Genomic DNA, 57,671 nt, shown 5'->3' on the forward strand with positions numbered 1-57,671 from the left:
CCAACAGAAGCATGTTCCACTTAATATAATAATAAGTTACTTTAATAGATTAAGTGGCTTGGTCGAACTATAAGAAAATCAACAAGGACTAAAAACAGATAATTGGACTCCCTCACTCCCTAAGAAGTGAGGTAATATAAAAGTTACCACACAAATATATTATAAAGAGTCCTGAAATGTATCGTAGCAAAGTTGGTGTTGATTTAGCAAAAGAAGTTATTCAAGTTTGTACTTACACAAACAAAAAGGTGCAGTTGAATATCGAGATGACACCGAACGAATTTCTTTGTTGGCTCATTAATAGTAAACCTGCAACAATAATATTTGAAGCATGTGGTACATCAAACTACTGGAAGCAAAAAGCGATTGAAGCAGGACATGATGCGCGTTTGATTTCTGCTAAGCTGGTTGCTGTCGTTAGACAAAACCAAAAAACAGATAAAAACGATGCGCTTGCTATTATTCAAGCGGCCTTATTACCTGATGTAACCTTTATCGGTGGAAAAACGGTTGAGCAACAGCAACTACAAACCATTAAACGCTTACGAGAATTAGCTGTTAAGCATCAAGGTGCCGCGCAGAAGCAATTGGTGTCGTTATTGTTAGAGATGAATATTCGTATTTCAAATAGAAAAGGCGGAATTATTTCAGCGATTGAAGACGTGTTAGAAGATGCGACGAACGATTTATCTGTTGAATGTCGTCAGGCCATTTATACCGCAAAAGAGCATTTACGCAGTTTGATTAAAGCGGTTCATCAGTATGATGACTGCTTGGAAAAATCAGCTTCTGTACATCCTGACTGTAAAAAGCTACTAAAATTAGAGGGTGTAGGAACAATGAATGCGATTAATTTATATCTCTCGCTGGGTTGTTTTGAGTTAGGGGTATTCAATAAGGGAAAAGATGCTTCCGCCTGTATCGGTTTAACCCCGATACAACATTCATCAGGTGGTGTGGTTAAGTTAGGTTCAATAGGTAAACACTGTAAAAACAGTATATTGAGAAGCCAACTTATCTGTGGTGCAATGGCTGCGGTGAACCAAGCAATAAAACGTGAAGCAAAAACAAAGAAAGATGTCTGGCTAAAAGGTTTAGTTGAGCGTCGAGGTAAGAAGTGTGCAGCAGTTGCGCTTGCGAATAAGACCGTAAGAACGGCTTTTGCGATGTTAACACAAGGCACAGAGTATAAAGTGGAGTTATTGGCTGCTTAGCTTAAAAGATTGAATAGAAAAATGTAGTTTTAAAAGCGTTCAAACAACAAAAATGCAAAACGAAGATAAAAATCAACTAGTGAAGTCAGTAGCCCGCAAAGAGCCAGAGCTCGCTTAACAGATTTGACCATTAGTTCGCGTAAATATCAAAGAGCCAGAGATAGCTTCTCAATTTGAGCTCGTACATAAGTATGCATTAATTTCTTTGTGTTATTATTTTTGTTGTTGACAAGGGGGAGTCCACATAAGCGGGCTGTTCGCTTCGCTCCATTTTAGCCAACTATATTTTTCAGCTTATGTAAGCGTTAGGTATATTTAGTTTTGGCAATCAAGGATAGATTTTGAAGATTGATATCGAAAGAAGTAAAAATCATAAGTTTGGGATTTTTAGAAAGATGGAGGTTTACGTTGATGGCGAAAAGGTTTCGACATTAAAAGTTGGTGAGAGAATTCAACTTGATTTGCAAAAGTCTAATTTAATCTGGGTTAAAATGGACTGGTGTAGAAGTATTAAATTGCAATTAAACGAAGAAGAACTTAATTCATTTGTTTGTGGTGAGGAAAGTTTTTTCTGGGTTTTATTCGCTACTTTTTTCTATCCTGTTAAGGCGCTTTCTTTAAAAAAATTAAAGTGAGCTTGAGTCATACACATAACAAGTAACTATGACTTCAGGTTTTGATAATTAATCCATTTTTGCAACGAAATAAAGACTATTTCCCATCGGGTGATTAAGCGTAAAAAATGTAATTGCGTGTTCAAATCCATGTGATTTTCTAAATGAAATTTAAGATTTTTTAGAAGTTGTATACCATTACTCTAATTACTCAAAATATAAAATCTGCAGGTTGATTACTTATAATAATTAAAACGGCTCCTTAAAAAATAGCCGAACTTTGCAGAAGAAGAAGCTCTATATGAAACTATAAGCCGGTAAATCTCACGCTTAAAAAAATCATCAGCAAATAAGTGCTAAGTAAGGCTACTTATTCCCCATACAACGAGTATGACAAGGGTTATTACAATCATAGATTTAGTTTTATGTTTACGCATAAGATGTTCAGCTTTATCGCCAGCATAAAAAACTAAAACAGCTAAACCAAAATAACGAATAGCCCTAGCAATAGTTGCTGCAAGCAAAAATAAACTTAAAGAATATTTAGTCGCCCCAGCAGCTAACATAGCTATTTGAAAAGGGATTGGGACAATACCCAAAGTGAGCACAAACCAAAAACCTTGGTCTTGCATCTTCTGTTTAATATTTTCAAATTGTTCAGGCGAAGAAAACGTACTAATAATCCAGTCACCCACGGCATCAAACAAATAATAGCCTAAAGCATAACCAAATAAAGCCCCAATAATACAACCTAAGGTTGACATTAAAGCAATAAGCCACAGCTTTTCCCGACGTGCTTGCATAAGAGGAACTAAAACAGCCTCTAACGGAATAGGTACTATGGTGGATTCTAAAAAGGATGCTGTCGTAATTCCGCTAAGCATATGTTTAGAATCAACAAACTGTCGCGTTTTCTTTTTTATTTTCTTCTGAATACCCATAAAAATCCCTTTAAATGTAAAGATTAAGGCGGAATTACCTATTAAAACATCGGCTTTAGCCTCAAAACTATAAGGCTAATTACCATTCTGGATCATGAGTAGCTTTAAATACTACTGCCATTTATTTGCTGAAACAGAGTTCCAATCATATTGCCAAGATTCAGGAATAGTGCTTTCATCAAGCAGAACATTTTTGGCAATGTAATTGTAACGTTGGCCTAAGTGTTCAATAGTATTTTCAGAAACACGCGTATTAATATGATGCGGCTGTATGTCGCTCACTTTTTCTAAACCTGCGGCACCCGCTAACTCGGTAATATTTTTAATCATTGCATCATGAAACTTAAAAGCTCTTTCACCTTTTTCTTCAAAGTTTAATGCGTTATATCGAGCAGCATCTTGTGTTGCTATACCTGTAGGACATTTATCGTTGTTACAATGTCTTGATTGAATACAACCGATAGATAACATCATAGCTCTTGCGCTGTTAACAGTATCAGCTCCCAATGCAAGTAATCTCAGTACATGAAAAGCTGATAAAGCTTTACCTGAGGCAATAATACGTAATTTATCTCTAAGTCCACATCCCGTTAATGCATTTTCTACAAACACCAAGGCATCTCTTAACGGCATACCTACAGAGTTAGTAAATTCTATAGGTGCTGCACCAGTGCCACCTTCACCACCATCTATTGTGATAAAGTCAGGATGATAACCTGTTGCAACCATTGCCTTACATAAGGCTAAAAACTCACGTTTATTACCAATACTTAGCTTAATGCCTACAGGTTTTCCGCCTGATAATTCTCTTAATTTATTAATAAAATCTAGCATTTCTAAAGGTGTAGTAAAACTGCTATGAGCCGGAGGAGAAAGTACATCTTTACCTAAAGGAACTTTTCTTATTTCAGCTATTTCTGGTGTTAATTTTACAGCCGGTAAAAGCCCTCCATGCCCAGGCTTAGCTCCTTGAGATAATTTAATTTCAATCATTTTTACATGATCTTGCTGAGCAGTTTCAGCAAACGAGGTAGCGCAAAAATCACCTTGTTCATTCCTGCAGCCAAAATAGCCTGTACCTATTTGCCAAACTAGATCTGCGCCAAATTGACGATGATAACGACTAATACCACCCTCACCTGTATTATGATAAAAACCACCTTTAGCAGCACCTTTATTTAACGCTAATATTGCATTTTTACTTAATGCACCAAAGCTCATGGCTGATATATTTAAAAGCGATGCTTGGTATGGTTTGTTACCACTTCCGAAAGTAACTCTAGGATCTTTTTCTTTTGCATGAAATGGTGTCATAGAATGACTTAACCACTGGTAACCTACTTTGTACACATCAAACTGTGTTCCAAAAGGACGTGTGTCGTTAACACCTTTTGAACGTTGGTAAACCAAGTCTCTAAACTCTCTGTTTATTGGTCTGCCGTTGAGATTAGATTCTATAAAATATTGCTGTATTTCAGGTCGGAAAGATTCAAGTAAATAACGAATATGACCTACCACTGGATAAATTCTTAAAAGAGTATGTTTACTAAAAAACACATCCCAAATACCTAAAAGTATTAAAGGTAACGCTAGAACAAACAACCAAATAGCATTAGGCCAAAAACGCTGCGCAAATAAAATTAAGAACACTGAGACTGCTGAAATAATATAAAACCACTGACGAGCGAGCATACCTTTAACCTTTATTATCTAGAAAATCCATCAGGATTGATTGAGGAAGTTATGAAATAGAATACAAAAAATGAATTAAACCATTGTTCTAGGATGTAATAGAAACAATGGCTTAACTATATAAAGCAGATATTAAACTGAAATAGGCGCTTTAATATGAGGATGAGATTCGTAACCCACTAACTCGAAATCTTCAAAAGTAAAATCAAAGATACTGTCAACTTTAGGGTTAATTTTCATTGTAGGTAAAGGTAATGGTTTTCTTGAAAGTTGCTCTTTCACTTGCTCCATATGATTAGAATATAAATGCGCATCACCAAAGGTATGCACAAAGTCACCTAATTCTAAGTCACACACTTGTGCAATCATCATGGTAAATAATGCATAACTGGCGATATTAAATGGTACACCTAAGAAAATATCAGCACTACGTTGATAAAGCTGACAAGAGAGTTTTCCGTTTAGCACATAAAACTGAAATAACGTGTGGCATGGAGGTAAAGCTTGTTTGCCTAATGCTGCATTTTCAGATGGTGAAATAGAAGTGTCTGGCAATAATGCTGGATTCCATGCCGTAATAATATGTCTGCGCGAATCAGGGTTAGTTTTAAGATCATGAATAAGTTGAGCTAACTGGTCAATCGTTTCGCCATTAGCTGACGGCCAATTTCTCCATTGAACACCGTAAACTGGACCTAACTCACCTTCTTCAGTCGCCCAAGCATCCCAAATTTTAACGCCATTCTCTTTCAAGTAAGCAATATTTGATTCGCCTTTTATAAACCATAGCAATTCATGAATAATAGATTTTAAATGACACTTCTTAGTGGTAACTAATGGAAAGCCTTTAGATAGGTCAAAACGCATTTGATAGCCAAAAACACTACGTGTTCCTGTACCTGTTCGGTCTGATTTATCTACACCGTTGTCGTGTACATGTTGCATTAAATCTAAGTATGCTTGCATGGAAATTTCCTATAAATAGCGTTTTAAAGTAGTTGATACTAATCCCGGTTTAATTGAGTACTTCAAATAACGAATGATTAAATGCTTTAATTCAGCACTTTTCTTTTCAAATAAAATGGAGTAATTAATTAGTGAAACGTCTACAGCAAGATGAGTATTTTTATGAGGGATATAATAATAGAATTTTAAACGCTTAGCTAACGAGAATAAGCCATTTGTTAAAAAATTATCTATATAAATATACATATCAACAATGAAACGAAAGATTCAATCGTTTTAAGCAAATATCATTTTCAAGGCAACAACTAAAAGGAAAAACGCAAAGAAATACCCTAATGTTTTTACAGGAAGTTTAGAAGCATATCGAACGCCTATTGGAGCGAAAATTGTTGAAGTAATAGCAACAGAAATTAAAGCAGGTAAATATACGTACCCCATGCTCCATTCGGGTAGTGCAGCAACACCAAAGCCTGAAATTATATAACCCAAGCTGCCAAATGCAGCGACTACGGTTCCACAAGTTGTAGCTAAACCAATAGCATGGCGCAACGGCACGCCAAAAAAGCTAAGAATAGGTATTAAAATTACCGCTCCAGAGATCCCCATCAAACTAGCAATAACGCCACAAGCATAGGCAATAATGAAGATAAAAACGTTATTTGGTAATGGAAACTTCTTGGTAATTCTGACCGAGAACAGCATGTAAAACGCTAAGATAGATACCGCGATAGCAAAAATATTTTTTAATAAATCAACAGAAAGTAAATCTGCAATTAACGAACCTCCTAAAGCTCCCAAAGCAATCGGCAAAATAAACTTTTTAGTAAGGGACACAGGAATATTATTATTACGATAATGAGATATGGTCGAAGTAAACGAGGTAATTACAATTGAACATAAAGATGTACCCAACGCGATAGGCACTACAAGCTCTATAGGAATATTTAATGAGGGTAATAAATATATAAGTACTGGGACAATAACTAGCCCGCCACCAATGCCTAAAAGGCCTGATAGGAAGCCGACAAAAATGCCGAGAAAAACACATGATACGATAAATATACTAAGCATATCCCTCTGCGATAAAGGTGGTTAGGTTTGTAAGCACAATATTCTTGTCATTCAATACTGTGAGACCTGAGAAAATTTCCAATACACTATTTTCAATACAATATGTAGTTAGTTAAACTTTGTTCGGGTTAATGGGTTGATTAATGAATTAAAAATTACATACCTGCGCGAACAAAGCCCCCTAGCCCTAAAATTTCAAACTGCTCTCTTAAATAACTATGTACTTCTTTAGCTGAACTGAAAGATAAAACATGAGATAAAATAATTTTAGCTTTTTGCATTTCAACATGACGTATCACCCACTTTATTTTAGCAATATGGTGAGGATTAAGACTTAACTTATCGTATCCCATAGCCAATAATAATAAAGCGCCTGTTGGTTCACCCGCAAGTTCTCCACATAAGCTTAATGGCACTAAGTATTTATTTGATTCATCGGCAATTGTTTTTAATGCACGTAATACTGCTGGATGATAAGCATCGTATAAATCTGCAACTTGTGCGTTGTTACGATCAACTGCGAGTAAATACTGGGTTAAATCATTCGAACCTACTGAAAAGAAATCAACTCTGCTGGCAAATTCTTTTAGCTGAAAAATAACACTTGGTACTTCAATCATCATCCCTATTTTAGGTTTTAAGAAGGTAGATTTGTCTTTAATTCCAAGCTCAGCCGATAATTCATAATAGGCTTGATTAATTAAGCGCGTTGACTCATCAACTTCAGAGATATTAGATATCATTGGTAACATAATTTCTAAATTATTATGACCATAATTGGCTCGGATCATTGCTCTAACTTGCTGTAAGAAGATTTCAGGATGATCAAGTGTGATCCTGATCCCACGCCAACCTAAAAATGGATTATCTTCAACAATAGGGAAATAAGGTAAAGCTTTATCACCACCAACATCTAGCGTTCTCATGGTAACGCTTTGCTTTGGAAAAGCTGCTAACACCTGTTTGTACAACACGGTTTGTTGTTGCTCAGAAGGGAAGTAACTTTGGCTCATAAATGGAATTTCAGTTCGATATAAACCAATTCCCATGGCGCCCAAGGTTGTAGAATGTTCAAATCCTGAAGACAATCCAGCATTTAATTGCAGTTCAATACACTTACCATCTAAGGTGATAGCAGGTAATTTTTCAACTGTTTTGACTTTATCAGCTAAAGCGTATTCTTCTTCAATTAAATGCTGATACTCTTTTAACAGTGAATCATTTGGTGCAATGAAAAGCTCGCCTGTATAACCATCTACAATAGCAACTTGCCTATCAAGCTGTCCTAATGGGATTTTATCAACGCCCATAATAGCGGGTAAACCAAGAGATTTAGCCAGTATCGCTGCATGCGAGTTATTTGAACCTGCAAACGACACAATACCTTTTAAACCACGGTGTTGATATTCAGCTAACATTGCAGCCGTTACATCTTCAGCTACTAATATAAAGCTATCAAGTGACTCGTTAATTTTTTCATTTTTGTTTAATAAGTTAGCCAGTAACCGATTACCTAAATCTTTTATGTCACTGGTTCTTTCACGTAAATAGCTATCTTCTAAAGCTTCAAACTTAACAGTGTAACTATCAACAACTATCTTTAATGCACTTTGAGCGCTCCAGCCTTCATGAATTTTCTTTTCAATTTCTAAACCAAGATTTGCATTGTCTAGAAGCTGCTTATACATTTCAAAAATATCTAAACTGCTATCAGAAATGATGACACTTAACTGTTGAGCCATGATGTTTATTTCATGGCGGGTATCAGTAATAGCTTGATGAAAAAGTTTTAATTCTTTCGGGATATTATATTGTTTTTTTAATACAACCGATTGAAGATTAACCGTAGGCTCTATAACAACTAACTCACCAATAGCGACACCTGAAGAGCCACTTACACCTTGTAATTTTTTTGAGTGTTGGTTATTAATTTCAGCAAAGTTATTTCGCGCTTCAGCATTCACTAATGCCATAGCTAATTGAGCAGATAAAGTTACAAGAAAAGCTTCTTCGTTTTCATTAAAGCTACGCGCTTCACGTTGTTGAATTGAAAGAATACCCAGTACTTTACGTTGATGAATGATTGGCGTACCTAAAAAGGCATTAAGATCATCTTCTTGTACTAGTGGGGTTTTAATGAATTGTGGGTGTTCGTGTGCATTTGAAATATTTAGGAGTTCTTCACGTTGGCCAACTAAACCAACTAAACCTTCTGAGAATCCAATACGGGTATTACCTAACGCATCTTTCGCTAAACCATCAGATGCCATTAATACAAATTGTTCGGTAGTATAATCGGCTAAATATACTGAACAACAATCGGTATTTAATGCTTCCTTAACCTGAGTAACCATTTGACATAATGCGCTTTCTAGCTCTGCATTACGGCTAAACTCAAGTACGATGCGACGTAAGGTGGTTAACATGTATCTCCCTTTTATTTTATAGTTGTATTGAACTGCTCTTTAAGCTGTATTTTTATATTCCAAAATAAATTAAGTGAAAGTGAAAATAAAAAATAGCCTACAAGGATATGTAAGCTATTAGATTAAACATAATAATAATCAGTTACGGCGTTTACGACGCTCTGATCGATATGAGGGCATAGCTGGTAACAAAAACTCTTTCATTACTTTTCGATAAACCTCACGCTTAAATGAAACAACTTGCCTTACTGGATAAAAGTAGCTTACCCATCTCCAATCATCAAATTCAGGATGCTCTGAATTTAGTAAATCTACAGATGATTCTTTAGACGTTAGCTTAAGTAAAAACCATTTCTGTTTTTGCCCAATACATAACGGTTTGCTGTCGTGTCTTATTAAACGCTTCGGTAGTTTGTATCTAAGCCAGTGTTTGGTCGAAGCAACAACTTTTACATGTTCAGGTTTTAAACCAACTTCTTCCTGAAGTTCCCTGTACATTGCTTGTTCTGCTGATTCACCCTTGTCTATACCACCTTGTGGATATTGCCAAGAATGTTGTCCAAAACGCCTTGCCCAAAATACCTGTCCCCTATCATTGATTATTACTATGCCGACATTGGCTCGATAGCCATCAGCATCTATCAAAGGAGCTCCCGACAAATTTTCAATAGTTAACTGATTCTTCCACACAATAGGCTTTGGAGCAAATAAAAATTCACTTGATACCAGACATTTAGGGCAATAATAATCGCTAACAGGTGCATTCATTTATTCAATTAGTATAATAGACAAAACAACTTAACGACCGACTATTATCAAAATAAATATCCCACAAGACGAAACAACGCTATTAACACGAGCAAATGCATTATCTGGACTAACGTTAGGCGAAGTTGCGGGTAATGAAGGCATAGTTGTTCCACAAGATTTAAAGAAAGAAAAAGGTTGGGTAGGATTACTACTTGAAAAAGTCCTTGGCGCAAGCGCCGGTTCAAAGCCAGAGCCAGACTTCCCTCATTTAGGTATAGAATTAAAAACCCTTCCCATCACACGTGAAGGTAAACCGTTAGAAACCACGTTTGTGTGTGTAACACCATTAAAAGATTTAGTGGGAGCTACATGGCAAAACAGTCACATTAAAAACAAACTTGCGCGTGTATTATGGGTTCCTATTATTGCTGAGCGTTCAATAGCGATACCGGATCGCATAATTGGCACACCTTTTATCTGGTCACCTTCGCCTGAAGAAGAGCATTTAATGGCGATGGACTGGCAAGAACTAACAGACATGATTGTTTTAGGTGAAGTAGAAAACATTACAGGTAAACACGGACAAGTGCTTCAAATAAGACCTAAAGCCGCCAATAGCCAAGCAAAAACTCAAGCGGTAAATAAAAATGGGCAACCGTTTATGACGCTACCCAGAGGATTTTATTTAAAAACTACTTTTACTCATCATTTGTTAAAAAAACATTTGAGGATTAATTAATCTGAGCCCCGAACACCAGAATATAAAAGCATCAGAATAAAGATTGGAAACCGGGTATTCACTAAAAGAAGCTTGGTATAAAGATGCGTAACAAATAAATAACCAATGACTTCTTTTACATACTAAAAAGGATTATCAATATTTAATTACCGATTAATAATCCCCTCTTACCCATGCTCTTTAATGCAAATGCTTTGTGCAAAACTTACTGTTGAATGAGCTGGAATTATTACAGGTGAAGTATTTGCTGCTTCTAAACAAACATATTCATTTTCACCTTGCGAGTGAATATCATCCATACTATCAGCGGTTTCTTTCCCTGGATTCCATAAAACCCATTGATGACAATCAGAAGAAGTCACTTCTAGAGTACGCTGCCAAGCATTATCTACAATATTCATCACATTATTTGATTGATAAACACGATCAATAGGACCTTTACAGTTTTCTAATGTGCTGAAGTTATCAAAAGTGTTTGATAGTTTATCGAAGTAATTTACCTGAGATAATTCATTAACGTGAGTTTTTTGAGGATCACCAACGGCAAAATAACTGTGTAAAGCGCCTGTGTATTCAACATCTTTAGCTGATTTGTTTTCTATAAATAGCTTCTGTGAAAATGATTCACCAAACACTATTTCTTGTTTTAATTGATAGGCGATATCCCAAGCTGGCGTTCTATTTTCACCTTGTTGGCTTAGAACAACCTTAACTGTATTTTCAGTTATTTCGATATCTTCTACTTGCCATAATGATGTTCTCGCAAAGCCATGATTCGCTAATAACGCTTTATCAACATGAGTAAAATCAAGGTTTTTGTTGTGTTGAAATAAATCAGCTTCAAAACCACCAAACCAAGGTAAACAAATAGGTATTCCGCCTCTTATGCCCTTATTATTACCAAACAAAGAGTCTTTACTCATCCAAAATACAGGCTGTTGTCCTTTAGGTTGCCAAGAAACAACATGTCCGCCATACAAACTGATAGATGCGCTGAAAAGTTTGTGCTCTATTTGCAAGCCATCAGTGGTTGTTAATATATTTTTATCTGAGAAGCGGGTTTGTTCTACAGCACCAAATTCATTATGTTGATTTATGATTTGTGCTGCTTTTTCAATACTATCTGATGACATGAGGATCCTAAATATAAAACGCTTATAGAAAACGGAGTAAGACTAAGTTGATTACCCCCTATTCGGGTTAATTAATTACATTTTAGAGTAAAGGGAAATAGTGCGAAAGGATAAAAAAGATTTTATAAGTGATTTAATTTGTTCTTATGGATTATTTAAAGGCATTCAAAGTAATAAAAATAAAAAGCCATTTTTCCAACCGTGTTAGCGATCGTAAAAATGGCTCAAATTTTCGTTTAAATAAACTCTAACTTTCTTCTAAAAAATACAAAAAATTATAAAGAACGACAAATGGCTTCTACTGAATCTTTCGCATCGCCAAATAACATTTGTGTATTATCTTTAAAGAATAATGGATTTTGAACACCTGCATAACCCGTGCTCATTGAACGTTTAAAAACCACAACATTCTTAGCATTCCAAACTTCCAATACAGGCATACCTGCAATAGGGCTTGTTGGATCTTCTGCAGCTGCCGGGTTTACGGTATCGTTAGCACCAATAACCAGCACCACATCCGTTTCAGGGAAGTCATCATTAATTTCCTCCATACCTAAAACAATATCGTAAGGTACTTTAGCTTCAGCTAATAACACATTCATGTGACCTGGTAATCTTCCTGCAACAGGGTGAATAGCAAATCTTACATTAATGCCTTTTTCTTTTAGGATGCGTGTCATTTCATAAACAGGATATTGCGCTTGAGCTACTGCCATGCCATAACCAGGCGTAATAACCACTGATTTAGCATCACTTAATAAAGCAGCTACCGCTTCAGCTGTTGCTTCCACATGCTCGCCATAATATTTATCTGTATCAATAACCACATCTGTTCCAAAACCACCGGCAATAACGCTGATAAACGAGCGATTCATCGCCTTACACATAATGTAAGATAATATCGCACCTGACGAGCCCACTAATGCACCTGTAACAATTAATAAGTCATTACTTAACATAAAGCCTGCTGCCGCTGCTGCCCAACCAGAATATGAGTTAAGCATTGAAACCACTACAGGCATGTCAGCACCACCAATAGATGCAACCAAATGCCAACCAAACAATAAAGCAACAATTGTCATAATATATAATGCAGCCGAGCTGCCATCATTTTCAACAAAGCTAAGCATTAACATAAAAGAGAATAATAACGCCGCTAAATTAAGGGTATGACGTTGAGGTAACATAAGCGCAGCTGAATTAATTAAACCTCGTAATTTAGCAAAAGCAACTACAGATCCGGTGAAAGTAACCGCACCAATAAACACCCCTAAGAAAATCTCAGTTAAATGAATATTAGTTTCCATTTGCTGAGCTGAAGTTAAATATCCAACAGGATGACTCGACATTTCATAAAAGCTATTAAAGCCAACTAAAACAGCAGCTAAACCAACAAAGCTATGTAATATAGCGACTAGTTCAGGCATTCCTGTCATTTCAACTTTCTTCGCTAAACGTAAACCAATAACGGTTCCTATAATCATAACAACAATGATCACACCTACGTTTGACACTCTTTCGTCAGCAATGGTCGCAATTAAAGCGATACTCATACCAACAATACCAAACCAGTTGCCTCTTTCAGCCGTTTCTTGTTTACTTAAGCCTGACAAACTAAATATAAATAACAATGCTGAAACTAGGTATGCAGCACTAATAAATCCACTTGAAAATTCCATAGTGCCTCCTATCTTCTAAACATTTTTAACATGCGTTTTGTTACCATAAAACCACCAACAATATTAATTGTGGCAATAAGTACGGCTATCGCAGCTAAAACTTGAATAATGGTATTGTCTTGCCCTATTTGTAATAAAGCACCAACGATAATAATGCCTGAAATAGCATTAGTAACACTCATTAGTGGTGTATGAAGCGAATGACTAACATTCCAAACAACGTTGTAACCTATTACACAAGATAAAACGAAAACCGTGAAGTGAGAGATAAAATCTGCAGGAGCAACACTCGCTACCCAACCAAACAATAAAGCAGCGCCCGCCATCAAACCATATTTTTTCAATGGACTTGTGGGTACTTCTGGCTCAGGCTCCACTTTAGCAGCAGGTTCAGGTTTAGTTGCTGGAGCAGCACTAACTTGAATTGGCGGTGGTGGAAAAGTTATTTCATTGCCTTTAACCACTGTCATATTTCTTACAACAACATCGTCAAAATCTACTTGAATAGTACCGTCTTTTTCAGGACACACTAGTTTAAGTAAATTAACTAAGTTGTTCGCGTAAAGCTGCGAGGCTTGATTAGGTAAACGCGATACAAGATCGGTATAACCAATAATATGCACACCTTCTACATCAGCAATTTTTCCTGGAACGGTTAGTTCACAGTTACCACCACTTGCCGCAGCTAAGTCAACAATAACAGAACCTGTTTTCATTGATTTTACCATAGCTTCAGTGATCAGCTTAGGTGCGGGTCTACCTGGGATCATGGCTGTGGTAATAATAATATCGACGTCTTTAGCTTGTTTAGCAAAAAGTGCCATTTCGGCTTCAATGAATGCTGCACTCATTTCTTTAGCGTAACCATCGCCAGAACCTGTATCTTCAGGTTCTTCGTAATCAAGCTCTAAAAATTCAGCACCCATGCTTTCAATTTGTTCTTTAACTTCAGGGCGAGTATCAAAGGCTCTAACAATAGCCCCTAAACTACTAGCAGTACCAATAGCAGCAAGGCCAGCAACACCTGCACCGATAATCATAACTTTAGCTGGAGGCATTTTACCTGCTGCTGTAATTTGTCCTGTAAGAAAACGGCCAAAATTATGAGTCGCTTCAATGACAGCACGATAGCCTGCAATATTTGCCATTGAACTTAATGCGTCCATTGACTGAGAGCGTGTCATTCTTGGTACCATTTCCATGGCAAAGGTTGTAATAGATTTTTCTTTTAAAGCTTCGAGTAACTCAGGCGATTGAGCTGGAGCGATAAAACTGATGAGATGACTCTCATCTTTCATTTGAGAAACTTCTTCAAGGGTTGGAGAGTTTACTTTAAGTATAATGTCTGACTGAAAGCAATTAGCTTTGGTAACAAGTTCAGCGCCAACATCTAAATATTCTTGATCTGTAAAACTAGCTTTTTTCCCTGCATTTTTTTGCACATTAACATCGAAACCTAGCTTTTTTAGCGCAGCTACCGATGTCGGTGAGGCAGAAACTCGATTCTCCCCCGACAGCACCTCTTTGGGTATACCAATATTCATAGTTCACCTTTATTATTATGTTTTATTGTCGATACATAAAATCCATCGTGCGAAATTAGGATCCCCTGATAGGGATGGATAAATACCAGGCAGCTCAATTAATGAGTCAACCTAGTATTATTATTAACCGTAGCAAAGATGTACAAATAATGAAAGTAAAGAATGAAAGGGGTAACTTACAAACTGAAAGGTAAATCTTTCGAGTTAATCGATATCTTCCAAAGGCCAAGAAACAATATAATCTTCAAAATGCACGATACTAATATCGTCATCTTTCACTATTTTCCCTCTAACTGACATACCCGCATTATGCATAGCTGTCTTTTTACCTTTGTGCAGTAATGGGTGCCAAGATGGTATCCCACGACCTTCTTGTAAGCGTCGGTAAGTACAACTTGGAGGCATAAAAAACACACCATCTAGGTTGTCTTGTGTTAAACGCACGCAATCAGGTACAAGGGTTGTACGCTCTGCATATTTAGTGCATTGACATGATTTTTCATTAAGTAAAAAACAGGCAATATTCGAGTAATGAATTTGCTCGCCTTCTTGAATATGATCTGTTGGTAAAAGCTCAGTTGACTCATCTGTTGATTCATCATCAATAAACTTATTTAAACAACATTTAGCGCAACCATCACACAAGGATTCCCATTCAGTTCGAGACATTTCTGACAGGGTTTTACTTTCCCAAAAAGGTGTTACAACGGGCTTAACAACCTTTGCTGATTTCTTTGGCATGCGCTTTTCTCTTCTCTCTTTTTGAATACAATATATGAAATTGTTCTAACTTGTTATTAGCTAGTTAACCTGTAATAAAACAGGTTGTAACTACTCGTTTATTCTTTGTTTTAGTTTCTAAGTATAGACAGAGTGTTTATTTTATTAAAATGCTTAGCCTCACATTAAGTGTAGCTCACGCTCTATAAACTGATCTATTAATGAAAATGGTTTATTTAGGATTATACACGTAACAGTAGGCTATTAGGTGTAAAACAAAGATAAACACTTGTGCTAACACTACTCAGCTCAAGTGTTTATCTTGAATAGACGTTAATCTATTGGTGGAAACTTAATGCGGTCTGATAAATGCCCTACTGAACTTACAAAGTAGTAACTTAAATTCCAGTGCATCAAACTTTTGTAATTATCGTAAGCTAAATAAGCTCTACCATTAGCGTCATCAGGGAAAACTAAAGCAGCCGTTAAATCAGCTTCAGGTAAATTAGTACCATCGGTACGTCTAACACCTAATGCCTGCCATTGTGCGAGAGTTTTTTCAGTTCTACTCCAAGCTTTTAACCAGTTTGCGCGACTACCTGTATTTTTAGGAATAGCTAAACTCGTATCAAAACCTTCAGGTAATTTTACTTGTCGTCCCCAAGTTAGATCATCATTCCAGTTTTCATTTTTTAAATAGTTAGCCATTGAAGAAAATACATCGGCATGATTTCCCCAAATATCTTTTTTACCGTCGCCATCGCCATCTACCGCATAGCTAAGAAAAGATGTTGGCATAAATTGATTTTGTCCCATAGCGCCAGCCCAAGAGCCTTTCATATTTTCAATTGAAATATGACCTTCTTGTAAGATAGTTAATGCTGCCCATAATTGTTTTTTAAAGAAGGCTTCTCTACGGCCTTCGTAAGCCATAGTTGATAATGCTGAGATAACATTATAGTTACCCATAATTTTACCAAAATTGGTTTCAAGCCCCCATAGCGCTACAATAAAACGTGGTTGTACACCATATTTAGCGCCAACTTCGGTGAGGAGTTGTTCATGCTTTTTGTATTCACTACGAGCACGTTCAATTTTCCAGTTAGGGACACGTTTAGGTAAATAAGTATCGAGAGTTTCAACGTTTTCTGGCTGACTTTTATCTGCTTTTACTGCACGTTGATGAAAAGTTACGTTAGCGAAACTGCTGTCTATTATTTCAGGCGTGTAACCTTTCTGAAGTGCTTCTGCTTTTATTGCTTTAATATAAGCTTCAAAGCTTGGCTTCTCTGCCACAGCATCATTTGCTGCTGCATAAGATGCAAATAAAATAGTACTAGAGAGTATAATTTTTTTTAACATAGAAGTTCCTGTTAAAGCATTGTTCTTGAATAATGAAGTTATTTGCACAAATACAATTCCTTTTATTAAATATCAACTAACCTGTTTTGCTTTTTTCATGTCTATTTTATGTTGATCTAGCATGTTTTCTTGAGGAGGCGGTAACTGTAAATAATAACCTTGATCCTTCAACTTTTCTTTAACAGCATCAATATCGGCCATTGCTAATTTTGATTTGTCTGCAAGGTTCATTACTGTCACTAAAGTTGGCGTACCAAATACCGACATTAATGCCTCTGGCACACTAGAAAAGTCATTCCTTTTAGTAACAAATAAATATGTTTGAGCTTTTTTAGAGCTTTTATAAATGGTGCACAACATAAGTAAACCTACAATTTATGGATAATAAAATTTTTTACATTAAGAATATAACACGCCAAATAACTCGCTTTCATGTTATTTAGCGTAAACAATGTGTGTATTTGTAACTAAAATAACCTTAAGACTTAAAGTTATTATTAGCAAAAGCTTTTAATTTTTCGCCAAACAATTCTAAACGCCAGCCATTTAAAATATCAACAGCGCTTATATCATTCTCTGCGTTATTAATTTTGAAATGCCAACTAAGAAATTGATTGATTTGTTTTTTAGACGCTAAGTTTTCAGGTAACAAATTAGCGTCTTTAGCTGCTGCTGCAACAAAGGTTTTTACATGTTTGAAGATTTGCTTATAAGCAGGATATTCATCTAAACGAATAATAACTTGTGGATATTCGCTTTCAGGTACTTTATTTGCCTGGTTTAGTACCTGCAACATGGCTTTACCCTTGTGCTTAATGTCTAAAACTTCGATACCTTCAATACCTAACATAGCACCAACACTTATTGGGTTTCTTTGGGCTATGGCAATTAATGTATGATCTTTAGCAATAAAGCCTAGTGGCATATCTCTTTTTTGAGCTTGTTGATAACGCCATGAAGCTAAATATTTTAAGGCATTAAGTTGTTCAGCATTTAACTTCCAATTCATTTTGATGTTTAGGTACATTAAGCTGTCATCAATAGGTGAAAACTTACGATCTATCATTAATTGGGTTTCTTGTTGGGCAGCCTCTAACCAGCCAGACTCTTTAACAAGCTCTAGAATTTTAGGAAATATTTGATGTAAGTATTCAACATCAGCTTCGGCATAGGTTTTTTGGCGTTCAGTTAACGGGCGTTTGATCCAATCAGTTCTTGATTCTGACTTGTCTAACTCAACACCTGTAAAATGTTGAACGGTTGCGGCATAACCCAATGATAATCCATGACCTAAAAACGCCATCATAATTTGGCTATCAATTAAGTTAACGGGTTTACAGTTGGCTGCAGTTAAAAATACTTCTAAATCTTCAGAACATGCATGAAGTACTTTACAAATATTTTCATTAGTCATTAACGACCAAAAAGGTGATAAATCATCTATGGTAACAGGATCAATTAACGCAATAATTTCGCCATCGCTAACCTGTAAAAGACCTAACTTAGGATAAAGGGTTCGAGTACGAACAAATTCAGTATCTATTGCTAAATATGTCGATTTTTCTAATATATTACACAATTCAACCAGAGTAGAATAATCTTGAACGTACTGTCTTTTTGTTATTTTTTCCACGGAAAACCTTGATAGTAATTAACGTTTTGATGACTTAGCATGAATTAATCAATTGGGTGTTAGACGATAATAACACTGATTGATGACGTTTATTAATGATGACAGAAATTTATGACAACTTAATAAACGCCTACAGAGTTTTACTTAACCTGAACTCTGGATAATGAATTTTGTAATTTATTGATTCATATAACTTTAAAATAAGACTATATGATTTCACTAAAAAATATCATTTACTTTATTCCTAATGTTGGGATTTAGCCCGTATAACACGACGGTTTTATGTACTAATAGCTGGCTATTAGTAATAAAATCAACGCAGATAGACGGTTAAATAACAATAGTAGGCATAATTGATTATCCTGTTTTCAGGTTACTTACGACGACGAATCGCTTGCTGTCTGGTTTGATGTTTTTTAACTGAGCGACGAATACGACGACTTTTTGCGTTATCCATTGCCTTTTCGTCAACTTTAACTTTACTTTGTGTTTCCACAGGTAAATTAACAAGCTTACGGTAGTAGTTCACATCTTTTAATGGTAATTCAGTCCAACCACCTAAAGGTAACTGACGCTTCATTTCCATATCGCCATATCTTACACGGATCAAACGACTAACTTGGACTTCTTGGCTTTCCCATAAACGTCTTACTTCACGGTTTCTACCTTCAGAAAGTACTACATGGAACCAATGATTTCGCCCTTCACCACCACGATAAGTGATTTTTTGGAATTTAGCTGGGCCATCTTCCAATTTAACACCTGCACGCAAGGTTTGTAGCATTGCTTCGTTTACTTCACCAAATACACGTACTGCGTATTCACGTTCTACTTTTTGTGATGGATGCATTAATCGGCTGGCTAACTCACCATCAGTGGTGAATAGCAACATACCAGAGGTGTTAATATCTAAACGACCTACAGCAACCCAACGACCATCTTGTAGTGGTGGTAAACGATCAAATACGGTTGGACGACCTTCAGGATCTTTACGTGTACACATTTCCCCTTCAGGTTTGTTGTACATTAGAACACGACATAAATCGTCTTCTTTAGCTTTAATGCTAACAAGATGACCATCTATTTTAATTTGTTCGTTACCCTCAACACGGTCACCTAAGTAGGCCACCTTGCCATTTACGGTAATACGACCAGCGCTAATAAAGGTTTCTAGTTCTCGACGTGAACCTTTACCCGCTCGGGCTAAGACTTTCTGTAGTTTTTCAGACATTTTTAATTCTCGTTCGTCAGTAACTTTACAAATAATGCATGGCATTTTTGCTACGCTGCTGTCTCAAATAGTTGAATCTATTATCTCAAATGTTCAGCTTAATAATATTAAGCATCGTCAGATAATGTAAATTCAGTTAACGGTACTTTTTCAATAGAAAGCGGTTCAGGTAAATCACTTAATGTTTCAAGTGAGAAATAATCAAGAAATACTTGGGTAGTCGCATATAATGCTGGTCTACCAGGAACTTCTTTATACCCTACTATATCTATCCAATTTCTTTCTAATAAAGTTTTCATGATGGCGCTGCTCACAGCAACGCCTCTAATATCTTCAATTGCACCACGTGTTATGGGTTGTTTATAAGCAATTAACGATAGTGTTTCTAATAGTGCTCTTGAATATCTTGGTGCTCGCTCTTTAAATAAGTTGGCGAGTTCGTTGCTAAATTTGGCTACTGCTTGAAAACGATAACCTGATGCAACCTTAACTAATTCAATGCCTCTATTTTGATAATGAGCACGTAGTTCATTAATTTGAGTAATTATACGCTTATTAGATACATTGTGCTGTTCTAATACTGTTTTTTTCAGTAATTGAACTGACAAAGGTTTGGCAGCAACAAAAAATGCAGCTTCAATCAAACATTTAAGTTGTTCATCATTTAATAAAGCCATTAGCTAAACCACCTTAAGTGATTAAGTTTGTTGCTGCGAATAGATGAAATCTGGTTATTTACCATCATAATTTAAACAGCTTCTTGTGACTTTAGTGAAACTTGAATAGGCCCGAAGACTTGTGCCTGAATACATTCGATTAATGAGTCTTTGAGTAATTCTAAAATAGCGAGGAAAGTAACCACAACACCATGACGCCCTTCTTTAATATCGAACAGTTTACTAAATTCAATATAAGGATTGTTTGCTTCAACATTACGTAATTGGTTGAGAATATAAGTCATACGTTCACGGGTTGATAAAGCTTCTTTTTGAATATAATGATGTTCCAGTGCTTTTGTTCTTTTCATAATATCTTGTAATGCGCCAACCAAGTCAGATAAATCAACATCCGCATCGATTGTTCTTGGTTGAAAGTTATCAGGCACATTAGCATTAGCTATAAAAACATCTCGGTCTAAACGTGGTAATTGATCTAGCTCGTTAGCGGCATGTTTTACTATTTCATATTCTTGTAAACGCCTAACCAGTTCTGCTCGAGGATCTTCTTCAGAATCCTCTACTGTTTGTTTAGGCAATAATAATCTTGATTTAATTTCAGCTAATATCGCCGCCATTACCAGATATTCAGCAGCTAACTCTAATTTAATGTCTTTCATCAAGTCGACATAAACCATGTATTGCTTGGTAATGGGGGCTATTGGTAAATCTAAAATATTAAATTTTTGTTTACGAATTAAGTACAAGAGTAAATCTAAAGGCCCTTCAAAAGACTCTAAAATAATTTCGAGGGCGTCTGGCGGAATAAATAAATCAATAGGCTTATCGTTATAAGCTTCACCGTGGATCATGGCCAAAGGTAGAACCTGTTGGACCATTTTCCCGTCGTTTATCTTTGTGCTAGTTTTCTGCAAAAGTTAATCCACTAATGTGAGCTTTATTCAAAAGGACTTGGATCGCCTTCACCTACTCGAATGATTGTAATATCTCCATCAGAGAAATCTACAACCGTAGTAGGATGTTCCCCTAAATGACCGCCATTAATAATAAGGTCTACTTGATGCTCTAAAAGATCGCGAATGTGTTCAGGATCAAACTCCGCTCTACTCTCACCAGGCATAATCAAAGTGGTCGACATAATAGGTTCTTTTACTTCAGCCAATAAAGCTTGAGCAATATTATTGTCAGGTACACGAATACCAATAGTTTTACGTTTTGGATTTAATAAACGTTTAGGTACTTCTTTAGAGCCTTTAAAAACAAAAGTATAAGGCCCTGGCGTGTTACTTTTAAGTAGTCGGTATGCACTATTATCTACACGAGTATATTCAGACAATTGCGACAAATCACGACATATAAGCGTAAAGTTATGGCTTTTCTCTAAATTTCTTATATTACAGATACGCTCTAAGGCTTTTTTATCACCCATGTGACAACCTATGGCGTAACCAGAATCTGTTGGATACACAACAACAGCTCCGTCATGGATCATAGCTGCTGCTTGCTTCATTAAACGACCCTGTGGATTATCAGGATGAACATAAAAAAATTGACTCATAAATTACTCCATTCTTTTGTAGTTTAACGGCTTAGCATTTCAGATTGCAGTTTCTCTGGCCATAAAGACCAAATAGGAAGTGCTTTTTTGGGCATACGTAAGTTACGCCCTAAATCGCTCCATTTGTTATGCGGATGATGAAAGTCAGATCCCATTGAAGCATGCAAATCATATTCTAAACAAAAGCTTAGCATTAATTGTCGTTGGTCGTTACTCATTTGTGGCAGAACAATCTCTAAACCGTCGCCGCCTTCTTGTTTAAATTGAATAACTAAACGTCTAAGCCATTTTGTTGATAAGTCATATCTTACAGGATGCGCCATAACAGCTGTGCCACCAGCTTGATGAATCGCAGTTATAGCTTCTTCAATAGTACACCAGTTAGGTTTCACATAGGCACGCTTACCTTTACCTATATATTTATCAAAAGCCGCCTGCATTTTAGAAATGCTACCTTGTTGTAATAATACTTTGGCAAAATGAGCACGAGTTAAAGAGCCACCATTAGCTAAGGCTTTAGCTTTATCGTAAATACCTTCAAAACCACATTTAGCAAGTTTCTCGCCCATACTAATTGCTCTACTTTCCCGAGCAATTTGTTGATTTTCAATAAGCTTAAGTAACTCAGGATTTGTTCTGTCTATATTTAAACCGACAATATGTATTTCAAAACCTTGCCATGCTGTAGATATTTCAATACCGTTGATTAAATTTAACGCGTATTTTTTTTCGCTTATATAACTATTTGCAATATCTAAGGCCGATACCGTATCGTGGTCGGTAATGGCTAAAACATCGATTTGGAAGTTAGTCGCCCTTTCTATAAGCTCTTGAGGAGTTAATCCCCCATCAGAAAATTTAGTATGGCTATGTAAATCAATGCGTAAATTTGAAAAGTCTTTAGATTCTATGGTTGACATAACATCCATAATGGGTTCTTCTATAGAGGATTTTATTTTGCCTGAGTGCAAGTTTACTGAGATGACGAAGATAATGATACAAACAAAACAAACTATTTTATTAATTTGGTGGTGGCATAATTCTACATAAGTAGGTTATGGCGATTGTTTGTATGTAAATTATACAGAAAAATATATTCCAAAAAACCTGCTTACCTAAGCGGGTTTTTTACGTTTTACGCATTTAGAAAATAGAGATTAAAATGATAATAGTTAAAGTTAAAAGTTGGTTTATATGGTGGCTTTTGCCCATTTACGCTGGATGACACCCCCCTTATAAATTAGAATACTAGGAACAAAAATGAATACCCAAAAAATCATGACAACATCAACGATTGGTCAGGTACATACCTTAACGGATAGCGCAAATTATCAAGCTGATCCTTTAGCGGTTTACCATAAAATTTGTGGTGATAATAATCACAACATTCTTCTAGAATCAGCTGAAGTTGATAAAAAACATCAACTAAAAAGTCTACTGCTCACTCACGCCGCATTAAAAATGGTGTGTAATGGCAATACAGTAACCTTTACGGCTTTAACTGATAACGGTATATCAGCCTTAGCTTTTGCCAAACAGGCATTAAAGGAACACGCTGAACTCACTACATCAGCAAACCAATTAATTGCTATTTTCCCTGAAGTTACCCAACAGCTTGATGAAAAGTCTCGCTTGTTAGCAATTAACCCTTTTCAATGTTTGCGTTTGTTCAATGACTTAACGCCAGCACTAGCTGATGAACTTCATGATTTTTCGGTATTTCTAGGTGGCGCATTTGCTTTTGACATGATGTCGATGAGTGAAAAACTGCCTGACGTTGCTGAAGGTGAAAACACCTGTCCTGACTTTGTTTACTACCTAGCCGAAACATTGATTGTTATTGATCATGAAGAACAAACTTCAGAAATTATCGGCAATGTATTTTCTGGTACTGATGTTGAGCAAAGCAATAAAACGATCAGAGCTCGTATCTCCGAATTAAAAACCTTATTAAAGCAAAACCATACTGCACACCAAACTGAAAAAACATCTAATCGTATTGAACTTGAAGTTCATACCGATATTTCAGACGAGCAGTTTTGTGCCAATGTAAATCAGTTGAAAGAAAACATTAAAGCCGGCGATATTTTCCAAGTTGTTCCTTCTCGCTCTTTTAATTTACCTTGTTCTGAAACTCTTAACGCTTATAAATCGTTAAAACAAAGTAATCCAAGCCCATACATGTTTTATTTAAAAGACAGCGACTTTTGTATGTTTGGCGCTTCACCAGAATCAGCTTTAAAATATCAACATAAAAATCGTCAAGTTGAGATATACCCTATTGCAGGTACAAGACCACGCGGATTTAACCCTGATGGTAGCTTTTCTCCTGATTTAGATAGTCGCTTAGAGCTTGATTTACATTTAGATAAAAAAGAATTAGCTGAACATATTATGTTGGTGGATTTAGCTCGTAACGATATCGCGCGCGTAAGCCAACCAGGTACTCGCCATGTAGCCGACTTATTAAAAGTTGATCGATATTCGCATGTGATGCATTTAGTTTCACGCGTATGTGGCACATTAGACTTAGATTTAGATGCTCTGCATGCTTATCAATCATGTATGAATATGGGTACCCTTTCAGGCGCACCTAAAGTAAAAGCCACAGAATTAATTAGAAATATTGAAGGTAAACGCCGCGGAAGTTATGGCGGTGCCGTTGGCTACTTAACTGGTAAAGGTGAAATGGATACTTGTATTGTTATCCGTTCAGCTTTTGTTAGTAACGGTGTTGCACAAGTTCAAGCAGGAGCTGGCGTTGTTTACGACTCAGATCCACAATCAGAAGCCAACGAAACCAAACAAAAAGCACAAGCTGTGATTAATGCGATAAAAGTAGCAGAAAATATGGAATTCTTATTAGAGAGTTCAGTTGTCACTTCAGAACAACTGCCTACAGCGGATCAAGTAAAGGAGGGTAAATAATGTCAACTTTACCTAAGATCATCATGCTTGATAACCTAGATTCTTTTACTTATAACTTAGTCGATGAATTTAAATGTTTAGGTTACGAACCACTAATTTACCGTAATACACTGCCAGCTGATTACATTATTGAACAACTGAATAATGAAGCTAAGAATAATGCCCAAGGTGTTATTTTAGTTTTATCTCCAGGCCCTGGCACACCAACCCAAGCAGGCTGTTTGATGGAGTTAATATCAAAAACTGTGGGTAAATTCCCTATTTTAGGAATTTGTTTAGGACACCAAGCACTTATTCAACATTATGGTGGTGTTATTGGTCGCGCACCTGAAATTGTACATGGCAAATCATCGAATGTTCAGCATACGGGTGAAGGCGCATTTTTAAATATTTCTAATCCATTACCTGTAGCTCGTTATCACTCGCTAGTAGCGACTGAGATGCCAGATAATATAGAAATGATAGCTCAATTTACGACTGACAAAAATGTAGTTTTACCTATGGCTGTTCAGCATTCACGAGATGCCGCGTTAGGATTTCAATTTCACCCAGAGTCTATATTAACAACTTACGGCAGCCATTTATTAGCACAAACATTGAAGCACTTAACCCATTTACATCAACAAAAAACAGTATAGGAATTCTGGAGTTTATTATGTCGAAAAATAACCTATTACAGGCTTTGGTTGATGGAGAGTCATTAAGTCAGCAAAGCGCAGAACAATTTTTTACTGATACATTCAATGGTAATGTTGATCCGTCTTTATTAGCTTCAGTTCTTACAGCGTTGAAAATTAAAGGTGAAAGCCCTGAAGAAATTGCAGGCGCTGCCATTGCGGTTCGAGCTTGTGCTACAGCATTTCCAAAACAAACCAGTGAAGTAGCAGATTGTGTAGGCACAGGTGGTGATGGTGCAAATACCATCAACATTTCAACTACTGCTGCTATTCTTGCTGCAGCTTGTGGTTTAAAAATGGCAAAGCATGGAAACCGAAGTGTATCGAGCATGTCGGGATCTGCAGATTTACTTGAGGCCTTAGGTGTTAATTTATCTATGTCGCCTGCAACTGCTAGCGAATGTCTTGAACAAGCTAACTTATGTTTTTTATATGCACCCGCCTATCACCCAGGTTTTAAGTATGCTGGTCCCGTGCGTAAAGCTATGGGCATAAGAACCTTGTTTAATATTTTAGGTCCTTTGGTTAACCCCGCTTTTCCATCAACCATGTTACTCGGTGTTTATACACCTGAATTATTACCTGTAATTGCACAAAGTTTACTATTAACAGGTGTTAAACGCGCTTGGGTTGTTCACGGTAGCGGTTTAGATGAAATAGCCTTACATGGTGAAACACAGCTTATTGAAATAGCCAATGGCACAATGGTAGAGAAGACCATTTCTCCTGAAGACTTTGGTTTATCGCGCTATACCCTTGATGACATAAAAGGTGGAACACCTGAAGAAAATGCGGGTTATATAAAAAGCATTTTAAAAGGCGATGGCTTACCAGCTCATAATGATGCCGTTATTATTAACTGTGCCGCATTATTATATTTACACGACAAAGCAGATAACTTGAAAGATGCGGCAGTTATGGCTAGAAACGTTTTAGCGTCAGGCGAAGCATTTAACACACTAACCACCTTAGTTAGTGTTTCAAATAAAGAATTAAAGGCTGAGAAATAGCATGGCAAATATTTTAGAAAAAATTGTAATAGATAAACGAGTTACGGTTGAAGAATTAAAGAAAAGCTTACCACTAGCGTCATTTATTGACTCACTTGTTCCTACAACTAAAGACATGTACAAAGCACTAACGCGTTCAGCTGAAAATCCTGAAGCGGGCTTTATTTTAGAATGTAAAAAAGCATCTCCATCTAAAGGTCTTATTCGTGAAGATTTTGATGTAAAAGAGATTTGTACAATATACGATAAATATGCAGCAGCTATCTCAGTATTAACAGACGAAAAATATTTCCAAGGTACACACGAATACCTGAAAATTGTTACCAATACAGTTAAGTGCCCTGTACTTAATAAAGATTTTTTTGTAGACACATACCAAGTCTACTTAGCTCGTTATTATGGTGCTGATGCTATCTTACTGATGTTAAGTGTTTTGTCTGATGATGAATACAAAGAACTAGCCGCCGTTGCAGAACAATACAACTTAGCTATTTTAACAGAAATATCTACCGATGAAGAACGTGACAGAGCGATTGCCTTAGGCGCCAAACTTATTGGTATAAATAATCGTAACCTACGTGATCTTTCTACGGATATATCTCGTACATTTGATTATGCTCCAACAATTCCTGATGACAGAATAGTTATCTCAGAATCAGGTATTTATACCAATGCTCAAGTAAGAGAGCTTGCCCCTGCCGTAGACGGCTTTCTAGTGGGTAGTTCAGTTATGGCTGAAGAAGATATTGACCTTGCTTGCAGAAAACTTATTTTAGGTAATAACAAAGTATGTGGTTTAACAGCTCCTGAATTTGCAACAGCGGCAAGCGACGCCGGAGCAGTGTACGGTGGATTAATCTTTGCCGAGAAATCACCACGTTACATAACACCTAAACAAGCCAAAGCCATTGTTACCGAAGAAACATCACTTAATTATGTTGGTGTTTTTGTTAATCATGATATTGAAGAAGTAGCAAATTTAGCTAAAGAGCTGGTTCTACACGCAGTTCAATTACACGGTAAAGAAGATCAAGGTTACATCAATAAGTTGCAAGCTTTATTAAATGATAATGGCGCTGTAGCTTGTGAAATATGGAAAGCACAAAGCGTAGATTCAACCGTACCTGAATTATCATTAAAGAACGTTCAACATAATGTTTTAGACGGTAAAAATGCAGGCAGTGGTGAAACGTTTAACTGGCAAGGGTTAGCTGAAAGTGAGCAAGACTTATCAAACTGCTTTTTAGCAGGCGGTTTAAACAATGAAAATATTACGCAAGCAGTCAATCTAATGACTGAGTACGACCTTTTTGGCTTAGACCTCAACTCTGGTGTTGAAGCAAGCCCCGGCATTAAATGTAGCGAAAAGTTAACACAAGTTTTCGCACAAATACGGAACTATTAAAAATGACGACTAATACAAGTACAGAAACTAAAGTAAAAAAATCATTACCAGCCTACTTCGGTGAATTTGGCGGTATGTTTGTTGGTGAATTATTAGTACCAGCACTTGAACAACTAGAACAAGAATTTATTGCTTCACAAACTGATGAAGCTTTCTTAGCCGAATTTAATAAATTACTTACAAGCTACGCGGGACGACCTACGCCTTTAACACTTTGTAGAAATTTAGTTAAAAATCCTTTAGCTAAAATTTACTTAAAGCGTGAAGATTTATTACATGGCGGTGCACACAAAACTAATCAGGTTTTAGGGCAAGCTTTACTTGCTAAACGCATGGGTAAAACAGAAATAATCGCTGAAACTGGTGCAGGTCAACACGGTGTAGCGACAGCAATAGCCTGTTCATTATTAGGTTTAAAATGTAGAGTTTATATGGGTGCTGTTGATTGTGAACGTCAACAACCTAACGTATTTAGAATGGAACTAATGGGCGCAACTGTTATTCCTGTTACTGCTGGCAGCGGCACATTAAAAGATGCAGTAAACGAAGCACTTCGCGATTGGTCAGCTAACTATGAAGACGCTCATTACCTTTTAGGTACTGCAGCAGGTCCTCATCCATTCCCAACAATTGTTCGTGAATTTCAGAAAATGATTGGCGAAGAAGCGAAAGCTCAACTTTTAGAAGAAGAAGGTAGATTACCTGATTACGTTGTGGCTTGTATTGGTGGCGGTTCTAACGCTATTGGTATGTTTAACGATTTCATTGAAGATAAAGACGTAAAACTGATTGGTGTTGAAGCAGGCGGTAAAGGTGTAAATACTCATCATCACGGCGCAACATTAGTAGCAGGTACTAAAGGTATGTTACATGGTAACTACACTTACATTATGCAAGACGATAACGGACAAATAGAAGAAAGTTACTCTATTTCAGCAGGTTTAGACTACCCCGCTGTTGGTCCTCAACATGCATTCCTTAAAGATAGTGGTCGTGCTCAATATGTACCAATTAACGATGATGAAGCATTAGAAGCTTTTCAAGCATTAGCTATGAACGAAGGTATCATTCCTGCTTTAGAATCTTCGCACGCTCTTGCCCATGCCCTTAAAATGGCAGATGCAGTAACAGAAGAAACTATTATCTTAGTAAACTTATCAGGTCGTGGTGATAAAGATTTAGCACACGTACATACAGTTTTAGAAGCTCAAAAGGGAGAAGCGTAATGACACAATCAACTAACAATGCGGGTTATCGTTACGATCAATGCTTTGCCGATCTTAAAGCTAAAAATGAAGGCGCTTTTATTCCTTTTGTTACTATTGGCGATCCAAATGCTGAGCAATCTTTTGAAGTTATTAAAACACTTATCGATGCTGGTGCCGATGCACTTGAATTAGGTGTTCCTTTTTCAGACCCTAGTGCTGATGGTATTACGATCCAAATGGCTGCTTTACGAGCCATTAAGTCAGGTACTACAACTGAAACCTGTATCGAGATCATCACAAAGATACGTGAATATGCCCCTAATATTCCTATTGGGTTATTACTTTACGGTAACTTGATTTTTGCTCGTGGTTTAGACAAATTTTACAGTGATATGGCACAAGCAGGCGTTGATTCTGTGTTAATTGCAGATTTACCAATCAGAGAGTGTGCACCATTTAAAGCTGCGGCTCTTAAACATGGTATTGCTCAAATATTTATTGCTCCACCTAATGCAAGTGAAGAAAGCCTGCAACATGTGGCTGAAAACGGTTCAGGTTACACTTATGTATTAAGTAGAGCTGGCGTTACTGGTTCTGAGACTAAAGCTGCTATGCCTGCTAATGCTTTAATTGAAACATTAGCTAAATACAAAGCTGCTCCACCTATATTGGGCTTTGGTATTTCAGCACCAGAACAAGTAAAAGAAGCACTTCTAGCGGGTGCTGTTGGCGCAATAAGTGGCTCAGCTGTAGTGAAAATAATCGAAAATAATCTCGAGGATTATGCTGCAATGAACTCCGAGTTATCGAGTTTTATTAGCAGTATGAAAGCAGCTACAAAAGCTTAATGTACTCTTCATAAATAGCTTACTGTAAATGGCTATAATCAAATAAAAAGGCACTTTATTAAACATAAAGTGCCTTTTCTTTTACTTTTTACTGAGTATTAATATTAAATAATGTGAGAACTTGAAGGAGCCCAAGTACCTGTTCCCATGTGTGATAGATGATTCATACCCTGTTTTAAAACTTTGTTCCCTACATTTCTAGAGCTTTCAGGACGACTAATTAAATATCCTTGGATATAAACAACACCTAAAGATTTCAGCAACTCTAATTGGATTATTTCTTCAATACCTTCAGCGACAACCTTCAACTCTAGACGTTGAGATAATTCAACGATAGATTTTAATATTTTACGATATTTTTCATCATGGCTAGCCTCTGAAACAAACATGCGATCTATTTTCAATACATCAACAGGTAATGTGGCTAAAACTGAAAGTGAACTAAAACCAGTGCCGAAATCATCAATCGCAATGTAAATCCCTTCTTTTCTTAATTTTTCTAATTCATAAATAATATTTTCAGAAATATCTATAAAACACGACTCTGTTATTTCTAGCATAAGAGATGTTGGAGGTAGACCTGATTTATTTAATGCGTCCATAATCCAATCATAAATTGGGCGATGTTTTAATTGTACACCTGACACATTGACAGATATTTTAGTTTTAGTCATTCCCGCATGATTCCAAGCAGACATTTGACGACAAGCTTCATTAAGGATCCAGTCACCTAAAATTAAGATTTGATTTGAGTCTTCAGCAATTGGAATAAACTCTGCAGGGGAAATTATACCTTCAATCGGATGTTGCCATCTAACCAAGGCTTCAAAATAACTAATAGCACAACCATCAACATGGATAATGGGTTGAAAAGATAAGAAGAAACTATTTGAAACAATCCCTAACCTCATTTCTTCTAACAGATAATGATAACGCCTAAGTTTACTGCCCATTTCAGGAGAGTAAATACGATAAATTCCTCGCCCTTCTTTCTTTGCTCGGTACATAGCAACATCAGCCATCTGAACAAGTGCTTCAGGACTATTAGCGCTATCAGGGTAAACAGCAATACCAATACTGGCACTTATCTTCACCAATTTGTTACCTAAAACAAAATCTCGTTCTAACTCTTTTAATACATGGTTAGCAATATTTACAGGCACTTCAGGATCGTCAATATTCTGTATAAATAACGTAAACTCATCTCCGCCTAAACGGGAAAGATTATATTCTTTGTCTTCTTCGTTATTACTATAGTTTAAGTTTTGACTGCGAACGACACTTTTTAAACGTTCTGCTACTTGAATGAGGACTTCATCTCCAAATGAATGGCCGAAGGAGTCATTCACTTGTTTAAAACCATCTAAATCTATAAATAATAAACCACACCGCGTTTTCGTTTCATCAGCGATAGCAATCTGTTCATTAATATGTTCTAAAAACTTATGTCGGTTGATTAAAGAAGTTAGTTTGTCGCAAAAAGCACTTTGCTCTGCGTTAATTTGATAAATCCTTGCGTATTTAGAAAGATCTTCAATATATATATTAAGTTGAGATAAAGCAGAATAGGATTTTTTTCCTCGACTTTTACTACCAAAAGTTACAATCAACTCTTCTGCCTGAGTGCACATTGGCATTAAAATTTTGTCTAATTTACTTCTTTGATAATTAATAGCTAAGGTATAAACCACACAAGAGATAATAATAAAGGCAGCAACAGGAAAGAGTAAGCCAAGTAATACAATGAAGGTTACATTTCTTAAAGGCACAACGAGGTTAGGTTCTTTGGTGTTATGTAAAGCAATAAGTAATTGATCACCTTGTTTTTTTAAAGGTAATAACAAAGCGGTACTGATAAGGTTATCAGTAGTATTTAAAGAAGTTTCTTGTGTTAAAATAAAAGCTTCATCAGGATAATTAAAAACAGGTGATTTAACAGCTTTTGTGAGTTCAGTTACAAATAATACATAAATAAATATAACGAAGATCATTGCTAGTAAGCCTAGCATTTTCCAAAACTTAGTTCTTACGTTTGTCAAAGCTACATCCTTTCTATTTTTAACACTTTGTTTGAATATTTAATTATTCAGAACAAAAACAAAAAACATATACACCCAATCCATTGATAAACAATACCAATTTAAAACTGCTTTTTTAAATCAATAATAATGTTTCAAGTATTAAGTTTAAAACACTACACTTGCGATAATTATCAAGAGTACCATAATGAATACAATAATAATAAGATAATATTCCAATAAAACCATATACTAAGCGCAATAAGTAACATGTTAGTATTCAATCTACTGTTCATGTACTTAGTAGATTGGCATGAACAATGTTCAACAAATATAAATAAATTTATTATGTGAATTCAAAGTCATAAAAAAGTCTCTCAATTAAAGCTTAGTTGATAACTGAGTAATAAGCTCAAAATATTAATCAATCTAATATATCTAAATCATATTTAAATATTACAGTTTGCATGGTAACCCTTATCGCTTTCGGTATAATAATCGCCATATTTAGTATTAATTCATTTCACCTATTGTCGAGACATTTTCATGATTGAAAACACAAACGAAAAAACCTTCATTAAAGGTAAAGATCGCGACCTTGAATCATCTATTTCAACCATGCAAGAAAAGCTCGTTTCTTTTGGTTTTGATATTGTTGAAGCTTCATGGTTAAACCCTTTAGAGAATTGCTATTCTGTTCATATTAAAGACGCCACCTGTGGACTGATGTTCACTAATGGTAAAGGTTCTTCAGCTAAGTCATGTTTAGCGAGTGCATTAGGTGAATACTTTGAACGTTTAAGCTGTAACTACTTTTTTGCTGATTATTACTTAGGTGAAGAAATATCAAATAGTGAATTTGTTCATTACCCTAATGAAAAATGGTTTTTCAGTGAAGATGATTCTATTCCTGAAGGTATGCTTGATGAAGGTTTATGGAATTACTTCGATCCAAATCAAGAAATTACCATTGATAAACTTTACGACATGAACTCAGGCAACGGTGAGCGTGGTGTTTGTGCCCTGCCTTATACACGAGCACGCGATAATAAAGAAATTTATGTACCCGTAAACGTTATAGGTAATGTTTTTGTTAGTAATGGTATGTCTGCAGGCAACACGCAAAATGAAGCGCGTGTTCAAAGTTTATCTGAAGTGTTTGAGCGTTATGTTAAAAACAAAATCATAGCTGAAGGACTTTGTTTACCAGAAGTTCCTCTAGAAGTATTAGAGAGATTCCCTACTATCCTAGCGGATTGTAAAGAACTAGAAAGCCACGGATATCATTTAAGAATAGCAGATGCTTCATTAGGTGGGTTATATCCGGTAATGAGTGTAACACTAATCAATCCAAAAGACGGTAGTGTTTTTGCTTCATTTGGTGCGCATCCAAGCTTTGAAGTTGCATTAGAGCGTACCGTAACAGAATTATTACAAGGTAGAAGCCTAGATCAACTCGATGTATTTCAGCCACCTAGTTTTGATGAAGATGAGATTGCTTCTCCGCATAACATCGAATTACATTTCATTGACTCAAGTGGTTTTATTTCTTACGACTTTTTCAAAGAAACTCCAGATTACGAATTTGTTGATTGGGATTTCGATGCTGATACTCAAAGTGAATATGACAACTTAGTTAATATTATTCATGATATGGGACACGATATATTAATCTCCGATTACAACCATTTGAACGTATACGCCTGTCGTATATTAGTACCGGGTATGTCAGATATTTACCCTGTAGATGAGATCGTTTGGAATAATAACAATGATGGCGCATTATTTAGAGAAGCCTTCTTAACATTAAAAGAAGGTGATACTGAAGAATGGCTAGAAATTTTAGACGCATTAGAGCAAGGCGGATACAACGACGCACTAGCTGCCGCAGAATTTATTGGTTTAGCGCCAGATGCAGGGACGACATGGGCTGATTTTCGTTTAGGCGAAATGAAAGCTGTACTCGCTTTAGCTGCACAAGATGAACAAGCGATAGATTGGGTAAACTGGGCATTACACCTAGATCAAAACAATGAAGAAAACACTCGTAAGTATCGCTGTTTACAAGCATTACTTGAAATAAAGTGGGATGATTCACGTGAGTACAGTGAATACATGACATCTTTAGGTCTAATGTACGGCAAAGAGCTATCACAACGTTGTTTAGATATTGTTGAAGGTAAAGTTATATTTGATGGACTTCATTGCCCAGGGTTAAGCTTAGAAGGTTTCGAGACTCATCAAAAATTACTTGAAGGTTATAAAAAGCTACAAGCTGCAAAAGTAGCTAACTGGAAATAATAACGTTTAGTCAAAAGAGTAATAAAGAATTACTATAAAAAATGCCTTTGAGCTTATCACTCAAAGGCATTTTTTTTGTCTCTAATGTAATCATCTTCACTAAATTGAGTCATCATATTACATGTGAAGTACTCTGATGATTCTTTAATCTATTGATAAATAATTCTTTTTATTGAATGTTATGACATTCATTATCCCGAGTTCAGGTTAAGTAATTATTTCTTAACATTATCTTTATGATAGTAAGCAAAAATATACTTATTAAAGCTGTATTGGCTTTGAATGATTGAAATGATTAGCCCTGCTTTACCATCTAAAAAACCCAATCTGAGAAAATAGTGACGAATAAAAGCAAAAATAGCCGATGATAGAGCTTTAGTTAAAGAGGATTTTTTGTTTTTTCTAAGTATCTGATCTGCACCAAACATTGCATATTTATTTCTTTTATTGATATAAGGAAATAGATCTTCATATTGATGATGCAATAACTTACCTTGCATATTAAGACGCTCTAGGCCTTTTTTCTCAACCGCTTCATGTACTAAACTTGTGTTATACCCCGTAATATTTTTATTATAAATACGTACAATACGGTCAGGATGCCAACCACTGTGATAGATATACTTACCACAAAACTTAGTTAAGCGATTTACTGAAATAACTTGTTTATCTTCTATAGAGCTTAATGTTTTTAGAATTTCTTGTTGCAGCTCAGGTGTTACTACTTCATCGCAATCAATAGCAAAAAGCCAATCATTTGTAGCTAATTTCTCAGCGCGTCGACGTTGTTCGCCAAAACCTTCCCAATCATCACGAATAAAGATTTTATCTGTATATTTCTTTGCTATTTCTAATGTTTTGTCAGTACTTCCAGAATCGACAATAACAATTTCATCGGCCCATTTAACTGACTCTAAGCAACTTTCAATCGTACTTTCTTCATTTTTACAAATAATACAAACAGATAATTTTTTCATCACGATCAAATATTTAACAATAAAGGTTTATGATAACGAATATTCATTGATAGTGAAAATATTAATACGGCTAATATTAAAGTTAATCTTCTAAGTTAGAGCAAACTACATGATCAAAAAAGGCGCTAAAAAGCGCCTTTAATTAACTAATCTAGTTTGAGACTAGTTAGGTCTACGTTCTGGGCGACGTTTACGTTCACCAGAAGCATCTGAACTTGTTGCCGCTGGAGCATCAGTAGATACAGAGATATCAATTGCTTGACGACGAATGCGTACATTCTTCAGTTGCTTAAACGACTTCTCAGGCATACCTTTAGGTAACTGAACAAAACTATGCTTGTCGTGTAAGTTAATTGCGCCAATATAGCTGCTATCAAGAGAGATTTCGTTAGCAATTGCGCCAACAATATCACCTGGCTTAGCACCATGCTCTTTACCAACTTCTAAACGATAAGTCTGCCAATCAACATCTGTACGGTTAACTTTAGCTTTACGAGGAGCTCTTTCACCGCCACGTTCATTTCTTCCACCACGACTGTCTCTAGCACCGCGATCATTTCTGTCATTGCGATTACTTCTATCGTTACGATCATTTCTGTCGTTACGTTCACGAGTTTCTCTACGAGGTTTTGGATCTTCTTTCGGCTGTAAAGGTTGCTTAAGCTGACTTTCAAACAATAAAGCAGCAGCTAAATCAGTCATTGAAAGCTCTGATTGCTCAGCCATTTGCTCAACTATTTCACGCATTGCTTGAATATCTCTATTCGCAACAACTTCAGCTATTTTAGTGCGAGTACGTTCGATACGTGCTTTACCAATTTCTTCAATATTTGGTAATTCATAGGTATTGATAGTACCAGACGTTAAACGCTCATAATGACGTAATGAGTACATTTCGCGTGGGCGACAGAAAGCAATTGACATACCTTCACGACCAGCACGACCTGTACGACCAATACGGTGAACATAAGCTTCGTTATCACCTGGTAAATCGTAGTTAATAACTAAAGTAATACGAGGAATATCTAAACCACGAGCCACAACATCAGTTGCCACTAGGATTGAAGACTTACCTGATTTCATTTGGTCGATAGTACGTTCACGTTGTTGTTGGTTCATATCACCATTCAACGGAAGTGCAGGATAACCAGCACGTTCTAATTTTTCAGCAACGTCTACAGTGTCGTTACGAGTACGTACGAAAACAATCATCGCATCGTAATCTACAGATTCAGCAATACGTTCTAATGCTGTAATTTTGCTAATGCCACTTACTTTCCAAGCAAACTGTTGGATGTTTGCTTTAGATTTTTTAACAGCAGCAATTTTAATATGTTCAGGATCTTTTAAGAAACGGTTAGCTACTTTACGAATTTGCGCAGGCATAGTCGCAGAGAATAACGCCATTTGCGTTTGCTTTGGTAAATGCTCAAGGATCCATTCAATGTCTTCTAAAAAGCCCATGTTTAACATTTCATCTGCTTCATCTAATACACAGAAAGAAAGGTTATCTAGTTTTAAGCTTTTACGACGTAAGTGATCCATTAAACGTCCTGGAGTACCTACTACAACTTGAGCACCGCGTTCAAGTTGTTGAAATTGTGGTTGGTAAGATTGGCCACCATATAAAGTAGCTACTTTTAAACCTTTCATGTTTTTAGCAAAAGTTTCAATAGCTGCTGCTACTTGAATCGCTAATTCACGAGTTGGTGCTAACACCATTAATTGAGGTTTTCTAATTGACGGATCAATTTTAGCAAGTGCAGGTAAACCAAATGCAGCAGTTTTACCAGTACCTGTTTGCGCTTCACCCAATACATCTTTACCAGCTAAAAGCGGCGGTATAGTTTGTGCTTGGATAGCAGTTGATGATTCAAAACCTAAAGTTTTTAATGCAGATAATAAAGTTTCAGGCAAGCCTAAAGAGTCAAAGCTCACAGGAGCGTCGTTAGTTGTTGTCATAATATTTGTCTTCTCTTGGCAAGATTTGATTCAGGGAAAAAATATTTTAATCAAAGATCTCGCATACATATATACGAGGAAACCACCAGGAAGACTTAAGGCACATTCGGTATGCTAATATGAACATTAGCTAGGCAAGTCTATTGGGCGGATATACCCCACTCATTTCACGTTAAGCATTGCTTATTGAAGTCAGCTTAAGTGAGGCGCGCATTATACAGAAGAATAAGTTTTGTACAAGACATAACTAACTATTTGGCTTAAATAATGCATTTTAGCCTTTATTCGTGTCTTTTTAGCGTTAAAAAGACTTTTAATTATCTATTTTAAAAAGAGAGAAATAAGCCTATTCTCCGCCTTCTAACATATCTGTAAACAATGATAATTTTTGTAATGCCATCGCATGTACTGTTTTTCTAGGGTAACGGCCTAAACTATTAGGTACGCCTGCAGGTATGCCTAATAATAATTCTAATGATTGATCAATATCTTCCACAGCATGAATTGCAAACACACCTTGTTCAACAGCAGTAATCACTTCATCAGATAACATTAAGTTAATAACATTGGTACGAGGAATAATAACCCCTTGTTTACCTGTTAAACCACGGTCTTTACATAATCGATAAAAACCTTCGATTTTTTCATTCACACCACCAATTGACTGCACTTCACCATGTTGATTAATAGAACCTGTGATCGCGATGCCTTGATCGATAGGCAATTGTGTAATCGATGAAATTAACGCACATAACTCAGCCATTGAAGCACTATCACCATCAATATGTCCGTAAGATTGTTCAATGGCGATATTGGCTGATATCGAAACCGGAAACTCTTGTCCGTATTTGTGCCCTAGATAACCTGTTAGTAATAAAAAACCTTTTGAGTGAATAGATTTACCTAAATCAACTTCTCGCTCAATATCAGTAACACCTTCGCTACCAGCATAAACCGTTGCTGTTATGCGTGCTGGCGTACCAAAAACACTTTCACCAATTTCAAGTACAGTTAAACCATTAACTTTACCAACTTGTTTACCTTGCGTTGTTATTAATACTTGGCGTTCTTTAATTTCGCTCAACCAAGTTTCACTAATACGCCCTGTGCGTCTTTGTTTAGCTGCCAGCGCTAACTTGATATGTTTAGCTGTTAGATCACCTTTCTCATCCATTTTGTTCCGCAAGTAATTCGCTTCATCTAATAAATCATTTGAGTGAACAATATTGGCAGAAATTTTATGTTGGTGTTCTTCTCGTCTTAAAGCATGTTTAATTAATTCAACAATCGCATCGTCCGACACTGTTGGGTATTGATGTTTTTGAGCACGCTGACGAATCAAATTAGCATAGGCAATAAGGTTGTTATCATTCTTATCCAGGTATCTATCAAAATCAGCAAGTACTCTAAAAAGCTCATTAAACTCTTGGTCGTAAGCATGCAAAGTGTAATAAATATCAGCATCACCCAATAAAATTATTTTTACTTTTAATGGTATATTTTCTGGCTGAAGGCTGTACGAACCTGGTTGTGAAAACTCCGAATATGGATTTTCAATAGTTACTTCTTGAGTTTTAATAGCTAATTTAAGACGAGCCCATACAACAGGTTGGTTTAATACTTTTTCAGCATCAAGAAGTAGATAACCACCGTTAGCTTTGTGTAAAGCACCAGGTCGAATTAAACGATAACTCGTATAAGGATTACCTTGAAAACTTGCTGAATCAACATGTCCAAATAAGTTTTGATAGGTTGGGTTTTGTTCATATACAACCGGAGAACCTTCATGAGGTTCACGTGCAACAAGTAAGTTAGGCAAAAAATGTTCAACCATTAATTTACGGTTATCTTTGGCTTTTTGTTTTTCGTTATCTTCACCCACTAAAATGTCGAGTACGGTATCAACAACATGGACTTTAACTTTAGATAGATATTTTAAAACACCGATGTTACTTGAAAACTCATGTTCAAGTTCTTTTAATAAAGGTTGTATACTTTGAGCTGCAGTTTCATTTTTTAACTTTTTCAGTTTATCTATAGATAAACGTTTCCATTTAGGTAACTCTATTAGTTCTTCAGATAAAAGGCTTTCTAATTCAGTTACCGATTCATAAAAACTATTACGCTTTTCTTCATCTAAACTAGCTAACTCATTTTCATTTAATGGTTTACCGTCAACAACCAATGAAAAACCGATCTCCCCTTCTTCTTCAAATAACATGATGTTACTTTTTAACGCTGTTTCTTCAACTTTAGTGATTGCTTCATCATATTGTTGATTAAATGCTCGGTCTATCGCAGCTCTTTGACGCTGGTAACTAGGGTTATCAAACACTTCAGGAAATAATGCGATTAAATCATCGATAAAAGTATTTATACGGGCAACAAGTTGTTTACCGTCGCCAGGGCTTAAATACAATTTATAAGGTGAGTGTGTGTCATCAAAGTTATTGATATAGCACCATTCTTCAGGCGTACTTTGATTCTTAGCTAATCCAGTAAGCATCTGCTTTATCAAAGTTTGTCTGCCAGTACCATGCTCCCCCATGGCAAAAACATTAAAACCTATAGCATTCATAGCTAAACCAAACTCTAATGCTTCTTTTGCTCTTTCGTGCCCAACAAAAGGTTGATCAATTGTTTCTTTATCATGAGACTGAGAAAATAGTGACTCAGGTAAGTGTGCCGTTAAATGCTGAGGAGTTATCAAAGTGGTAACGGGGTCTAATGTCATGAAGATCTCACTATAAAGTTTAGAAAACAAATACTTTGCGGATAAAAGGATGAGGCTATAGTGTACTCTGAGATTAAGCTCTATAGCAAAGTGCTAGTGAATATTATTTATAAGATGGTGTAGATCAAGTTTTAGCAGAATTACGGGGTTAGGCTTTGTCTTTTAAAAGTTTTACCATCACATTTGATACATGATGAAAGCAAAGTAACATGATGTACTTGCTGTGTATGATGACAAGTTAAACATTTAACTTCGCCAAAACCAACATAATCACCCGCTTTATATAAGCCATCATGTACAAAATCCTCTTGTAGTTCAGCCCACTCAATTTGAGTTTGATCGGTAATTGATGAAAGCTTTGCCCAAAAGGTATCTTTGAGTAAGTCTAAATACAAAGAATGTTGAATGTCTGCTTGTGATTGTTGATAAAACTCGATTAAATCAAGCTTAAAATTAGAAATAAATTGTTGGTATTTTTCTTCAGGAATACTTTCAGCAGTTTTTAACCACGCTTTAGCTTCGTCTACTAACTCAATAACATGAGTTAATTCATGTGACTTAACATCATTAAACCATTGAATAAGTTGATTATATTTAGGATCTGAACTTTCTGGCTTTTTGGTCATATTATCCTCATTAATGAAATTCACAACAGAGAAAGGTATTGATATTACGAGTATAGTCAATATTCTTAAAAAACTTAAATTTGTTTATTTATAGGGTGCAGATAAGGTATTCTATGCACAATAATTTATCCTCTTATGCTATCAAGAGTGAGAACAATAACTTCTTGATTAAAAATCATAAGCAATCTTTTTGAATACCTGAGAAATCGTTAATGGAATCCATCTACAATCCCCAATCAATTGAAGCCGAAGTTCAGCAAAGTTGGACTGAAAATAAAACATTTGCTGCTGTTGATAATGCAGATCAAGAAAAATTTTATTGTTTAGCTATGTTCCCTTACCCAAGTGGTAAATTACACATGGGTCATGTGCGTAATTACAGCTTAGGCGATGTTATTTCTCGATACCAACGTATGCAAGGCAAAAACGTAATGCAACCTATGGGTTGGGATGCGTTTGGTTTACCTGCTGAAAACGCAGCAATCAAAAATAAATCAGCGCCAGCAAAATGGACTTATCAAAATATTGATTACATGCGTGGTCAATTAAAGTCTTTAGGTTTTGGTTATGATTGGGATCGTGAATTCGCAACATGTGACAAAGATTACTATCGTTGGGAACAATGGTTTTTCACTCAGCTTTTTGAAAAAGGCTTAGTATATAAAAAGAATGCTACCGTTAACTGGGATCCAGTAGATCAAACTGTATTAGCTAACGAACAAGTTATTGATGGCCGAGGCTGGCGTTCGGGCGCTATGGTTGAGCGCAAAGAAATTCCACAATGGTTTATTAAAATTACCGACTACGCTGAAGAATTATTACAAGATTTAGACCAATTAACTGATTGGCCTGAACAAGTTAAAACCATGCAGCGTAACTGGATTGGTCGCTCTGAAGGTGTAGAGTTAACTTTCAAAGTTGCTGATTCAGATGAAAGCTTTGATGTTTACACTACGCGCCCAGATACTTTAATGGGCGTAACTTATGTTGCATTAGCGGCTCAGCATCCTCTAACGTTAGAAGCTGCGAAAAATAATCCTGAAATCGCTGAATTTATCGAAAGCTGTAAAACAAATAAAGCCACAGAAGCTGATATGGCTGCTATGGAAAAGAAAGGTGTTGATACAGGCTTAAAAGCTATTCATCCACTTACCGGTGAACTAGTACCAGTTTGGTCAGCAAACTTTGTATTAATGGATTACGGTTCGGGTGCTGTAATGTCAGTCCCAGGTCATGATCAACGTGATTGGGAATTTGCCACTAAATACGGCTTAGAGATCACTCAAGTTATTGCAGGTACTGAAGACGACGATATTACAAAAGCTGCTATTACTGAGAAAAACACATTAATTAACTCAGGTGAATTTGACGGCTTAAACTTTAAAGAAGCATTTAAAGCTATTTCAGACAAATTAATTGCTGAAAACAAAGGTAATGTAAAAGTTAACTACCGCTTAAGAGATTGGGGTGTTTCGCGTCAACGTTATTGGGGTACGCCTATTCCAATGATCAACTTAGCGAATGGTGAATCTGTTGCAGTTCCTGCTGACCAATTGCCTGTAGAGTTACCTGAAGATGTGATTATGGATGGTGTAACATCACCAATTAAAGATAATCCAGCTTGGGCTAAAACAACTTACAACGGTGAAGAAGCTCTTCGTGAAACCGATACCTTTGATACCTTCATGGAATCTTCATGGTACTATGCTCGTTTTTGTTCGTCTGACGACAAAACACAGATGTTAGATCCTGAAAAAGCTAATTACTGGCTACCTGTTGATCAGTATGTTGGTGGTATTGAACACGCTATTTTACATTTACTTTACGCTCGTTTTTTCCATAAATTATTACGTGATGTAGGTTTAGTTAAATGTGACGAACCATTTAAGAGCTTACTTTGTCAGGGCATGGTACTAGCAGAAACTTACTACCGCGAAGCTGATAATGGCGCGCAAGAATGGATTGCCCCTACTGACGTTGAAGTTGAACGTAATGAGAAAGGCCAAATCATTAAGGCAACAAGCAAGTTAGATGGACAGCCTGTACTATCTGCTGGTATGAGCAAAATGTCGAAGTCTAAAAACAACGGTATTGACCCTCAACAAGTTATTCAACAATATGGTGCTGATACAGTTCGTTTATTTATCATGTTTACTTCACCGCCAGAGCAAACGTTAGAATGGTCTGATTCAGGTGTTGAAGGCGCACATAGATTCTTAAAACGTGTTTGGAAACTCGCTTATGACTTCACTCAAGAAGAAGCATTAACTGTAGAGCAAACATTAGCGAATGTTACATTAAATGCCGATCAAAAAGCATTACGTCGTGAACTACATAAAGCAATTGGTAAAGTAAGTGATGACATTGGTCGTCGTAATACATTTAACACAGCCATTGCTGCAATCATGGAGTTAATGAATCATTTAACTAAAGCTAAAATAGAAACAGTTGAAGATCGCATTGTTATGCAAGAAGCAATAAGAGCTGTTATCTTAATGCTTACACCAATTGTTCCTCATTTAAGTCATCATGTTTGGAATATTATTGGTGACGGCAAGCCAGTTGAAAATACAGCATGGCCTGTTGTTGATGAAAGTGCATTAGTTGAAGATGAAAAACTTATTATTGTTCAAGTAAACGGTAAATTACGTGCAAAAATTACAGTTGCTGCTGATGCATCGAAAGATCAAGTTGAAGCGCTAGGTTTTGCTGACGAAAATGTGACTAAATTTACTGATGGAAAAACAGTACGTAAAGTTATTTATGTTCCAGGTAAATTATTGAACATAGTAGCTAACTAGAGAAACAATTTTAGCTCCAACGTACACAAGGGTAGAAAATTTATTTCTACCCTTTTATTATCAGCGATTAACATAAGAGAAATATAACATTGAAAATAAACGTTAAAGCAAAACGCTCTACTTTATGGTTAAGCTTTATTTTAACATTTGGCCTAATTCAAGGTTGTGGATTTCATTTACGTGGTGATTACCTACTTTCACCGCAATTACAAAATATTCATGTAAGCTCTGTTGACAAACATGGCGAATTAACACGTTTAGTTAAGCAGCATTTACTGCTAAATAAAATCAACATCACACCTAAATCAACGGTAAATACCCCTGAGTTACATATCTTAAAAGATAGTTTAGACAGACGTACTCTTTCGGTATTCCCAAATGGTCAAGTAGCTGAATATGAGTTAATTTATTCAGTTAAGTATCAATTGATTTTTAGTAATGAAGACATCCGAACTTACGAAGTTGAACTCGATAAAGATTATCAAGATGATCCAAATTTAGCGTTAGCGAAAAGTCGTGAATTAACATTAATGTTAAGTGAAATGCGTAAAAAAGCTGCCGATAGAATATTGCGAAACTTAGCCAGTTTAAAAATATAATATTTTTATATATAAATAACATAACTCGCAACTAAGCCTAAATATAGACTCAAAAATTCACTAAACACTAAGCTATTTATTATATGCGTATATATCATAACAACTTATCATCTACTCTTAACCAAGGTTTTAAACCTATATGGTTAGTTTTTGGTGATGAGCCTTGGCAAAAGAATGATAGCTTAGCGACGATAAAAAGTAGCTATTTACAACAAGGGTTCGACGAAGTTATACGTTTCACAGCCGATGATAAGTTTGATTGGTCGAATGTTGTTAATGAATACCAATCAATGAGCCTTTTCTCTAGCCAACGTATTATTGAAGTTGAAATCCTCTCAGGTAAAGTTAACGAAGCTGCAGGTAAAACATTACTCGCCTTAAGTGAGCAATTTCATAACGATGTAGTGCTTGTTATCCACGGTCCAAAACTTGATGCGGCTCAACAAAAAAAGAAGTGGTTTAAAACCTTAGAAGACTTAGGCTGCTTTTTACCTATATACGACATCGAAGGTAAACAACTCAATCAATGGCTCAACCGCCAAATAAATCAACTTAAACTTAATATCCACCCTGATGTTATTCCTTTAATGATTGAGTTATTTGAAGGTAATTTATTAGCTTTAGATCAAGAGTTGCAAAAGCTATCTATTTTATTTGGTCAAAACCAGGTCACTATTCAAGATGCTGAAAAGATCATTATTAACCAAGCTAAATTTAATCCTTTTCAAGTGGTTGATACTTTATTAAAAGGTGACTTGAAAAAATGCGTCGCGATTCTTGATCAATTTCAGCATGAAGGTGCTCCCATAGGACAATTAGTTTGGTTTTTACATAAAGAAATATCTCAATTAATTGAAATGCAAGAAAAGCTCAAGCAAGGCGAATCAATTAATAATTTATATAAGACTTATCGCATCTGGGAAAAGAAAAAGCCACTCTACCAACATGCTTTAAATAATATGACTTATGGGAATTTATCTCATGGTTTAAGTCGATTAGCCGAAGTTGATTTGATCAGTAAAACATCCAGTGATTTTAATCCTTATATTCTACTTTCTGATATTTGTATCACCCTATATCACGGGCAAACCACCTCTACCCTGCCGTTAGATTACGAATATAGCTAATGACTAACCTTCAACCTAGCTCAGATAAAAGCCACCGCATTGGTATTTTAGGTGGAACTTTCGATCCTATTCATAAAGGTCACATAGAGCCGGCCAAACAAGCTTTAGCTAAATTTAACCTAGATAAAGTACTCGTTATACCTGCTCACAAACCTCCTCATAAATCAGGCACAAATGCTTCGACCATGCACAGAGTTAATATGGTTGAACTTGCCTGTGCTGATGAAAAAGGTTTTGAGCTCGATACTAGAGAAACCAAACGAACTAACCTTTCCTATACTTTAGATACCATCAATGAAATTAAAGCCGAATACCCTAACAGTGAACTGTTTTTTATTATGGGGATGGATTCTCTACTCAACTTTACCCGTTGGCATTTATGGGAAAGTATTCTTGAAAAGTGCAATTTAATTGTAAATACACGACCTGGCTATGACTTATCATCCATTAATTCTGAAACCAAAGATTTACTTAATAAGTACCAAGGTTCAGTGAATGATCTAGAGCCAAATAACATTTCTCCGAATAAAAACTTACTAACTAAAAATGCCTCTCTTGAAAAAAGATCAGGGCTTATTTTTTTGCATGACACAGACAAGCTTGATATCTCTTCGACTGAAATACGCCATAAAATATCTAATAAAGTTGAATGCTCGCAATGGTTAGCTTCTGACATAATTAAATACATTAAAAAACATACCTTATATTCAAACATCTGATATATTTTATTCTCAAATTAACTCTAAAAATAACCGAGACACTAACGAAATATTACCTAAGGTGGTGATTGAAGTTAAATGCAAGGTTACCTAAGAATTAAAAAGTGATATTATATAGCCCATTAATTAAATCATAGAGAACCCACGTTGGAAAATACTGCACTTAAAGCCTTTGTTATTGAAAAATTAGAAGACATGAAAGGCCGAGATATTACTGTTTTAGATATCTCAAAAAAATCAAGCTTTGCTGATTACATGATCGTATGTTCAGGCAACTCAAACAGACATGTTAAATCAATTGCTCAATCAGTTGCTATGGAATGTAGGGCCGAAGGTTTAGAACCTTTAGGTATCGAAGGTAATGATGTTGGCGAATGGGCACTTGTTGATTTAGGCGAAATTATTGTTCATGTAATGACTGAGTCGACTCGCGACTTATATCAACTAGAACAATTATGGGAATAATATAGTTTATTATGCGTATTACCCTTTATGCGGTAGGCAACAAAATGCCATCGTGGGTCACTGAAGGATTCAACGAATATTGTCGAAGATTCCCTCGTGATATGTCATTTCATTTAGTTGAAATTTCTCCCGGAAAAAGAGGGAAAAATGCAGACATTTCTCGAATTTTAGAAAAAGAAGGTGAGCTTACTTTAGCTGCTATCCCCAAAGGCAACAGAATTGTTACCCTTGAAGTAGAGGGCAAGCCTTGGACAACTCCTCAGTTAGCTCAACAACTTGAGCGTTGGCATCATGACAGCCGTGATGTTGCTTTACTTGTGGGTGGACCTGAAGGGTTAGCACCTGCTTGTATTCAAGCATCTGAACAAAAATGGTCTTTATCTCCTCTTACTTTACCTCATCCTATGGTAAGAATAGTTGTTGCTGAAAGTTTATATCGTGCGTGGAGCATTAATAACAATCATCCATACCACAGAGAATAACAACGGTGTCAGCACGTAAACGCATATCGATAAAAAATCACACTGCAGAAGCTAACTTATTTGCCCGAAGAGTATTAATTGCTTTTATTGGGGTGGTAATTATGTTGCTGATTTTATTTAATAATATCTATAACTTAGAAGTAGAGTCTTACGATAAGTATAAAACCAAATCAAATTCAAACCGCATAAAGGTGCTTCCTGTAGCCCCCAACCGTGGTCTAATATACGATAGAAACGGTGTACTTTTAGCTGAAAACAAACCTATTTACAGCTTAGAAGTGATCCCTGAAGATGTTAAAGATATTAAAGAGCAACTTTCAGCAGTTAGTGATTTATTAGATATAAGTGAAGAGAAACAAGAAAAAGTACTTAAATCTTTACGCAGTAAACGTCGATTCAAACCTATTGAAATACATTCAAGATTAAGCGACCAACAAGTTGCTATTTTCTCTGTGCATCAACATAAATTCCCTGGTTTTTTTATTGATGCTCGTTTAAAACGTTATTACCCTTTTGCTGACTTAACCACCCACTCAGTTGGTTACGTTGCCCGGATCAATCAAAGAGATAACATAAAACTTGAAGACAAAGGCATAGCAGACAACTACAAAGCTACACGTAATATAGGTAAGTTAGGATTAGAAAAGTATTATGAAGAAATGCTCCATGGCAGCATTGGGCATCAAGAAGTAGAAATAAACAACCAAGGTCGGATCATCAGAACCTTAAACTTTACTCCTCCAATACCAGGTAAAGATCTGACATTAAGTTTAGATATTGAATTACAAATGATCGCCAAGCGAGCCTTGTCAGGTAACAGAGGCTCAGTTGTTGTAATGGACCCACGTACCGGTGAAATACTAGCGATGTACTCAAATCCAAGTTATGACGGTAACTTGTTTGTTCATGGTATTAGCACTAAAAACTATAATAAATTAAGAAACTCTAAAGACTTGCCTTTTATTAATCGAAGTACTCAAGGTCTATTTCCTCCAGCTTCAACCATTAAACCTCTTATTGCTCTAACGGGTTTAGAAGAAAAAATGATCACTCCTGAATTTGAGATTTATGATCCAGGGTTTTATCAGTTAAAAGGTGTTGATACCAAAAGACGTGACTGGAAAAAATGGGGTCATGGCATGGTTAACTTAACTAAATCTTTAGAGCAATCTTGTAACATCTATTATTATGATCTGGCATTTAAGCTTGGCATAACACGCATCAGTACTATGATGGAAAAATTTGGTTTTGGTGAATACAGTGGTATCGACATTCATGAAGAGCGTAGCGGAACTATGCCCAGCGTTGAATGGAAAAGAGCACGATATAATCAACAATGGTATACCGGCGAAACCTTATCTGTAGGCATAGGACAAAGTTACTGGACAGTTACTCCTATTCAGCTAGTTAACTCGATCAGTATACTTGTTAATAAAGGTGAGATAAGAATTCCTCATTTATTAAAATCAACCACTGAGACAATTAATACAATAGTTAACAACAAGGTAGAAACTGAAACCATGACTACCGATATTGTTTATGAAGACAAACCACCAATCGTAATAAGTGAACCTAAAAACTGGGATTATGTGCTTGATGGCTTGCATAACACAGTACAAAAACGTGGTGCCACAGGTTATAACGCCTTTAAAGGAAGTACTTATGATGCAGCAGGTAAAACAGGCTCAGCGCAAGTAGCTAACATCAAACAAGATGAAAAATATGATGCAGCAACCACCAGTGAAAACCAACGAGATAATGCCATGTTTATTGCATTTGCTCCTTATGAAGCGCCAGAAATAGTGGTTGCCGTTGCAATAGAAAACGTGGCTAAAGGTGGCGGCGCAAGTAATGCTGCACCGGTAGCACGACAAATAATGGATCAATACTTTGGTGATAGAGTTATTGTCAGCAAAGACTCTAGCCGTCATCCACACCATAAAAATGTTTATGGTGAAAAACATCTGAGTGTACATTAGTGAGAACTTCAGGCCAAGATCATCAAAAACAACGAACAATTCTGCAACGAATACATATAGATATTCCATTACTTATTGGTATTTTAAGCCTAATGATTTTAGGGCTTTTTGTTGTTTACAGTGCTGGTGGACAAGAATTCGGCATCGTTATTAGGCAATCTATTCGCTTAGGTATTGCTTTAGTTGTTATGTTTGCCGTAGCACAAATCCCCCCCATGGCTTATCAAAAATGGGCTGTAGCTATGTTTATAGTCGGCTTGTTGATGCTTATCTGTGTTCTTCTCTTTGGTCATGTAGGTAAAGGAGCGCAGCGTTGGTTAGATTTAGGTTTTATGAAGTTTCAACCCTCTGAGGTTATGAAGCTTGTAGTACCTATTACTATTGCATGGTTTTTAAGCCAGTACGACTTACCTGCAAAAATATCTCATATTGTTATCGCATTCATCTTAGTATTATTACCAACATTACTTATTGCGAAACAACCTGACTTAGGTACATCTTTACTTATCGCAAGCTCTGGAATTTTTGTTATATTTTTAGCAGGAGCAAGCTTAAGACTAATAGGTGTTTGTGTAGGTTTAGCCTCCGCTTTTGCCCCTATATTATGGTTTTTCTTGATGCAAGATTACCAAAAACAACGTGTACTCACTTTTTTAAATCCAGAGCAAGATCCATTAGGTTCGGGTTACCATATAATTCAATCTAAAATAGCTATCGGTTCTGGTGGTATTCATGGCAAAGGATGGTTGCAAGGCACACAATCTCAGCTTGAATTTTTACCAGAAAGACACACCGACTTTATTTTTGCTGTTTTCAGCGAAGAGTTTGGTTTAATTGGCGTATCTATTTTATTTGCCGTGTATTTAGCTATAGTAATACGTGGCCTTTATATTGCGATTAACGCGCAACAAGCATTTACAAAATTATTAGCGGGAAGTTTAACCCTCACCTTTTTTGTTTATGTATTTGTTAACATAGGAATGGTATCTGGTTTATTACCTGTTGTAGGTGTACCTCTCCCGTTAGTCAGTTATGGCGGTACATCTATGGTAACCTTGATGGCCGGTTTTGGAATGATAATGGCAATAAGTACAAATAAGCGAGTTCATGCCTAAAAGGAAGTAAATTGTGATAAAGAAAAGTAACTTTTTAGTATTACTCATTATATTGATTAGTGCATGTAGTTCTAATACAAGCAGGTACAAACAAAAACACGACAGCATACCTACTCGCATCCCAACATCTGCGGAACTTGTTGATGCAGTTCCAAAAGATGAACCTTACAGTCGAGGCGGAAATAAAGACTATAACGTGCGTGGCAAAGACTACAGTGTTCTAAAGTCAGAAAGTAACTTTAAGCAAACCGGTATAGCCTCTTGGTATGGTAAAAAATTTCACGGCCATTTAACATCTAATGGTGAAATTTATGACATGTATAGCATGACAGCAGCTCACAAAAACTTACCCTTACCTACTTATGTAAAAGTCACTAATCACCTAAATAAAAAGTCAGTTATTGTGCGTGTAAATGATCGAGGTCCTTTCCATGAGAACCGAATTATCGATTTATCCTACAGCGCAGCATTCAAGTTAGATATGCTAAAAAAAGGCACAGCAATAGTTACCATTGAAGCCATAAATACAGATAAAGAAATTGAACGAGAATTATCTCCTATTGGTTACATACAAGTTTTTGCTACACAGCACCAACATATTGCAAATCAAACAGCAAACACCTTAAAAACTAAATACCCTTATGAAGTAAGCACGCCTTATGAAAATAACATATATCGCGTAAAGCTCGGACCATTCATCAATCAAATGAAACTTGAAGAAGCTTTACTTAAAGTTAAACAAGATGGTTACCCAAAAGCCTTCAAAAGTTATATAAAATAAACACTTTTAGTATTTAATTAGAGGTCATGTTAACCATTTCCTCTTTACCACTAATTTATATAATATCGCTACCTTGTAGGATAATTATCATTCTCATTTAAATTATTTGATTAAAATACACGAAAAGTAACAACTTCCGATTGGTTATGGCATAGCAATCAAAAATAAAAATGCTATACTGCAGAAAAATATTGGCTTTTAAAATACCAATCACAATAACCAATTGAACATTTATACTTGTTTAAATGACCAACTACATCGTTATTTATTTAATAATTAGAATAACTAGTTATAACAATAAATGCCTTGTATTTGAGCATTTATACTTCGTATAAAATAGGTCAATTCATTAATGCGTTTGGTATAACAATAAAATATAGGAACATTATGCTTATCTCTATGACGAAGAATTTGCTTTCGTCACGCGCAAAAATCTTCACTCTGCTTGGAACATTATCTCTCAGCGCAATTCCCGTAGTTCATGCAAATAATATTATCCCTGCACCACCTTCAGTGAATGCAAAAGCACACATCCTTATTGATTACACAACAGGTAAAGTTATTGCGGAAGAAAATGCCGACAGCTTACTAGCTCCAGCAAGTTTAACTAAAATGATGACAAGTTATATCATCGGTAAAGAATTAGCTTCAGGTAATATAAAAAATGAAGATAAAGTTACTATTAGTGAATTAGCTTGGGCAAAAAACTTTCCAGATTCATCTAAAATGTTTATTGAAGTAGGCACAGAAGTATCTGTTAGCTTATTAAACCAAGGTATTATTGTTGCTTCAGGTAATGATGCTTGTGTGGCTATGGCAGAACATGTTGCTGGTAGCGAAAGTGCATTTGCAGACTTAATGAATGCTCATGCTGAACAACTAGGTATGAACAGCAGTTATTTTGAAAACAGCCATGGTTTAGACAGCCACGAACATAAAACAACCGCTCGTGATATGGCAACTTTAGCTAAAGCACTTATTCGTGATGTACCTGAAGAATATAAACTATACAAACAAAAATCCTTTACCTACAACAACATCAAACAATATAACCGTAACAGTTTATTGTGGGATAAAAGTATGAATGTTGACGGTTTGAAAACCGGTCATACTTCGCAAGCAGGTTATAGCTTAGTCACTTCAGCTACCAAAGGCGACATGCGTTTAATTAGTGTAGTAATGGGAACTGATAGCGAAAGAGCGCGTAAAGTAGAAAGTAAAAAATTACTTAACTACGGATTTAGATTTTTTGAAACTTATACTCCTTACGCAGCCGGTGAGAAGTTTGTTACTAACCGCGTATGGATGGGCGATGTTCCAGAAGTAGATTTAGGTATTTTAGAAAGTACACCTATTACTATTCCACGTGGACAACGTAAAAACCTAGAAGCAAATTTTGAATTAAGCAAACAACTTACAGCGCCATTAAGCAAGGGCGAAATAGTAGGTAAAGTATTTCTTCAGCTTAATGGTGAAGACATAGCTGAATACCCATTGGTAACACTACAAGAGATCAATGAAGGCGGTATGTTCAGTCGTTTGATGGATTACATTAAATTACAATTTGCTAATTAATCATTGAGCCTATTAAATTAAAATAGCTTAAAATCAGGGATACTTAATGTATCCCTTTTTATTACCTGTACTGCCTACAGCTTTAAACCATTCAAACAATTCTTTAATATGCACCTCAATAAAAAGTAAATGAAAAAACTTATAAGATGGTATTAGCCCTACAGCCTAAATTAATGATAAAATATATTTATAACGTTAAAACATAAATCAATATCCTTAACCCGATAGATCTAGGTAAAAAAATGCAAACTAAGTTTGATGAATTATTAGAATTCCCTACCGTTTTAAACTTCAAAGTAATGGGTGTAGCTTGTGACGAGTTACCTGACCTTATTATTGGTGAGTTACAAAAACATACACCGGGTGATTATTCTCCAAAGATAAAGCCAAGTTCAAAAGGTAATTATCATTCAGTTTCTATTGCGGTAACCGTTACAAGCAAAGATCATATTGAAACCATTTATAAAACCTTAACAGCTATTGAAGAAGTACGCTACGTACTTTAATTACTCCCTTAAAAGCTGTGCGGTGTAATGTCACTTTTATTCTTTTATAATATTCCATATACATTAAAGGCCAATGTATGAATGATACTTTGGTAGTTAGGCAACTAAACCAAGTCGATTACACAACTGTTTGGGAAGCAATGAAAAGCTTTACCGATAGCCGTAATGATGAAACTTTGGATGAAGTTTGGTTGGTTGAACACCCCGCTGTTTTTACACAAGGACAAGCAGGTAAAGAAGAACATCTACTCTGCCCTGGTAATATTCCAGTAGTGAAAGTAGATCGTGGTGGACAAGTAACTTACCACGGACCAGGACAACAAGTACTCTATGTATTAGTTAATCTACGTAGGCGAAAAATGGGCGTTAGACAGCTTGTTACGCTTATTGAAACAGCCATCATTGATTCACTCAATGATTATGGTATTACCGCATTAGCAAAAGCGGATGCCCCTGGTGTTTACATAGATAACAAAAAAGTTGCCTCTTTAGGTTTAAGAGTTCGAAAAGGATGTTCTTTTCATGGCTTAGCGCTAAACGTTAACATGGATTTATCACCTTTCTTATTAATTAATCCTTGTGGTTACGCAGGTTTAGAAATGGTTCAAACATCGACATTGAATGGACCAGAAAATATTTTAGAAGCAGGAGAGTCTTTAGTTAAACATATAAGCACTCTTTTAAATTCAAACACTATTGTTTATAAAACAGGGTTGGAAACATTAAATGACAACTAAATCATCACGTATAGAAGCGGGTACTAAATTACGTGACGCCGAAAAAATGGCGCATATTCCAATTAAAGTCGTTACATCAGAAAGAGAAACCATGCTGCGTAAGCCTGAATGGTTACGTATTAAATTACCAAGAACGACAGACCGTATTGACGCGATAAAATCAGCTTTACGTAAGCACGACTTACATTCTGTATGTGAAGAAGCATCATGTCCTAACCTGTCTGAATGCTTTAACCACGGTACAGCAACCTTTATGATTTTAGGTGATATTTGTACACGTCGTTGTCCGTTCTGTGATGTAGGTCATGGTCGTCCTTTAGCTGTAAATCAAGACGAACCTAAAAAACTTGCACTTACATTAAAAGACATGGCATTAAAGTACGTTGTAATTACCTCTGTTGATAGAGATGATTTACGTGATGGCGGTGCTCAACAATTTGCTGAATGTATTAAAGAAATTAGCGTACATTCTCCGAATACTAAAGTTGAAATCTTAGTTCCAGATTTTCGTGGTCGTATGGACAAAGCATTAGAAATACTAAATGCTCACCCTCCTCATACATTTAACCACAACATGGAAACAGCGCCACGTTTATATACAAAAGCTCGTCCAGGTGCTAATTACCAATGGTCATTAGATTTATTGAAGAAATTTGGCGAAGCTAATCCTACTGTTCCTACTAAATCAGGCCTTATGGTTGGTTTAGGCGAAACTAACGAAGAAATATTAGAAGTAATGCGTGATTTACGTGCTCATGGTGTGACTATGCTTACCATTGGTCAATATCTACAACCAAGTAAGCATCACTTACCCGTTGAGCGTTACGTTCATCCTGACGACTTTGATATGTTCCAAAAAGAAGCAATGAAAATGGGTTTTGACCATGCAGCCTGTGGTCCACTGGTTCGCTCTTCGTACCATGCCGACAAACAAGCAGCTGGTGAAGAAGTTAAGTAACATTTACTTCTCTGAAAGCTTGATAAAGGTGAACTAAATTTAGTTCACCTTTTTTATGTCTGATATATGGCTAAAAGGTTTCGCTGGTTCTTATCTTTAACCTACTGTTTTTATAATACTAATCCCTAAACGTTTAGCTAATCGGCTTAAATTGGCTCTATCTGTTCCTAATCGCTTAGCTGATAAACTCCAATTTCCTCCCTCTTCTGTTAGCACTTCTGTGATTAACTGTTTCTGAAACTCATCCACTTCATGTCTTAAATTTATGGCTGAATGAGCAATACGACTTGTGGGTACTGCAGCTCTTTGATGAGTTGTTATCTTATTATGAGAAAGTGCGTCATTTGATAACTCGTCACAATCATTCAGTGTTATTTTAACAATAGCTTTCTCTTTTTGTCTTGCAAAAGCTTTTAATGCGGCTCTACTCAACAAATGCTCTAATTCTCGAATGTTCCCAGGCCATTGATAACTTGATAAGTAGTCGAGTACTTCAGGCGATATTTTCAGTTGTTTAATACCTAATTTACGTTTTGTTTTCTCAATAAAAAAACCAGCTAGTAAAGCGATATCACCATCACGAACTCTTAAAGGCGGTACTTCAATAGGATATACATTTAAACGATGAAACAGATCCGCTCTAAAAGTACCTTTTTCAACTTCATTTTGAAGATTACGATTAGTTGCCGCAATAATTCGAACATCAACGGTTATTACTTTGTCTTGCCCTACTGCTTGTATCTCATTACTTTGAATAGCCCTGAGCAATTTACTTTGTGCAGCTAAAGGTAACTCACCCACTTCATCTAAAAATAAGGTACCACCATCCGCAATCACAAATTTACCTGCCCGGTTCTTGTCGGCTCCCGTAAATGCGCCTTTAACATGTCCAAACAATTCACTTTCAATAAGATTATCCGGCAAAGCTGCACAATTAACATAAACAATAGGCGAAGCTTTTCGCGAAGATTGTTGATGAATATCATGAGCAACAAGTTCTTTGCCTGAACCACTTTCGCCTTGAATGAGCACATTGAATTGTGATGATGCTACTAAAGTGATTTCTTTTTTTAAAGCCAACATTTTTGCGCTTTGACCAATTAACTCGTTCTGCTCTGCAACCACGTTAGGTTGACTTAGAGCCGCAACAACTTGATTAGAATGATCAATATTTCGCTCTAGTTGCTCAAGAGTAAGGGCTGTATTTAAACTTACTGAAGCCATAGCAGTGATAACTTCTAGCGTTCTTTCGGGAATATCATCAAAAATATTAGGAATTAAACTGTCGAGTGTTAACACACCAATAAGCTGATCTTCAAAGTGCAAAGGAATGCCCATACATGAATGAATAGGTAAATCACCATCTCGACCAATCAATAAACCATCATAAGGATCAGGTAATGAACAATCACTTGGGAATCGAACAAACCTTTCTGATTGACAAATTTGGGCTAGGCGAGGATGTTCATCAATAACAAAACGACGTCCTAAAGTGTCTTTAGTTAGCCCCTGTAATGCTAACGGAACAAGGTTATCCCCCTTTACAGCTAACACAGCAACAGCTTCACATGTGATTGCTTTTCTTATGGTTGAAAGCAAGTTATCGAAACGATCATTACTGGTTAAGCTTTTAGTTAAGTTTAGCGACAATTCAATTAATGCAGCGGAAGAAATTTCGTTCATGTTATATCGTTTTTTCAATATTTTACTCACCATGTCATATAAAAAAAAAGAAGTCAAAATGACTACGAACAATCATGAGTCATTTTGACTTCAACAGGAAATAAAAAACACTAAACAACTGATATAAAAACAGTTAACAAACATGGCCTGAGTCTTGATATAACTAAATATATAAATAATTTATTACTGCATTCTAAGTATAAAATAACGAGGTGTTAAATGTTGAAATACAGTATTTTGCATAGTGTTTTCCCAAGTTTCTTACCAAACACTTTACCAAGTCTCTCATCAAATGACTTATCACATCATCATTCAACAACCCGAGTGGATTATGCGTTATTTATAACATTTGGAAATTATCTCACTATGGTCTCGTTACTCGTTATGACAATAAGCATACTTGTAAGTTACGTGTTTACTGAGCACTTCAGTTTAGGTGTACAAATAATGGCTCATATCAGCACCATTATCAGCGCAGCAATAGCGAAAATAGCTTATGTTATTCGATGCATAGGCGCTCATGGTTTAGGGCATAAGGCATTTTAATATGACAAACAATTTATTAAAGATAGAAGAACCTGTTAACTCAAAGTCTAAAACCCACTCATTACTCACAACAAAATCTATTTTTGCTCATGTGATTTTTGATCTGCCTTTTAGGAGTCATTTTCTTCTGGCACCAGCGTTTGCCGTTACTTGCTTAACCTTATGGTTAGCTTTTTTAAATGGAGTGTTTAGCTTCAATACAACAGGATTAACACCTGTAGTTTGGCATCTTCATGAAATGATTTTTGGGTTTTCAGCTACCATCGCCGTTGCTTTTATTTTAACTGCATCACAAACCTGGACTGGAGTACGCAGTTTACATGGCAAAGCTTTAGCTCTATTAATTTTAGTATGGTTAATTGTTCGTATCGCTCTACTCATCAACACTGAATACTCTGTATATACAGCTTTAGTTTTACAAGCTATTTGGTGGATAGCGGTTATCTATATTTACACTAAACAAGTCATATCAGCACAAAATAAAAGAAATTATTTATTTATCGCCATGCTATTTTTGATGGCATTAATGAATACGTTAGTCTTAGTGACGGATATTTCAGGAAGCACAGACATAGCGCTGCATTTATCACGTTCTATGATTTTAGTGTTTGTTTTACTTATGTCTTTAATTGGTGGTCGTGTTATCCCATTTTTTACTGTACGTGGCGCAAATACAGAAGCGATTACAACACCTAACTGGCTTAATTTTTCATTAATCATAGTGTCTTTATTCAGCATAGTTGTGTTCATCTTAAGTGGCTTTTTTGATTTATCTGTAATGCCTGCCATTTTTATAATTACGGCAAGTATTTTACATTTCATTCGTTTACTACATTGGCGCCCGCTTAAAACCTTATCTGTCCCTCTATTATGGTAATTACATATTTCCTATTTGTTTATTGCATTAGGACTATTAATGCTGGGATTAAGTTATTACAACATCGGCATTAGTTT

At 36.0% G+C, this 57,671-nt stretch carries 48 protein-coding genes and 1 pseudogene (1 of these 49 running past the window's edge); 25 read left to right on the forward strand and 24 right to left on the reverse strand.

The features are described 5' to 3' along the window. Window positions 1-176: 176 nt before the first annotated feature. Window positions 177-1,214 (forward strand): IS110 family transposase, encoded by a 1,038-nt coding sequence (locus Q5N69_RS14135; protein WP_304369665.1) that lies wholly within the window; start codon window positions 177-179, stop codon window positions 1,212-1,214. Window positions 1,215-1,555: 341 nt separating this feature from the next. Next, window positions 1,556-1,849, forward strand: a complete 294-nt coding sequence (locus tag Q5N69_RS14140) for a hypothetical protein (protein ID WP_304369667.1) — start codon at window positions 1,556-1,558, stop codon at window positions 1,847-1,849. 335 nt (window positions 1,850-2,184) lie between these two features. On the opposite strand, the gene Q5N69_RS14145 is transcribed toward Q5N69_RS14140, so the two are convergent. The 6 genes from Q5N69_RS14145 to rppH all read right to left on the reverse strand — a co-directional run bounded on the left by Q5N69_RS14145 (window position 2,185) and on the right by rppH (window position 9,569). After that, a complete protein-coding gene (locus tag Q5N69_RS14145) occupies window positions 2,185-2,769 on the reverse strand; it encodes a YqaA family protein (protein ID WP_304369668.1) in 585 nt (194 codons plus the stop codon). 111 nt (window positions 2,770-2,880) lie between these two features. Next, a complete protein-coding gene (locus Q5N69_RS14150; RefSeq protein WP_304369670.1) occupies window positions 2,881-4,461 on the reverse strand; it encodes an FMN-binding glutamate synthase family protein in 1,581 nt (526 codons plus the stop codon). Between the two features lie 132 nt (window positions 4,462-4,593). Continuing rightward, window positions 4,594-5,427, reverse strand: coding sequence for a thymidylate synthase (locus Q5N69_RS14155; protein ID WP_304369672.1), 834 nt, complete (start codon window positions 5,425-5,427; stop codon window positions 4,594-4,596). A 276-nt stretch (window positions 5,428-5,703) separates the two neighbouring features. Then, entirely contained in the window at window positions 5,704-6,498 is a 795-nt protein-coding gene (locus Q5N69_RS14160; protein WP_304369674.1) for a sulfite exporter TauE/SafE family protein, read from the reverse strand. A gap of 155 nt (window positions 6,499-6,653) precedes the next feature. Continuing rightward, window positions 6,654-8,924 carry a phosphoenolpyruvate--protein phosphotransferase gene (gene ptsP, locus Q5N69_RS14165; RefSeq protein ID WP_304369675.1) on the reverse strand — a complete coding sequence of 757 codons (2,271 nt, stop codon included), beginning with the start codon at window positions 8,922-8,924 and terminating at the stop codon, window positions 6,654-6,656. A 138-nt stretch (window positions 8,925-9,062) separates the two neighbouring features. Further along, window positions 9,063-9,569, reverse strand: a complete 507-nt coding sequence (gene rppH, locus Q5N69_RS14170) for an RNA pyrophosphohydrolase (protein ID WP_304369740.1) — start codon at window positions 9,567-9,569, stop codon at window positions 9,063-9,065. A 166-nt stretch (window positions 9,570-9,735) separates the two neighbouring features. Here rppH and mutH point away from each other — a divergent pair, with 166 nt between their 5' ends. Then, window positions 9,736-10,413, forward strand: a complete 678-nt coding sequence (mutH, locus tag Q5N69_RS14175) for a DNA mismatch repair endonuclease MutH (RefSeq protein ID WP_304369741.1) — start codon at window positions 9,736-9,738, stop codon at window positions 10,411-10,413. A gap of 167 nt (window positions 10,414-10,580) precedes the next feature. On the opposite strand, the gene Q5N69_RS14180 is transcribed toward mutH, so the two are convergent. The 12 genes from Q5N69_RS14180 to Q5N69_RS14235 all read right to left on the reverse strand — a co-directional run bounded on the left by Q5N69_RS14180 (window position 10,581) and on the right by Q5N69_RS14235 (window position 22,879). Further along, on the reverse strand, window positions 10,581-11,546 hold the full coding sequence (locus tag Q5N69_RS14180) for a D-hexose-6-phosphate mutarotase (RefSeq protein ID WP_304369676.1): 966 nt from the start codon (window positions 11,544-11,546) through the stop codon (window positions 10,581-10,583). Between the two features lie 275 nt (window positions 11,547-11,821). Then, on the reverse strand, window positions 11,822-13,225 hold the full coding sequence (gene pntB / locus Q5N69_RS14185; RefSeq protein ID WP_304369677.1) for a Re/Si-specific NAD(P)(+) transhydrogenase subunit beta: 1,404 nt from the start codon (window positions 13,223-13,225) through the stop codon (window positions 11,822-11,824). A gap of 8 nt (window positions 13,226-13,233) precedes the next feature. Then, window positions 13,234-14,769, reverse strand: coding sequence for a Re/Si-specific NAD(P)(+) transhydrogenase subunit alpha (locus Q5N69_RS14190; protein WP_304369679.1), 1,536 nt, complete (start codon window positions 14,767-14,769; stop codon window positions 13,234-13,236). 204 nt (window positions 14,770-14,973) lie between these two features. Beyond that, complete coding sequence (locus tag Q5N69_RS14195; protein WP_304369680.1) at window positions 14,974-15,510, reverse strand: YcgN family cysteine cluster protein; 537 nt, start codon at window positions 15,508-15,510, stop codon at window positions 14,974-14,976. Between the two features lie 312 nt (window positions 15,511-15,822). Next, complete coding sequence (locus Q5N69_RS14200) at window positions 15,823-16,851, reverse strand: lytic transglycosylase domain-containing protein (protein WP_304369681.1); 1,029 nt, start codon at window positions 16,849-16,851, stop codon at window positions 15,823-15,825. A 72-nt stretch (window positions 16,852-16,923) separates the two neighbouring features. Further along, entirely contained in the window at window positions 16,924-17,211 is a 288-nt protein-coding gene (locus tag Q5N69_RS14205) for a YcgL domain-containing protein (protein WP_304369682.1), read from the reverse strand. 118 nt (window positions 17,212-17,329) lie between these two features. After that, window positions 17,330-18,484 carry a ribonuclease D gene (gene rnd, locus Q5N69_RS14210; protein WP_304369683.1) on the reverse strand — a complete coding sequence of 385 codons (1,155 nt, stop codon included), beginning with the start codon at window positions 18,482-18,484 and terminating at the stop codon, window positions 17,330-17,332. A gap of 373 nt (window positions 18,485-18,857) precedes the next feature. After that, window positions 18,858-19,715 (reverse strand): 23S rRNA pseudouridine(2605) synthase RluB, encoded by an 858-nt coding sequence (gene rluB / locus Q5N69_RS14215; protein ID WP_304369742.1) that lies wholly within the window; start codon window positions 19,713-19,715, stop codon window positions 18,858-18,860. 107 nt (window positions 19,716-19,822) lie between these two features. Continuing rightward, on the reverse strand, window positions 19,823-20,392 hold the full coding sequence (gene scpB, locus Q5N69_RS14220; protein ID WP_304369685.1) for an SMC-Scp complex subunit ScpB: 570 nt from the start codon (window positions 20,390-20,392) through the stop codon (window positions 19,823-19,825). Window positions 20,393-20,463: 71 nt separating this feature from the next. Further along, complete coding sequence (locus Q5N69_RS14225) at window positions 20,464-21,270, reverse strand: ScpA family protein (protein WP_304369686.1); 807 nt, start codon at window positions 21,268-21,270, stop codon at window positions 20,464-20,466. Window positions 21,271-21,329: 59 nt separating this feature from the next. Beyond that, a complete protein-coding gene (locus Q5N69_RS14230; RefSeq protein ID WP_304369688.1) occupies window positions 21,330-21,950 on the reverse strand; it encodes an L-threonylcarbamoyladenylate synthase in 621 nt (206 codons plus the stop codon). A gap of 23 nt (window positions 21,951-21,973) precedes the next feature. Continuing rightward, window positions 21,974-22,879, reverse strand: coding sequence for a PHP domain-containing protein (locus Q5N69_RS14235; protein ID WP_304369689.1), 906 nt, complete (start codon window positions 22,877-22,879; stop codon window positions 21,974-21,976). 349 nt (window positions 22,880-23,228) lie between these two features. Between Q5N69_RS14235 and Q5N69_RS14240 the strand changes: the two genes are divergently transcribed. From Q5N69_RS14240 to trpA, 6 genes are read left to right on the forward strand one after another with little or no spacing between them, the layout of a single operon-like run. Then, a complete protein-coding gene (locus tag Q5N69_RS14240) occupies window positions 23,229-24,878 on the forward strand; it encodes an anthranilate synthase component 1 (protein WP_304369743.1) in 1,650 nt (549 codons plus the stop codon). Then, window positions 24,878-25,516, forward strand: coding sequence for an aminodeoxychorismate/anthranilate synthase component II (locus Q5N69_RS14245; protein ID WP_304369690.1), 639 nt, complete (start codon window positions 24,878-24,880; stop codon window positions 25,514-25,516). Before Q5N69_RS14240 ends, Q5N69_RS14245 begins: the two co-directional genes overlap by 1 nt. Window positions 25,517-25,533: 17 nt before the next feature. After that, complete coding sequence (gene trpD / locus Q5N69_RS14250; RefSeq protein ID WP_304369691.1) at window positions 25,534-26,565, forward strand: anthranilate phosphoribosyltransferase; 1,032 nt, start codon at window positions 25,534-25,536, stop codon at window positions 26,563-26,565. 1 nt (window position 26,566) lies between these two features. Next, window positions 26,567-27,970 carry a bifunctional indole-3-glycerol-phosphate synthase TrpC/phosphoribosylanthranilate isomerase TrpF gene (trpCF, locus tag Q5N69_RS14255; protein WP_304369693.1) on the forward strand — a complete coding sequence of 468 codons (1,404 nt, stop codon included), beginning with the start codon at window positions 26,567-26,569 and terminating at the stop codon, window positions 27,968-27,970. A 2-nt stretch (window positions 27,971-27,972) separates the two neighbouring features. After that, complete coding sequence (trpB, locus tag Q5N69_RS14260; protein ID WP_304369694.1) at window positions 27,973-29,196, forward strand: tryptophan synthase subunit beta; 1,224 nt, start codon at window positions 27,973-27,975, stop codon at window positions 29,194-29,196. Next, window positions 29,196-30,026: a tryptophan synthase subunit alpha gene (gene trpA, locus Q5N69_RS14265; RefSeq protein ID WP_304369697.1), complete on the forward strand. Its 831-nt coding sequence runs from the start codon at window positions 29,196-29,198 to the stop codon at window positions 30,024-30,026. Before trpB ends, trpA begins: the two co-directional genes overlap by 1 nt. A 104-nt stretch (window positions 30,027-30,130) precedes the next feature. Here trpA and Q5N69_RS14270 read toward each other — a convergent pair whose 3' ends face one another. Then, window positions 30,131-32,035 carry a bifunctional diguanylate cyclase/phosphodiesterase gene (locus Q5N69_RS14270; RefSeq protein WP_304369745.1) on the reverse strand — a complete coding sequence of 635 codons (1,905 nt, stop codon included), beginning with the start codon at window positions 32,033-32,035 and terminating at the stop codon, window positions 30,131-30,133. Between the two features lie 555 nt (window positions 32,036-32,590). Here Q5N69_RS14270 and ycaO point away from each other — a divergent pair. Continuing rightward, complete coding sequence (gene ycaO, locus Q5N69_RS14275) at window positions 32,591-34,345, forward strand: 30S ribosomal protein S12 methylthiotransferase accessory factor YcaO (protein ID WP_304369699.1); 1,755 nt, start codon at window positions 32,591-32,593, stop codon at window positions 34,343-34,345. 215 nt (window positions 34,346-34,560) lie between these two features. On the opposite strand, the gene Q5N69_RS14280 is transcribed toward ycaO, so the two are convergent. The 4 genes from Q5N69_RS14280 to Q5N69_RS14295 all read right to left on the reverse strand — a co-directional run bounded on the left by Q5N69_RS14280 (window position 34,561) and on the right by Q5N69_RS14295 (window position 40,644). Next, window positions 34,561-35,322, reverse strand: a complete 762-nt coding sequence (locus Q5N69_RS14280) for a glycosyltransferase family 2 protein (protein ID WP_304369701.1) — start codon at window positions 35,320-35,322, stop codon at window positions 34,561-34,563. Window positions 35,323-35,484: 162 nt separating this feature from the next. Next, window positions 35,485-37,284 carry a DEAD/DEAH box helicase gene (locus tag Q5N69_RS14285; RefSeq protein ID WP_304369702.1) on the reverse strand — a complete coding sequence of 600 codons (1,800 nt, stop codon included), beginning with the start codon at window positions 37,282-37,284 and terminating at the stop codon, window positions 35,485-35,487. 346 nt (window positions 37,285-37,630) lie between these two features. After that, complete coding sequence (locus Q5N69_RS14290; protein WP_304369704.1) at window positions 37,631-40,018, reverse strand: ATP-binding protein; 2,388 nt, start codon at window positions 40,016-40,018, stop codon at window positions 37,631-37,633. Between the two features lie 140 nt (window positions 40,019-40,158). Next, window positions 40,159-40,644 (reverse strand): hypothetical protein, encoded by a 486-nt coding sequence (locus Q5N69_RS14295; RefSeq protein WP_304369706.1) that lies wholly within the window; start codon window positions 40,642-40,644, stop codon window positions 40,159-40,161. 212 nt (window positions 40,645-40,856) lie between these two features. On the opposite strand from Q5N69_RS14295, the gene leuS reads away from it, so the two are divergent. From leuS to lipA, 13 genes are all read left to right on the forward strand, one after another. After that, complete coding sequence (leuS, locus tag Q5N69_RS14300) at window positions 40,857-43,445, forward strand: leucine--tRNA ligase (RefSeq protein WP_304369707.1); 2,589 nt, start codon at window positions 40,857-40,859, stop codon at window positions 43,443-43,445. Window positions 43,446-43,534: 89 nt separating this feature from the next. Beyond that, entirely contained in the window at window positions 43,535-44,044 is a 510-nt protein-coding gene (gene lptE / locus Q5N69_RS14305) for an LPS assembly lipoprotein LptE (protein ID WP_304369708.1), read from the forward strand. An 83-nt stretch (window positions 44,045-44,127) separates the two neighbouring features. Further along, a complete protein-coding gene (holA, locus tag Q5N69_RS14310) occupies window positions 44,128-45,171 on the forward strand; it encodes a DNA polymerase III subunit delta (RefSeq protein ID WP_304369710.1) in 1,044 nt (347 codons plus the stop codon). Next, complete coding sequence (nadD, locus tag Q5N69_RS14315) at window positions 45,171-45,890, forward strand: nicotinate-nucleotide adenylyltransferase (RefSeq protein ID WP_304369711.1); 720 nt, start codon at window positions 45,171-45,173, stop codon at window positions 45,888-45,890. The genes holA and nadD overlap by 1 nt, the downstream gene beginning before the upstream one ends. 147 nt (window positions 45,891-46,037) lie before the next feature. Continuing rightward, window positions 46,038-46,355: a ribosome silencing factor gene (gene rsfS / locus Q5N69_RS14320; protein ID WP_304369712.1), complete on the forward strand. Its 318-nt coding sequence runs from the start codon at window positions 46,038-46,040 to the stop codon at window positions 46,353-46,355. A gap of 11 nt (window positions 46,356-46,366) precedes the next feature. Further along, window positions 46,367-46,837 carry a 23S rRNA (pseudouridine(1915)-N(3))-methyltransferase RlmH gene (gene rlmH, locus Q5N69_RS14325; RefSeq protein ID WP_304369714.1) on the forward strand — a complete coding sequence of 157 codons (471 nt, stop codon included), beginning with the start codon at window positions 46,367-46,369 and terminating at the stop codon, window positions 46,835-46,837. 5 nt (window positions 46,838-46,842) lie between these two features. Next, window positions 46,843-48,816 (forward strand): penicillin-binding protein 2, encoded by a 1,974-nt coding sequence (mrdA, locus tag Q5N69_RS14330; protein WP_304369715.1) that lies wholly within the window; start codon window positions 46,843-46,845, stop codon window positions 48,814-48,816. Next, window positions 48,816-49,931 (forward strand): rod shape-determining protein RodA, encoded by a 1,116-nt coding sequence (gene rodA / locus Q5N69_RS14335; RefSeq protein WP_304369716.1) that lies wholly within the window; start codon window positions 48,816-48,818, stop codon window positions 49,929-49,931. The genes mrdA and rodA overlap by 1 nt, the downstream gene beginning before the upstream one ends. A 13-nt stretch (window positions 49,932-49,944) precedes the next feature. Beyond that, entirely contained in the window at window positions 49,945-50,712 is a 768-nt protein-coding gene (locus Q5N69_RS14340; protein WP_342866498.1) for a septal ring lytic transglycosylase RlpA family protein, read from the forward strand. Between the two features lie 387 nt (window positions 50,713-51,099). Beyond that, on the forward strand, window positions 51,100-52,287 hold the full coding sequence (locus Q5N69_RS14345) for a serine hydrolase (protein ID WP_304369718.1): 1,188 nt from the start codon (window positions 51,100-51,102) through the stop codon (window positions 52,285-52,287). Between the two features lie 242 nt (window positions 52,288-52,529). Next, window positions 52,530-52,793: a DUF493 family protein YbeD gene (ybeD, locus tag Q5N69_RS14350; RefSeq protein ID WP_304369719.1), complete on the forward strand. Its 264-nt coding sequence runs from the start codon at window positions 52,530-52,532 to the stop codon at window positions 52,791-52,793. A 77-nt stretch (window positions 52,794-52,870) separates the two neighbouring features. Then, the gene (gene lipB, locus Q5N69_RS14355; protein ID WP_304369720.1) at window positions 52,871-53,530 is read left to right on the forward strand and encodes a lipoyl(octanoyl) transferase LipB; all 660 of its coding nucleotides are present in this window, start codon (window positions 52,871-52,873) and stop codon (window positions 53,528-53,530) included. Further along, window positions 53,520-54,488 (forward strand): lipoyl synthase, encoded by a 969-nt coding sequence (gene lipA, locus Q5N69_RS14360; protein ID WP_304369722.1) that lies wholly within the window; start codon window positions 53,520-53,522, stop codon window positions 54,486-54,488. The genes lipB and lipA overlap by 11 nt, the downstream gene beginning before the upstream one ends. Window positions 54,489-54,584: 96 nt before the next feature. Here lipA and norR read toward each other — a convergent pair whose 3' ends face one another. Continuing rightward, the gene (gene norR, locus Q5N69_RS14365) at window positions 54,585-56,171 is read right to left on the reverse strand and encodes a nitric oxide reductase transcriptional regulator NorR (RefSeq protein WP_304369723.1); all 1,587 of its coding nucleotides are present in this window, start codon (window positions 56,169-56,171) and stop codon (window positions 54,585-54,587) included. A 219-nt stretch (window positions 56,172-56,390) separates the two neighbouring features. On the opposite strand from norR, the gene Q5N69_RS14370 reads away from it, so the two are divergent. Together Q5N69_RS14370 and Q5N69_RS14375 are read left to right on the forward strand one after the other, a co-directional pair. Continuing rightward, window positions 56,391-56,717 (forward strand): hypothetical protein, encoded by a 327-nt coding sequence (locus Q5N69_RS14370; RefSeq protein WP_304369725.1) that lies wholly within the window; start codon window positions 56,391-56,393, stop codon window positions 56,715-56,717. A gap of 1 nt (window position 56,718) precedes the next feature. Next, window positions 56,719-57,671 (forward strand): annotated as a pseudogene (locus tag Q5N69_RS14375) (NnrS family protein); it runs 319 nt beyond the window's last position.

This window comes from Pseudocolwellia sp. AS88 (genome assembly GCF_030551755.1).
GTDB lineage: Bacteria > Pseudomonadota > Gammaproteobacteria > Enterobacterales > Alteromonadaceae > Pseudocolwellia.

Coding starts and splice junctions, on each gene's coding strand:
- Q5N69_RS14135 (WP_304369665.1), top strand. CDS start 177: ATGTATCGTAGCAAAGTTGGTGTTGATTTAGCAAAAGAAGTTATTCAA.
- Q5N69_RS14145 (WP_304369668.1), bottom strand. CDS start 2,769: ATGGGTATTCAGAAGAAAATAAAAAAGAAAACGCGACAGTTTGTTGAT.
- Q5N69_RS14150 (WP_304369670.1), bottom strand. CDS start 4,461: ATGCTCGCTCGTCAGTGGTTTTATATTATTTCAGCAGTCTCAGTGTTC.
- Q5N69_RS14155 (WP_304369672.1), bottom strand. CDS start 5,427: ATGCAAGCATACTTAGATTTAATGCAACATGTACACGACAACGGTGTA.
- Q5N69_RS14160 (WP_304369674.1), bottom strand. CDS start 6,498: ATGCTTAGTATATTTATCGTATCATGTGTTTTTCTCGGCATTTTTGTC.
- ptsP (WP_304369675.1), bottom strand. CDS start 8,924: ATGTTAACCACCTTACGTCGCATCGTACTTGAGTTTAGCCGTAATGCA.
- Q5N69_RS14180 (WP_304369676.1), bottom strand. CDS start 11,546: ATGTCATCAGATAGTATTGAAAAAGCAGCACAAATCATAAATCAACAT.
- pntB (WP_304369677.1), bottom strand. CDS start 13,225: ATGGAATTTTCAAGTGGATTTATTAGTGCTGCATACCTAGTTTCAGCA.
- Q5N69_RS14190 (WP_304369679.1), bottom strand. CDS start 14,769: ATGAATATTGGTATACCCAAAGAGGTGCTGTCGGGGGAGAATCGAGTT.
- Q5N69_RS14195 (WP_304369680.1), bottom strand. CDS start 15,510: ATGCCAAAGAAATCAGCAAAGGTTGTTAAGCCCGTTGTAACACCTTTT.
- Q5N69_RS14200 (WP_304369681.1), bottom strand. CDS start 16,851: ATGTTAAAAAAAATTATACTCTCTAGTACTATTTTATTTGCATCTTAT.
- Q5N69_RS14205 (WP_304369682.1), bottom strand. CDS start 17,211: ATGTTGTGCACCATTTATAAAAGCTCTAAAAAAGCTCAAACATATTTA.
- rluB (WP_304369742.1), bottom strand. CDS start 19,715: ATGTCTGAAAAACTACAGAAAGTCTTAGCCCGAGCGGGTAAAGGTTCA.
- scpB (WP_304369685.1), bottom strand. CDS start 20,392: ATGGCTTTATTAAATGATGAACAACTTAAATGTTTGATTGAAGCTGCA.
- Q5N69_RS14225 (WP_304369686.1), bottom strand. CDS start 21,270: ATGGTCCAACAGGTTCTACCTTTGGCCATGATCCACGGTGAAGCTTAT.
- Q5N69_RS14230 (WP_304369688.1), bottom strand. CDS start 21,950: ATGAGTCAATTTTTTTATGTTCATCCTGATAATCCACAGGGTCGTTTA.
- Q5N69_RS14235 (WP_304369689.1), bottom strand. CDS start 22,879: ATGGATGTTATGTCAACCATAGAATCTAAAGACTTTTCAAATTTACGC.
- Q5N69_RS14240 (WP_304369743.1), top strand. CDS start 23,229: ATGACAACATCAACGATTGGTCAGGTACATACCTTAACGGATAGCGCA.
- Q5N69_RS14245 (WP_304369690.1), top strand. CDS start 24,878: ATGTCAACTTTACCTAAGATCATCATGCTTGATAACCTAGATTCTTTT.
- trpD (WP_304369691.1), top strand. CDS start 25,534: ATGTCGAAAAATAACCTATTACAGGCTTTGGTTGATGGAGAGTCATTA.
- trpCF (WP_304369693.1), top strand. CDS start 26,567: ATGGCAAATATTTTAGAAAAAATTGTAATAGATAAACGAGTTACGGTT.
- trpB (WP_304369694.1), top strand. CDS start 27,973: ATGACGACTAATACAAGTACAGAAACTAAAGTAAAAAAATCATTACCA.
- trpA (WP_304369697.1), top strand. CDS start 29,196: ATGACACAATCAACTAACAATGCGGGTTATCGTTACGATCAATGCTTT.
- Q5N69_RS14270 (WP_304369745.1), bottom strand. CDS start 32,035: ATGCTAGGCTTACTAGCAATGATCTTCGTTATATTTATTTATGTATTA.
- ycaO (WP_304369699.1), top strand. CDS start 32,591: ATGATTGAAAACACAAACGAAAAAACCTTCATTAAAGGTAAAGATCGC.
- Q5N69_RS14280 (WP_304369701.1), bottom strand. CDS start 35,322: ATGAAAAAATTATCTGTTTGTATTATTTGTAAAAATGAAGAAAGTACG.
- Q5N69_RS14285 (WP_304369702.1), bottom strand. CDS start 37,284: ATGACAACAACTAACGACGCTCCTGTGAGCTTTGACTCTTTAGGCTTG.
- Q5N69_RS14290 (WP_304369704.1), bottom strand. CDS start 40,018: ATGACATTAGACCCCGTTACCACTTTGATAACTCCTCAGCATTTAACG.
- Q5N69_RS14295 (WP_304369706.1), bottom strand. CDS start 40,644: ATGACCAAAAAGCCAGAAAGTTCAGATCCTAAATATAATCAACTTATT.
- leuS (WP_304369707.1), top strand. CDS start 40,857: ATGGAATCCATCTACAATCCCCAATCAATTGAAGCCGAAGTTCAGCAA.
- holA (WP_304369710.1), top strand. CDS start 44,128: ATGCGTATATATCATAACAACTTATCATCTACTCTTAACCAAGGTTTT.
- nadD (WP_304369711.1), top strand. CDS start 45,171: ATGACTAACCTTCAACCTAGCTCAGATAAAAGCCACCGCATTGGTATT.
- rlmH (WP_304369714.1), top strand. CDS start 46,367: ATGCGTATTACCCTTTATGCGGTAGGCAACAAAATGCCATCGTGGGTC.
- Q5N69_RS14345 (WP_304369718.1), top strand. CDS start 51,100: ATGCTTATCTCTATGACGAAGAATTTGCTTTCGTCACGCGCAAAAATC.
- ybeD (WP_304369719.1), top strand. CDS start 52,530: ATGCAAACTAAGTTTGATGAATTATTAGAATTCCCTACCGTTTTAAAC.
- lipB (WP_304369720.1), top strand. CDS start 52,871: ATGAATGATACTTTGGTAGTTAGGCAACTAAACCAAGTCGATTACACA.
- lipA (WP_304369722.1), top strand. CDS start 53,520: ATGACAACTAAATCATCACGTATAGAAGCGGGTACTAAATTACGTGAC.
- norR (WP_304369723.1), bottom strand. CDS start 56,171: ATGAACGAAATTTCTTCCGCTGCATTAATTGAATTGTCGCTAAACTTA.
- Q5N69_RS14370 (WP_304369725.1), top strand. CDS start 56,391: ATGTTGAAATACAGTATTTTGCATAGTGTTTTCCCAAGTTTCTTACCA.